The following is a 55108-nucleotide window of genomic DNA, read 5'->3' on the forward strand; positions in this document are numbered from 1 at the left end:
TGAGCTCCAGTTTCGCCTGCCAATCCGGCGGCGGCGGCTTCTGGTCGTTGATCAGGCCGATCCGGGCATTGACCTTGGCGACGATCTTGCCGTTGAAGTCCTCCGGTTTGAATTCCGTCCGTTGCAATACCTCCAGCGGTTTGTAGGTCAGCAATTCACCCACGGCGTCGCCCGTGCCGGATATTGTCAGAGCAAGCTCCGCCATCAGCGGCTTGTCGTAGGTTGCCGGTATCGAGAAGCTGCTATCGTTCAAGGTGATCTTGCGGCCTGTCGGGAAATAGGAGGTAGCAGTCTCGATACTGACGTCCATCGTCGGGCCGGTCAGATCGAAATGTGCTTTCGTATCCCGGAGCGGCGGTATTTGGCCAGGCACGTTGAGGCGCGCGCCGTCGATGTCGAAAGCAATGTGCAACTCGTTCTGGCCGAGTTGCAGCTTGCCGGTCTGCGCAGCCTCCCGCAGCCTCCCGGCTGGAATGAACACAGATATCACCGCATTCGTCACCGAGCCGCCAAAGAGATTGTTCTCGACCCATACTCTCGGCTTCGAAGCCATCCAGAAGGGCCACAGTTGTTTCACCACGCTGGTGTCGAGTTTGTCCGCGCGGCCGCCGAAGCTGATTTCCGGCGAGCTGTCGCCGAGCTTCATGTGCAACGAACCGAACAGAGCGCCTTGCGGTGTCGATATGCCGATATTCTCGAACTGGAATTCCTTGGTCGCGGACAGAAAGTGCCCTGTCGCCTGGCCGTCGAAGCTGACCGGCTTTTCTCCGGATATCGATGAGGCTGCCGTACCGTTCTTGATCAGGAAATCGATGCCGAAGCCTTTGCCTGCGTTGGCGTCAACCCGGTCGAGATCGATCAGGGCGCCGGAGAATGGCGCGACAGTGCTGACGAATTGCACGGTCGACGGTGCGATCTCGAGTGTCTGGTGATCGAAATTATAGGAGAGGTTGATATTGGCCTGCGTCAGATCCTGCGCGTCGCGATCCATATAGAGCACGCCGGGCTGGATATTGACGGAGGCATCGAGCTTCGGATCGGTGCCTGAGCCCCCTTTGACGGCAGATAGCGTCACATCGGCGAAACTCATGAGACCCTGACGCGGCGTGCCGGTCGCATCATAGGCCATCGTCAGTGGCTTGAGATCGAGATTGGAGATTTTCGCGATCAGTGAAGAGCTGTGGCCGGACTCCTGCTGCTCTGCCATCACATCCAATATCGCCACCGACCCGTTGACGGCGACCTGCCCATAAAGATGCAGCGAATTCTGTTCGGTCCGCTCGAAGGTGAGATTATCGACCACAAGAGAGATGGGATCGCCTTCCTGGCGTGGCAGCTTGACCGAAAATCCGGAAATACGCACCGAATTCGTGCCGCCGCGCTGCACGAAGCGCTGCAGAAAATCGATATCGTCGAAAGCCGAGGTCAATGCCTGGGGCAGCGCATCCACGCGCCACGCGGTCAGGTCGACGGGATCTCCTTGAGGCAGGAGCGAAGTATCGAGCGCTATGCCTTCCGCCGCAACGCTCGCCACTTCCACCCGGCCTTCAATAAGGGCGAACGGATCGAGTTCCATATTGACCGCCGACATGGTCGACAGATGCTTGCCGCTGTCCTGATCGATCACGTTGACGTCACGCGCTTCGAGAGCCAGCCGCAGATCCGATGTGAAGCGGATCACGGTCTTGCCGACCTCCGCCTTGTAGCGCGGACCGATCGCCTTATCGAGGGCCGTCTGCGCCTTCTGAGACAGCGGCACATCGAAAACGCCGCTTTCGATCGTTGCGATGACGGCGCCGAGGATGATTGCAAGAAAGGTGAAGAAAACCAGCGTCATGCGGCAGACATGCCAGACATGAGAACGATTGCGGCTGGTGCGTTCCGGGGGGACATGCACGATCATGGGATCATCGACCTGGGCGGAAGGCAGATGATCGAGTGAAACGAGATCCTTTTTACGGAATGTTACCTTTTCGCCTCGGATCACTCCTGCGCGTCCCTTTCATTCTCAGCAATTTTTTTGGTGACGCTGCGTCCCATGTGGACGGCATACCTGAGCAGCATGTATGGCTCAACCTTAGTATCGTCTAAAAACCAGGCAAAAGAAAGTTTTTCCCATGACGGAAGTTTTTCCGATTGTTTTGAATGTGGGCGACGAGGCACCCGATTTCGATTTGCCACGCGATGGCGGCGGCCATGTGCGTCTAGCCGATTTCGGCGGAAAACCGCTGGTATTGTTCTTCTATCCTAAGGACGACACGACAGCCTGCACGACCGAATCGATTTCCTTCACCGCGCTTAAAGCCGATTTCGACAAGGCCGGCGTCGCGATCCTCGGCATATCGCCCGATACGGTGAAGAGCCATGACAAATTCGTCAGGAAACACGCGCTTTCCGTGCCGCTCGCCTCCGACGGGGAAAAGACGATGGCGATGGCCTATGGCGTTTGGAGGGAAAAGAGCATGTATGGCCGAACCTATATGGGTGTCGTCCGCTCGACCTTTCTGATTGGCGCCGACGGCCGCATCGCAAGGATATGGGATAAGGTAAAAGTAGCCGGCCACGCCGAAGAGGTTTTGGCCGCGGCGAAGGAGCTTTGACGGCATGTCAGGCGACCTCGACACGATCACATCGCTGCGCGGTGGCGCCATTGCGGCCATTCGTTCGGCCGATCTCGATCGCAAGACCGGGCTCGCCCAGGAATCCGCAACGCGCTGGTTTGCGCGCACCCTGTCATTGCGTTCGCCACTCGATCCGCCGCTGGCAGATCGACCCGGCCGGCCCGAACGGCCGGAGCTGGTTCCGCCGAAGCATATGGAGAAGCGCTCGCTGCATACGCTGAAGGGCCGCATCGCGCTGCTGCACGCTATCGCCCATATCGAGCTGAACGCGGTCGATCTTGCGCTCGACATCGTCGCACGCTTCGCGACCGAGCCGGTTCCCAATTCCTTCTTCGACGGCTGGATGCAGGTCGCCTTCGAGGAAGCGAAACATTTCCGGATGGTGCGGACCCGGCTGCGCGAGCTGGGCGCGGATTATGGCGATCTGTCCGCCCATGACGGCTTGTGGCAGGCGGCCCATGCAACGCGCACTGACCTCACCGCTCGCCTCGCCGTCGTGCCGTTGATCCTGGAAGCCAGAGGACTCGACGTGACGCCCGCCCTGCAGGCAAAGATGCGCGAGACCGGAGACATGGAAAGCGCGGCCGTGCTCGACGTCATCTACAATGACGAAAAAGGCCATGTCGCCGTCGGCGCCAAATGGTTCCGTTTTCTCTGCGCGCGGGAAAAGCGCGATCCGGCGCGTGCGTTCCAGGAGCTGGTGCGCGCAAACTTCCGTGGCTCGCTCAAGGCGCCATTCAACGATATCGCCCGCGCCGAGGCTGGATTGACGCCCTCTTTCTACCGCTCGCTCACATCCACAAGTAACGCCTAAAATACTAAAATAAAAGAACTTTTCCGTTTTCTGACAATCGCGCGGAAAGTATTCATTAACCATAATCCCGTGTACTCCCATTGGGTGCCTGAGAGCATCGATTGGGAGATTCTCGGTGACAGCAAAGCCTTACAACCGGGTTTTCGGCAAACAACAGCGGTGTCACACCATCATCCTCGCAAGTGGAGAGACGGTGCGCCACATGACCGTGCGTCCATGGATGGCGGCACTGTTCGTCTGCCTCGCAGGCCTGTTTTCGATCGGCTACCTGCTGGCGACCTCCTACCTCGTCCTGCGCGACGATCTGATCGGCGCGACGATGGCCCGCCAGGCGCGTATGCAATATGATTATGAGGATCGCATCGCCGCACTGCGTGCCCAGGTCGATCGCGTCACCTCCCGCCAGCTTCTCGATCAGCAGGTCGTCGAAGAGAAAGTCGACAAGCTCATCGAGCAGCAGCAACAGCTGTCGTCGCGCGGCGGCAAGCTCAACGCATTGCTCGACAGGGCCGAAAGCTCGGGCCTCACCGATAAAACCCCGCATGCCGATGCGAACACGGCGGCTGCAAAGAACGAGCATGCGCAGCTGACCGCGCCAAAGGCCATCGAAAAGCTTCTTACCAACGGCAAGCCCGCAGATGTCACGCCGGACAACTCCACCCTCGCCTACGTCCCCGCCCCGGAAACGGTCGCCGATCGCGCCGACCGCGTCTTTTCGAAAGTGACGCTGTCGCTGAAACATATCGAACAGGATCAGCTAACGCGCATCCGAAATCTCACCGCAGACGCATCCGGGACGGCGAACGAGATTCAGGCGATCATGTCCAATGTCGGCGTTAAGATCCCGAACGAGGTCGTGGTCAGTGATAGCGAAGATGACGACGGTGGCGTTGGCGGCCCCTATGTGGCGCCGGAAAATGTCGACCAGTTCGAGCAGTCGATGGCCGATCTCGATACGGCGCTAACGCGCCTGGAGACGGCGCGAGGTGCCGCCGAGAGCCTGCCCTTCCGAAATCCTGCACCGGGCAAGCTCGTCACCAGCCCCTTCGGCAATCGCAAGGATCCCTTCTTCGGCACGCTGGCTCTCCATCCCGGCACCGATTTCCATTTCAGCCCCGGCGAAAAGATCAAGGCGACGGCCCCTGGCAGGATCGTTTCGGCGGGCTGGACAGGCGGCTATGGCAATATGGTGGAGATCGATCACGGCGACGGCATCTCGACGCGCTACGGCCATATGGAGGAAGTGCTTGTCAAAGTCGGCGATAAGGTCAGCACCGGTGACCCGATCGGCCTCGCCGGCAGCACCGGGCGTTCCACAGGCACGCATCTGCACTACGAAGTCCGGGAAAATGGGCGTCCTATAGACCCGATGTATTTCATCAATGCCGGTACAAAACTCGCAAGTTACATCAGCGGTCTCGGCGCGATTTAACTGCCAGGATTGTGACAAACGAGCAACAAACATGGCACTAATCCAAAAATTGCGTTACGAATGAACTTCGGGTCGGCAGAAGCGACTGCTTTCCTTGACTCTGTGGGTATTTGGTTCTATGTCGCGCTGCATTACGGCATGCTCCTGTGTGTCGATTCATGGTGTTCGACCGAACCGAGACGGAACTAGTTTTCCCTTTGACAACATTTGCTGACCTTGGCTTGAGCCAAAAAGTCCTTTCCGCGGTAACTGACGCGGGCTACACGACACCGACTCCGATTCAGGCCGGTGCCATCCCATTTGCGCTGCAGCGCCGCGATATTTGTGGTATCGCCCAGACGGGTACCGGTAAGACGGCTTCCTTCGTGCTGCCGATGCTGACGCTGCTCGAGAAAGGGCGCGCTCGTGCCCGCATGCCGCGCACGCTGATTCTGGAGCCAACGCGAGAGCTGGCCGCCCAGGTTGCCGAGAATTTCGAGAAATACGGCAAGAACCATCGCCTCAACATCGCCCTGCTGATCGGCGGCGTGTCCTTCGAAGAGCAGGACCGCAAGCTGGAGCGTGGCGCCGACGTGCTGATTTGCACGCCGGGCCGCCTGCTTGATCATTTCGAGCGCGGCAAGCTGCTGATGAGCGCCGTCGAAATCTTCGTCATCGACGAAGCCGACCGTATGCTCGACATGGGTTTCATCCCCGATATCGAGCGCATCGCCAAGCTCATTCCCTTCACGCGCCAGACGCTGTTCTTCTCGGCCACGATGCCGGCGGAAATCCAGAAGCTGGCAGACCGCTTCTTGCAGAATCCGGAACGTGTCGAGGTCTCGGCGCCCGCGTCAACGGCAAAGACTGTCACGCAGCGCTTCGTCGCCTCGCATGGCAAGGACTACGAGAAGCGCGCCACGCTGCGCGATCTCATCCGAGCCCAGACGGACCTGAAGAACGCGATCATCTTCTGCAATCGCAAGGTAGATGTGGCCGACCTCTTCCGTTCGCTTGAACGCCACGGCTTCTCGGTCGGCGCATTGCATGGTGACATGGATCAGCGCTCGCGCACGACGATGTTGCAGAATTTCCGTGACGGCCAGATCCAGCTTCTCGTCGCCTCCGACGTCGCGGCACGCGGTCTGGACCTTCCCGATGTCGGCCACGTCTTCAATTTCGATGTTCCGATCCATTCGGAAGACTATGTCCATCGCATCGGCCGTACCGGTCGCGCCGGTCGTTCCGGCGCCGCTTTCACTCTCGTGACGAAACGCGACACCAAGCATATCGACGCGATCGAAAAGCTGATCGGCGAAGATGTCCAGTGGCTGAACGGTGATCTGTCGGCACTGCCGCCGGCCGAGGAAGGTGGGGACGACAATCGTTCTCCTCGCCGCCGCGAGCCGAAAGGCAGAGGCCGCGAGCGTGATCGCAGCCCCAGAGGCCGGAGTGCCTCGAGTCATAAATCTGATATCGACGTCGAGGATAATGGCGTCGAAGTGATCGAAGCAGCACCAGCAAAGGCCGAGAGCGTGAGAAACGAGCGCAAGTCTGAGAACAACAACAAATCCAACAACGGTTCTCGCAACAATCACCGGCCCTTCCCCGCTGCGAACGACGACAACCGCGAACGCCGCAGCCGTTATCGCGACCAGGATGACGGCCCGACACCGGTTGGCTTCGGCGACGACATTCCCGCTTTCATGCTGATCGTCGCGAACGCCAAGGGCTGATAAGTCCACATCCGAACCGTTACGCCGGAGTTAACGGCACATTTCGGGATGTAGGCATGGGCAAACCCGGCATCGATTTCCCAGGATTAGGAACCGGTCTCGCAATATTGCGGGACGGGAAGATTTTGCTCTACAGGCGCCTCAAGGCGCCTGAGGCCGGCTTCTGGAGCATCGTCGGCGGCAAGGTCGACCATATGGAGCCCGCAGCCAGGGCCGCCATCCGCGAGGCGGAAGAGGAAAGCGGCCTTTCCATCGGCCGGACCGAATACCTCTGCACAGAAGAGGTTATCGTCGAAGCGGATCGACAGCATTGGATTTCGCTGATCTATGTTTGCAGGGATTTTTCCGGCGAGCCGCGCCTGATGGAGCCCGACAAGCTCTCCGATTTCGGCTGGTTCGGCCGCAGCGAGTTGCCACAACAACTATCCGCTTTCGCCAAAGCAACGATTGCGCATCTGAGCGAAGACGATTTTCGCTGACGCCTACTTATCGGCGCGCAACGCAGCCTCATAGGCCAGCCTTACCCAGTGCGCCATGATGTCGGGATCGTCGAAGGCATCATCGGGAACCGACCAGTAAGGCATATTGACGGCCTTGCCCTTCTTGCCCTCATAAGCCCAACGCCGAGCTCCGGCCGCCTCGAACTCCGAAGCACTGACGTCATCTGCCTTCAAAAGTATCTCGTCATCCACTTCGAGCGCCAGGATCCGGCCCATATGGTAGATCCCCTTGCCGCCGAACATTCGCTTGATCGCTACCGGCCCGAGCGACTGAAACATCTCTTCGATATCGTTATTGTCCATTCCCTATCCCTTTAAAACGCCGCCGGCGGCGATGACGGCCTCGGGCGTATCGACGTCGAGATGCGCCGCCTCGCCGATATCGACGTCGACAACCGGAAGCCCGGACGTCTCGATGATATGCCGCGCGCCGACATCGCCCTCGAGCCGCATGACCGCGTTCAGCACCGCACGCGGCAATATGACTGGGTTGCCGCGCTTGCCGCCCGATACCGCGCGCACGATCGCCTGGCCATTCGCCTCGCGAAACGCGGCGATCAAGGTTTTCAAGTCGTCGCTGGTGACGCCAGGCATATCGGCCAGCATGACGAGGACACCGTCCGCACGCTGCGCACCCTGCGTGCCGACGCCTGCAACCAGCGAGCTTGCCATGCCGGATGCATAATCCGGATTGAACACCTGCTCAACGGCAAGATCGCGCAACGCCAGCTCGATGTCGTCGCGACGGTGGCCCGTGACGACGATGACCGCAGATGCTCCGCCTGCCATGGCCGTCGAGGCCGATCGACGGACCAATGGGACGCCGTCGAACTCGGCCAGCAGCTTGTGCGAGCCGCCCTCGCCCATGCGGCTCGCCCGGCCGGCGGCCAGCAGCACGACGGCAACCGATATCTGCGCCGCCGGCTTGGCGGCGATATCGCGCGGACGCGGACGCGACTGTATTTCCATGAGCAATCCTCCAACGCCCATGCCGCTGATATCCTGCGGCGTCGGTTGTTCGCCGGCTAAGATACGATCCAGCACCCAGTCGAAACCGTTTTCCTTCGGGCTGCGGGCACATCCCGGTGCGCCGACGACATGGACATCGCCCACCTTGCCGAGTACCAAAAGGTTGCCGGGATCGACAGGCATGCCGACCTGAATGACCTCACCGCCCGCAAGCCGGATCGCCTCCGGAATGACATCGCCGGCATCGATAACGGCGGAGGCACCGAAAACGATCACCAGCTTCGGCAATTGGTCCGGTACCTCCAACGCCTGACCGATCGCATCGGCGACCGCTTTCGCCCGGTGGGCGACGCGCTCCTCCCGTTGCAAAACGCTGCCTGCAAGCTGAAGCCGCTGAGAGAGGATGCGCGCCGTCTTGTCCATGACACCAGTCTTCAGCGACGGCAGCTCCGTGGCGACAAGCGACACCGCATGCGGCAGGAACGGCTTGACTTCGAAAACCGGCATTCGCCGCAGAATGTCGGCCCCGGCCGCCACCTTCAGCCCCGAAACCGCCAGCGGAATGATCTTGAAGGTCGCCACCACGTCGCCTGATCGCACCGGCACATGATCGGCAAGACAGGCAAGCGTGATGGCCGGGTCGACGCTGTTGAGCCGATCGACTGCGGCGCGATTTGCCACGAACAGGCCGTCGACCGCGCTGTGAATATTGACACGCCCGGTCGTCGCCTTGGAAAAGGTCAGGTGATCGGGTGCAACGGCTTGCGCGAGCTGCTCGGCCGCCTCGTCCTCCATAAGATCGCCGGGTTCGATCCGCGCCGCGATGACGTGATCGATCCCGGCGGCGATCAGTCGTTCGACATCGCCATGGTCAAGCTTGTGCCCTTTGGCAAAACTACCATCGGATAACCGAAGGGAATGTGCCAGAACCGCGCCCTCGGCGTTCACAGTCGAAAATTCCCCGAAGATCATGGCTTCGGGCCCTTGGGCAACGACACGTCGCGCTCGCGAAGGGCGCCGATGATCTCGGCCAGAATGGCGACCGCGATCTCCGCCGGGCTCGCCGCGCCGATGGGAAGACCGATGGGGGCGTGGATGCGGGCGAGATCCTCTTCGGTCAATCCTTCCCGCTTCAAGCGCTCCAAGCGGCCGGCATGCGTCTTGCGGCTGCCGAGCGCGCCGACATAGAAACAGCCCGTCCCCAGCGCTTGCGCAATCGGCTCGTCGTCGATCTTCGGATCGTGGGTAACGGCGACCAGCGCCATATAGCTGTCGAGCGGCCGTTCCTTCAGTGCATCCGCAGGCCAATCGGCAATCAGGTCGATACCCTCGAAACGCTCCGGCGTCGCAAAGGCCGTGCGTGGATCGATGATGGTCACATCGAAGTCGGCAAGTGCCGCCATTCGCGCCAGGACCTGACTGATATGCACCGCCCCGATGACGACGATACGCGGCGGCGGCAGGTGAACGTTCAGGAACAGACTCTGTCCTTCAACCGCGACCAGTGCCGATTTGCCCGAACGGAATGTGGACGCGACTGCATCGGCCAGAGCGCCTTCGAGCTTGTCGCCCTCGACGATCAGCCTGTCACGCCCGCCCGACAGGTCGGTGGCAAGAATCGCCGCCCGCCGCTCGCGCCGCAATTCATTCAGCTTCGCCAGTATCTGACGATCCATCAGGCAAGCCTCTCGACATAGACGCGGATTCGGCCACCGCAGGAGAGGCCGACGCGCCAGGCAGTCTCGTCGGCAACGCCGAATTCCAGCATGCGGGACTTGCCGTTTTCGATAACGTCGAGCGCCTCGGTGATCACGGCACCTTCCACACAGCCGCCCGAAACGGAGCCGTGGAAATTGCCCTCGCTGTCGATCACGAGGTGACTGCCCGCCGGGCGCGGCGCCGAACCCCAGGTATCGACGACGGTCGCCATGGCAACGCTGCGGCCTGCCGACACCCATTCCTCCGCGATCACGAGCGGATCCAGACTTTCGGATATATTTGTCATCGGAGCCTCATTACTTACAGAGAAACCGCCGCGGATCGTAGGCATCCGCGCGGCCGGCGGTGAGAGCCGATACGAGATCGGCCAGAGATAATAGATTGTGGACCGGACGGAATTCGTCAACATGCGGCAGCATGGCTTTTACACCGCGGGCGCGCGCTTGGAAGCCATCGAACCGCAACAGGGGATTGAGCCAGATCAGCCGCCGACAGGAGCGATGCAGACGGTCCATCTCCTGAGCGAGCAGTTCCACGCCCTCCCGCTCCAGCCCGTCGGTGATCAAGAGCACGATCGCGCCCTGCCCGAGCACCCGGCGCGCCCAGAGCCGGTTGAAGTCCTTCAGCGTCTCACCGATGCGCGTCCCTCCGGACCAGTCCCGCACCGCCGCTGCGCATTCGTCGAGCGCCTGATCCGGATCTTTGTGACGCATCGCTCTGGTGACATTGGTCAGCCGCGTGCCGAAGAGAAAAGTGTGCACGCGCCGACGCCGCTCGGTCAGCACATGCAGGAAATGCAGGAAGATGCGCGTATATTGGCTCATCGAACCGGAAATATCGGCCAGCACGACGAGCGGCGGCTGTATTTGCTTGGCTTGCCGAAAACGCGGCAGAATCAGCTCGCCCCCGGTACGCAAGGCAGACCGCATCGTCGCGCGCGGATCGATCTTGACTGGTCTGCGCGACGGCGCAAAGCGGCGCGTGCGTACCCGATCCAGTGGTAATCGCAGCTTTGCGAGCTCCTTCTTGGCAACGGCAATTTCAGCCGCCGACATCTGCGCAAAATCCAACCCGCGCAGAATCTCGCTGCCCGACGTCGTAAACCGGGCATCGATCTCGATGTCGGGCGTCTCGCGTTGCGGACGGCGGTCGTCGCGGTTATCAAGTAGGGCATCGCCCGCGCGGGTTTCGCCGGGCTTCGGCTTCTCCTTCTCACGATTGGCGGGCGCGATCGGCGACATCATCGCGATCATCTTTGCAACGAGATCGCGCGAGCGCCAGAACAGCCGGAATGCCTCGTCGAAAACTGCCAGGTCCTCATGTCGCGTGACGAAGACCGAACACAGAGCGGCGTAGAATTCCTCGCGCGAACCTATACCGATCGCTTCCACCGCCTCGATGGCATCCGCAATTGCCCCGGGCCCGATCTTCAGCCCGGCCTTGCGGAGCGCGCGCCCGAAAAAGACGATATTATCGGCAAGACGCCCGTCACCGGGCGGTGACGGCGCAACGGTGATGCCATCCTGCGCGCCCGGTTCCATGGTTCATCCCGCCGTGAGCAGTTCGGACTTTACTTCGTCCAGCACGCGCTTGCCCTCGCTACCTTGAATACGTGCTATGTCGTCCTGGTATTTCAGCAGCGTGCCCAGCGTGTCGGAGATCGTCTCCGGGTCGAGCGCCAGTCGATCGAGTTCCGTCAGCGCGCTTGCCCAATCGATGGTCTCGGCAACGCCGGGGTTCTTGTAGAGATCGAGAGTCCGCAGCTTCTGTACATAGGCAACGATCTGACGCGACAGCGCTTCGTTGCAGCCCGGCACCTTGCGGCGGATGATTTCCAGCTCCTGCTCCGCCTGCGGATAGTCGACCCAATGATAGAGACAGCGCCGTTTCAATGCATCGTGCACTTCGCGCGTGCGGTTGGTGGTGATGATGACGATGGGTGGCTCGGTCGCGCGGATAGTGCCGAGCTCCGGCACCGTCACCTGGAAGTCGGACAGCACTTCCAGAAGGAATGCTTCGAATGCCTCGTCGGTACGATCGAGTTCGTCGATCAGAAACACCGGCGCACGCCCGCCGACACCCGACAGCGCCTGCAGGACGGGACGGCGGATGAGATAGCGCTCGGAGAAGATATCGGCCTCGATGCGACCGCGATCGGTCAATCCCGATGCTTCCGCAAGGCGAATCTCCAGCATCTGTGCCGGATAGTTCCATTCATAGACGGCCGACGAGACATCCAGGCCTTCGTAGCACTGCAGGCGGATCAGCGGCCGGTCGAGCGCCTTCGACAATACCTTGGCAATCTCGGTCTTGCCCACGCCGGCCTCGCCCTCCAGAAAGAGCGGACGCTTCATCTTCAGCGCCAGAAACAGGACAGTGCCGAGCGCGCGCCCTGCCAAATAGTCATGGGCGCCGAGCAAGGCCATCGTCTCATCGATAGAGCTCGGCAGCGAAGTTGATGATTTTTGATCCGCCATGATAACTCCCTTGGAGGGGTTATAGCGTGTGATAGCCCCGGTTCATATACAGCAGTGCCGGCTTTGCCTCGCTGTAGCGTACGGCCATCACCTCGCCGAAGATGATGTTGTGCGTTGAAGCCTGCTTGATCTCGATCACACGGCAATCGAACGCCGCGAGCGCGTCGGCGAGCACAGGTGCCCCGGTCGCAAGCGTCTCGAATGTACCGGAGGCAAAACGCTCGTCGGTGGTCAGCGGTGTCTTGCCGGAGAAGGCGTCAGCGAGCGACTGGTGATGCGCGCCCAGCGTATTCAGCGCGAAGATCCCGCTCTTGAAGAAGATCTCGTTCTTGACGTTGCTGTTGTTGAGGCAGATCAGAACCGTCGCGGGATCGTCCGACACCGAGCAGGCAGCCGTGATCGTCACGCCGCGCCGCTCCCCTTCGAGGGCCGTGGTCACCAGCTGCACATGGCCCGCATAGCGGCTCATGGCATCGCGATAAAGCGCCGGGTCCATACGCTGCCTGTCTAGCACCACCGTCTCCTTATTCTTTCTCATATCCCGTCTTTCGCTCAATATGGCGGGCAGGCGTTAGCTTTTCTACAATAGCATTATTGAAAACAGAGTGATTTTGCTGCTTTTTCTTTTGACGATCCCCCTCAGACGGATAAAAGAGCAGGAAAATTGTCCGGGATAATCAATCGATGAACGTTCTGCGTCGCCTTCCGCTTCTGCTTGTGCTGCTTTCGGCGGCCGGCAGCAGCGACGCCGCCGGAATCCATATCGGTGTCGTGGCGCCGCAGGGCGGCAACTTCGCAACGCTCGGAGCCGAGATCACGACCGGCGCCAATTTCGAGATGCAGGCCCAGAAGGATGCGGCAACCGTCATCGACGACCCTTGCACCGAGGATGGCGGCCAGGCCGCTGCCCAGGCGCTGATTGCCGCCAAGGTGCAGGTCGCGATCGGCTTCCTCTGCACCGAGACGCTGGAAGGCGCGCTGCCGCGCCTCAAGGATGCCGGCATTCCGGTCATCACCGTTTCCGTACGGTCCCGCATCCTGATGGAAGATGTGCTGAAGAACGGCTGGCCGTTGTTTCGCCTTGCTCCGGTTGATAGCGCCGAAGCCTCCATGGCTATCGATACCATCCTGAAATACTGGGCATCCGAGCCGATGGCGTTGATCGACGATGGCACAATCCACGGCCGCGAACTGGTCGGCGCGATACGCAGCGCGCTCGAGGAAAAAGGATTGAAGCCGGTCTTCACCGATACCTACCGGCCCGGCCAGGATCAGCAGATCGCTCTTGTACGCCGGCTGAAGAAGGCCGGCGCCACGCGCGTTTTCGTCGGCGGCGACCGCAGCGACGTGGCCGTGATCGCTCGGGATGCCAAGAGCGAGAACATCCCGTTGACCTTGATGGGTGGCGACGCCATGCGCGCCGCCGATCAGCCGGTGCCTCTATTGAACGGCGTCCAGGCTATCGCATTGCCGGAATACGCAACTCTGCCGGCCGCACAGCCGACTGCGCAGGCCATGCGCGCGAGCGGCATCGAGCCGGATGGCTATATCCTGCCGGCCGCGGCCGCGGCACAGATCGCCAGCCAGGCGGCTGAGAGCGCCAAGTCGGAAAACAAGCCCATCGCTGACAAGCTCGTTGCCACGACTTTCCAGACAGCGATCGGACCGATTACCTTCGGGAAGAACCATGAATTGACCGAGAACCCCTATCGGCTGCTGGAATGGCGCGACAATGCTTTCGTGCCGGCAGCAGCGGCGTCGAACTGACACGATCCGCGCTTTCTGTTGTTTGCCCGCCGAAGCGGTGCTAATCCAAGCGCGAAAAAATCAGATGGAGCTCAGCTACCCATGACTTTGCCGATCCGCATTGCCCCTTCCATTCTCGCGGCCGATTTCGCCAAGCTCGGACAGGAAGTGAAGGATGTGACCGAAGCCGGAGCCGACTGGATCCATCTGGATGTCATGGATGGGCATTTCGTGCCGAACATCTCCTTCGGCCCTGATGTCATCAAGGCCCTGCGCCCCTATACGACCGCCACCTTCGACTGCCACCTGATGATCTCGCCGGCCGATCCCTATCTCGAAGCCTTCGCCAAGGCGGGCTGCGACCGCATCACCGTGCATGCCGAAGCGGGCGTCCATCTGCATCGTTCGCTGCAGACGATCCGGCATCTCGGCAAGAAGGTCGGCGTCACCCTCAATCCGGCAACGCCGCTCTCGATCCTGGAAAACGTGCTCGACGATATCGACCTGATCCTGATCATGTCGGTCAATCCGGGTTTCGGCGGCCAGAAATTCATCCCAGCCATGGCCGACAAGATTCGCAACGCCAAGTCTCTGATCGGTGACCGGCCGATCGAGCTGGAGGTTGACGGCGGCGTCTCCACCGAGACAGCCGACCTCATCATCGCTTCAGGCGCCAATGTCCTCGTGGCCGGTTCGGCAATCTTCAAGGGCGAATCGGTAGATGCCTACAAGCAGACGATTGGTGATCTGAGGGCGGCGGCTGAACGAGGCCGCGTTGGATCAAACTAATCCGACCAGCACCATCATCGCGGCGGACCGAACGCGGACCGCCGCTTCGCATTGCCTCGAACTGTTTGGTGGCTCGATCAGCTGGGGCGTGGTTATGGCCGCCTCGGCACTTGCCGCTCTCTACCTGCGCAACGGCCTTCTGACGAGCCACCTGACCGCCCTTGCCCTTGTCTACTTCCTCGGCGGCGCGCTCTCCTGGCCTATCATGGTGCCGCTGGCACGGCGCGTTGCCAACGGTCGACCGCCGAGCGCGCGTTTCGCGGCCTTTTTCCTCGCATTGTCGCTCGGCACCACGGCGATGACGGCATTTCTGTTCGCCATGGACTATCGCTGGTTCTATGCGCGCTGGCATGCGCCGTTCGGTTCGCTGATCTGGACATTTCAATTCCTGTTCACCGGCGCCAGCGCCGTCTACCAATTCGCCGTTCTCGGCGTTACCCTATTCCTGCCGTTCGGTTTGCTCTGCCTGATCACCACCTCCGCCTATCTCGCGCGATATGAGCGTTGAGCCGGATGAAAGATCGGTCGGACAAACATTGTGATTGCCGCCCGTCTTTGTTATGGGGGCGCCGAGGTTTCCTTTCCCGTTAGCCAAGAAAGCTTTGAGCCCATGATCCCGCGCTACTCCCGACCGGAAATGGTCGCCATCTGGTCGCCCGAAACCAAGTTCCGTATCTGGTTCGAGATCGAGGCGCATGCCTGTGACGCGCTGGCCGCTCTCGGCGTCATTCCGAAGTCGGCCGCCGAGACCATCTGGGAAAAGGGCGGCCAGGCGACCTTCGACGTCGACCGCATCGACGAGATCGAAGCCGTCACCAAGCATGACGTCATCGCCTTCCTGACGCATCTCGCCGAAATCGTCGGTCCGGATGCGCGTTTCGTGCACCAGGGCATGACCTCCTCCGACGTGCTCGATACCTGCTTCAACGTCCAGCTCGTACGCGCCAGCGACCTGCTGCTGGCCGATATCGACAAGCTTCTGGAGGCCCTGAAGCGTCGCGCTTTCGAACACAAGGACACGGTCACCATCGGCCGCTCGCACGGCATCCATGCCGAGCCCACAACTTTCGGCGTCAAGCTGGCGCTCGCCTATGCCGAATTCGAGCGCTGCAAGCAGCGTCTGATCGCCGCCCGCGAGGAAGTCGCGACCTGCGCGATTTCGGGCGCCGTCGGCACCTTCGCCAATATCGATCCCCGCGTCGAGGAACATGTCGCCGCCGCGCTCGGCCTGAAGCCGGAGCCGGTCTCCACGCAGGTCATCCCGCGCGACCGTCATGCGATGTTCTTCGCCACTCTCGGCGTCGTCGCCTCTTCGATCGAGCGCCTTTCAACCGAAATCCGCCACCTGCAGCGCACCGAAGTCCTCGAAGCCGAGGAATATTTCTCGCCGGGCCAGAAGGGCTCTTCGGCCATGCCGCATAAGCGCAACCCGGTGCTGACCGAAAATCTGACCGGCCTTGCCCGCATGGTCCGCTCTTACGCCATGCCGGCCATGGAGAACGTGGCACTTTGGCACGAGCGCGATATCTCGCATTCCTCGGTGGAACGCATGATCGGCCCGGATGCGACCGTCACACTCGATTTCGCGCTCGCCCGCATGACGAGCGTCATCGACAAGCTCCTCGTCTATCCGGAAAATATGATGAGGAATTTGAACAAGTTCCGCGGACTTGTTCATTCACAGCGCGTGCTGCTGGCACTGACCCAGGCCGGCGTTTCCCGCGAGGATTCCTATCGTCTCGTTCAGCGCAATGCGATGAAGGTTTGGGAGGAAGGCAAGGATTTCCTTGAGGAGCTGCTGGCCGACCAGGAAGTTCGTGCAGCGCTTTCCGAAGCGGATATCCGCGAGAAATTCGATCTTGGCTATCACACCAAGCACGTGGACACCATCTTCAAGCGGGTTTTCGGCTAAGACTTGGCCGGGCCGGCCTGATTGCGAGTAGAGGCGGTGCGGCTGACGCGCCGCTTTTTTCTTTTGTTCGCGGATTTGGCGACGATTGCGCGATCGCGTTCGACGCTTTCGCCCACATTGCCGTTGTGCTGATTTTCGCTACGCTTGGCGGCCTTCCCCACCAGCCTGTCCAGATGCTTCAGATCCTCTTCATCGAGGTTTTCGATGCCGATGAAGCGGTTTTCAGCCGCGCTGGTGAGGATCAACTCATTGAGCTTGGCCTGAATGGCCCGCGTATCACGCGTCTGCGCGTTCTGCAGCAGGAACACCATCAGGGAGGTTACGATGGTCGTGCTGGTGTTGATGACCAGCTGCCAGGTATCGGAGTAGCCGAAGATCGGACCGGTAGCGCCCCATAAGATAATGGAGAACAGCGCCAGGACGAAGATGGCCGGCTTTCCCGTCCATTCCGAAACCTTAACCGCAAAGCGGGTGAAGATGTGCGCAAGCCAAGCCATGATCCGCATCTCCTTGATGATGCGGATCAACGTGGAAATCCTATTGCGGTTCCAACGATTGCGAAGAACCGCTGAAAGGCCGGACTTTTAGTCCTGAACCACCACCAGCTTGCGATAGAGATGCCAGGATGCGTGGCCGAGTATGGGCATGACCACGGCAAGGCCTGCAAAGATCGGGATCGTGCCGACGACGAGAAGTGCTGCGACGATCAGGCCCCAGACTGCCACGGGCACCGGGTTGATCAGCGTCGCCCGAATACTGGCATCGACCGCTGCCACCACGCCCACGTCACGGTCGAGCAACAGCGGAAAGGTGACGACCGTAGTCGCCAGCACGACGAGCGCGAAGACGAAGCCGATGAGATCGCCCCAGAACATCATCGCCCTGCCCTCGGGGGTCCTCAAAATGTTCGAGACAAAGGACCAGAGCGTGGGCGGTGCACCATCGCCGAAATAGATGAAGTAGATATTCTGCGCCGCGAACAGCCAGACGATGAATATGCCGAACAGCATGAGGCCGGCGACGATGATCGACGGCAGCGCCGGTGAAAAGCGCACATCGAAAGCATGGCTCCACGACGTATCCTGGCCCTTTTCGCGCCGTCGACTGATTTCGTAGAGACCGATCGCCGCCAGGGGGCCGAGCAAGGCGAAGCCGGACATCAGCGGAAACAGCAGCGGCAGCAAATTCTGTCCGGAACTCCAGATCGCCAGAGCAATGCCGGCAATCGGATACATCAGGCACAAGAAGACGTAATGCGATGGCTTCTCGCTGAAATCGTCAAGCCCCAACTTAAGGGCGTCGACGAGGTCGGCGATACCGATCTTACGGATGGCGGGACGCGTAAATGTGTGGTCCGCTCCTGCCATGACGTGAAAGGCCGACATAATGCTCTCCTCCTCAACCGTGGTGCGCGGCAGGCGGTGCAAAAGTGGCGGCAAAACAGACGCCGACATCTTCATTCGCTACCGGCAGCGGCCATACTAGCAAATTTTGCCGCATTTGTCGCCTTTTCCCTTGACAGTTGGGTTCACCTTTTCCACATCGGCGCATCATGAAAGTCTCCGACGCAGATATTCTCATCATCCCGGGTTACACGAATTCCGGCCCGGATCACTGGCAGACGCGCTGGGAGCAGAAGCTCTCGACGGCGCGGCGCGTGGAGCAGGCCGAATGGTCCAAGCCCGTTCGCGATGACTGGATCGCCCGCATTGCCGAAGAGGTGAATGCTTCCGAGCGGCCTGTCGTGCTCGTGGCGCATTCGCTCGGCGTTCCCTCGGTGATCCATGCGATCCCGCATTTTCGCAACAAGGTCGCCGGCGCCTTCTTCGTCGCACCGCCCGATGTCGCCAATCCCGGCATCCGCCCGAAACATCTGATGACGTTCGGCCCCTATCCGCGCGATCCGCTGCCGTTTCCGTCGGTCACGATCGCAAGCCGCAACGACCCCTTCGGCAGCTATGAGCACGCCGACGATGTCGCCAGCAGCTGGGGTTCCCTTCTGATCGACGCCGGCGAGGCCGGTCACATCAACAGCGATTCCGGTCACGGCCCCTGGCCCGAAGGCACGATGGTCTTTGCCAAATTCCTCAGCCAACTGAAGTCGTGATACAATAAAGGCGGACTTGGGATGGATACGCCGCGGCTCACTAGCCTGTGAAGTACCGGCCACCTTCATTCCATCGTCAGATAAAAGCCTGTAATACTGGGCATGATAGGATCCCGATTCTCGCATTGGCGCCCCGCCAAGGCCGGAATTCCGAGGTAAGGAGGCGCTGGCGGATTGTGAATTCGCTTCTTATCCGTTATGGGGACGCCCACATACGATCCACTTGCGCTGTCCCGTGAGCGCCAAAGACAGAGAACAATACCAATGAACCGTCGCCGCCGTATCTACGAGGGCAAGGCCAAGATCCTTTATGAAGGACCTGAGCCGGGCACGCTGATCCAGTTCTTCAAGGACGATGCCACCGCCTTCAACAAGAAAAAGCACGAAGTCATCGATGGCAAGGGCGTTCTGAACAATCGCATCTGCGAATATATTTTCAGCCATTTGAACAAGATCGGCATTCCCACCCATTTCATCCGCCGTCTCAACATGCGTGAGCAGCTGATCAAGGAAGTGGAGATGATCCCGCTCGAGATCGTCGTGCGCAACGTCGCCGCCGGCTCGCTCTCCAAGCGCCTCGGCATCGAGGAAGGTGTGGTCCTGCCGCGTTCGATCATCGAATTCTACTACAAGTCCGATGCGCTCGAGGACCCGATGGTCTCCGAGGAGCATATCACCGCGTTCGGCTGGGCCAATCCCGCCGAGCTCGATGACATCATGGCGCTCGCGATCCGCGTCAACGACTTCATGACCGGCCTGTTCCTCGGCGTCGGCATCCAGCTCGTCGATTTCAAGATCGAATGCGGCCGCCTGTTCGAAGGCGACATGATGCGCATCATCCTTGCCGACGAAATCTCGCCCGATTCCTGCCGTCTCTGGGACATCGAAACCCGCGAGAAGATGGACAAGGACCGTTTCCGTCGCGACATGGGCGGACTGCTGGAAGCCTATTCCGAAGTGGCCCGCCGCCTCGGCATCATCAATGAAAACGAACCCGTGCGCGGCACCGGCCCGGTTCTCGTCAAGTAAGTTCAGGAAGGACAATCGTGATCAAGGCTCGTGTAACCGTCACGCTGAAGAACGGCGTTCTCGATCCGCAGGGCAAGGCAATCGAAGGCGCGCTCGGGGCGCTCGGCTTTGACGGCGTCCATCAGGTTCGCCAGGGCAAGGTATTCGACCTCGAACTCGAAGGCACCGACAAGAGCAAGGCCGAGGCGGATCTCAAAGCCATGTGCGAAAAGCTCCTCGCCAACACGGTGATCGAGAACTTCAGCATTTCGATCGACTGATATCATTAATGGCATCCACCAAACTACAAACCGACGTCTCGAAGTTCATGAGCTACGTGCTGAGACATGCACCCCATGAAGCCGGTCTGGCCCTGGATTTGGAAGGGTGGGTGCCTTTCAGCGATCTAAAAAAAGCGATTCTTAATCGCTTCGATGTTACTGAGGCCGATATACTCGAAGTGATCGAGTCCAATTCGAAGAAGCGCTTTACTTTGTTGGATGATCGCATCCGCGCAGCGCAAGGCCATAGCGTTACTGTCGATCTAGCGCTGAATTCAGCTGCGCCGCCATCGAAGCGCTTTCATGGAACATCGCTAGAAAGCTGGTCGGCAATCCAAAGTTCAGGGCTGAAAAAGATGCAACGCCATCATGTTCACCTATCGCCGGATGTCGAAACAGCTAAAATCGTCGCAACGAGACGGAAGGGTGACTATGTCATCCTTGAAATCGATGCGGCGCGCATGCACTCGGAAGGTCATTCTTTCTTTGTCAGCGACAATGGAGTATGGCTCACCGATCACGTTCCAAGCCAGTATCTTTCGCCTCTTGCGGGACCAGCATCATGAAATCAGCAGTCGTCCAACTTCCAGGCCTCAATCGCGATCGCGACATGATCGCGGCGCTGACCAAGATTTCCGGCCATGCGCCTGTAACTGTCTGGCAGACCGAAACCGACATCCCGGACGTCGATCTGATCGTCATTCCCGGCGGCTTCTCCTACGGCGATTATCTGCGCTGCGGCGCGATCGCAGCCCGCATGCCGATCATGCAGGCGATCAAGGATAAGGCCGACAAGGGCGTCAAGGTTCTCGGCGTCTGCAACGGTTTCCAGATCCTGCTGGAAGCCGGTATGCTGCCCGGCGCGCTGATGCGCAACGCCTCGCTGAAATTCGTCTGCCGCGAAGTGAAACTCGAAGTCGTCAATGCCGACACGGAGTTCACCGGCGCCTACGCCAAGGGCCAGATCATCCGCAGCCCCGTGGCGCATCACGACGGCAACTATTTCGCCGATCCCGAGACGCTGGCAGCGATCGAAGGCAACGGCCAGGTGGTCTTCCGTTATGCCGAAGGCACGAACCCCAACGGCTCTGTCAACGACATCGCCGGCGTCATGAATGCCAAGGGCAATGTGCTCGGCATGATGCCGCATCCGGAAAACCTGATCGAGGCTGCGCATGGCGGCAACGACGGCCGCGGCCTCTTCGCCTCGGCACTCGGCGTGATCGCGGCCTGATAGATCGTCGGGCTTGGCTCCGAAATCTTAAAATCGACGTCTTTGCGCCAAACAGCAGGGACGTCGTTATCGTTGCCTCCGGCAACCCTCGGGCAAAGAGCAGCCCTAACCGCTTCGTTGGAAAGAAATTGATGCGCCCTCGCCTCCTGACAGGACTTTACTCCGCCGCTGCCATCACGATGCTTGGGCTTCTGGTCACCTCGTGCGGCCCGCGTCCACCGAGCATCAGCGCCACCGATCACAGCGCCCTGTCGACGATGGAGCGCGTCATGATCAATTCGAACGCCTGCTGGTTCAAATCGGCCGATCCGGCCTTTGCCGGCTATCAGCTCGCTCCGGAACTCAATTCCTTTACCGGTCGTCCGCGCATTCTCGTTGTCGACAAGAAACATCCGACCGGCCGACCGTCTCTGGTTGTCCAAGCGGAAGGCAACCCGGCCCAATTGCAGGCCTTCGGTCCGATGATGAACGGCGCTTCCGGCGGCCGTATTACGGGCGACGTCAATCGCTGGGCTGCGGGTTCGAAGAACTGCAGTTAGGCCGATGGCCTGAAGAAGCTCCGCTTCCACTCAGACACTGCAGCCGACGCATGACGTACCCTCAACTCCAGGGATCATTGTCATGGACAGGTTTGTCATTCTTTCAGGCTGCTCGGGCGGCGGTAAATCGACCTTGCTCGAAGCGCTCAGGCTTCATGGACACCACGTGGTCGAGGAGCCCGGTCGTCGCATCGTTATGGAAGAGCTGAACAGCGGCGGCTCGGCTCTGCCGTGGATGGACACCGCGGCATTCGTGCGCTGGGCGGTCGACATGTCGTTGGCCGACCGCGAGGCAGCGGCAGCATTTCCAGGTATCGTGTTCTTCGACAGGGGATTGATCGACGCTGCATCAGCCCTCGAGCATCTGACGGGTGAGCCCGCTTTGATGTCATACGGTCAGCTGCACGGCTACAACAAGCATGTCTTCCTCACCCCGCCCTGGCCGGAAATATACGTCGGCGACCGCGAGCGAAGACATGACCTGTCCGAGGCGATTGCCGAATACGAGCGGCTCGGCGTCGATTATCCCGCGCTCGGCTATGAGATTCACATCCTGCCGAAAGTCGGCGTCGCGGACCGCGCCGATTTCGTCCATTCCATTCTGGGCCTGAGCTAAGCTGCAAACGTCCCTCCATGGCCGACGCGAACGCCATCCCATTTCAATCCCAGAAGAATGACTTGCTGACCTCGGTCCTCGCCTCGCTTGGCGTCAGCCCGACATCGCGTAGCTGATCATCCGTCAGTTCCCGCAGGACACAGCGGCTTTCGCGTTTCTGCATCCACAGCAAAAAGGACGTCCAGAGCCGATGCGCCGCGCGCGACTTTGGCTGCGCTGCCCTCGTGTCCCGGCCCGCGGCGAAAGCATCCTTGGCTTGGGCAGGACGGATTGTATCTATTGTACTCATTTCAATACTCGCTTGATCGTGACATTTCTCGACGTACCGAGCCAAACGATACGATTGTCACTTAGTATTGACTCCATGCGCGATGCAATATAGCAAATTGTCATTATGACAAATTGGCTCCCTGACATTTCCAGCGGCAATGGGCCGGTCTATATCCGTGTTGCCGACAGCATCGAGAACGCGATCACCCACGGCGTTCTGCCGCCCGGCACGAAGCTGCCGCCGCAACGCAACCTCGCCTATGATATCGGCGTCACCATCGGCACCGTGAGCCGGGCCTATGCGCTCGTGCATGAGCGCGGCCTGGTGGCGGGCGAAGTCGGCCGCGGTACCTATGTGCTGGAGCGCTCGAACGGCAAGCAGATCGAACAGGTGGATCCGATCACGCAGGCGCTTGCCGGCACCCGCGGCCTGAATACGCCTGATGCCAGGATACGCTTCGATACGACGGCCGCCCCCGATATCGGCCAGGGCGAGATCATCGGCAAACTGTTTGCGGATATCAGCAACGAGCACCAGTCGGAGATTTCCTCCTACTCGCGGAATTTCCCGACGAGCTGGTATGAGGCGGGACAGATCTGGCTTGCCCGCAACGGCTGGCAGCCGGCAATCGAGACCGTCGTGCCGACGCTGGGCGCTCATGCCGGCGCCATCGCCGTCATCTCGGCCGTCACTTCGCCCGGCGACAAGATCGTCTTCGAGAACCTGACCTATACGCAGATCAGCCGCGCCACCCGCCTCCTCGGACGCCGGTCGGTATTGGTGGATTCCGATGAGCACGGCATCAACCCCGACGATTTCGAGCGGCTGTGCCAGCAGCAGCATCCACGTCTGGCCTTTCTGATGCCGACGGCACACAATCCGACGCTCGTGACGATGCCGGAAGCACGCCGGCGCGCAATTGCCGCCATCGCACGCCGCCACAGCGTCTGGCTGATCGAGGATGATCTCTATGGCGCCATGACCGGCGACCAGAACCCGCTCATGGCGGCTATCGCGCCGGAACGCACCTTCGTGGTCAGCAGCCTGTCGAAGTCCGTTACAGCGGGCGTGCGTGGGGGCTGGGTCGCCTGCCCGCCGCATTTCGCCCAGCGAATCAAGGTTACGCACAAGATGACGACCGGCGGCCTGCCTTTCATCCTGGCGGAAACCTGCGCCCGGCTCGTGCTCGATGGTCACGCGCTGGAGCTGCGCCGCAAGTCGGTCGAGGAAATCAAGGCTCGCGAGCAACTGGCGCGGGACGCCCTGTCAGGATTTGAGTTCAACTCGCATCCGCATCTGCCGTTTCTCTGGCTGAAGCTGCCCGAACCATGGCTGTCAGGCACTTTCAAGAATGCCGCCATCGCCGAGGGCGTGCTCATCGACGATGAGGATGAATTCAAGGCCGCGCGCATGGAGAAGGTCTATCATCGCGTTCGCGTCGCATTCTCATCGCCGCGACAACGAGAAGATGTCGCCGCCGGCTTCATGACGTTACGGCGGTTGCTGGAAAACGGCTCGGCCGGTTACGACAGTCACATTTAAGCAAGCCTCGTCGTTTTTATCGACAGCTATCTTGCAAAATCCCGGCTCTTCTCTCTCGACTCCTAGCACGCTACCATTTTAACTATGTGAAATGATTCGCCCGCCGTACTAGGGGGAGTGCATGGCCATTGACAGCGTTTCAGCAGGCAATTTGTGCAAGCGTTTAGTTACGAGTTTTCTGGCAATCAGTTCCATATTCATCGCGGGTCAGTCCGCTGCAACCGCTGCAGATACGGTTGCCGTCGCCGCCAGCCCTAAGATTTTCGACGAACTGCGTTTCGGAGCAAGCGGCTCCATCCAGAGCGGAAACGATCACGAAAACGGCGTGTTTCCGGATGTGCAGGTGCTCTTCAATCCGTTCGGCTACAATCCAACCGCTGGTTGGAAGGATCAGTTGGCGCATCCGCGCATCCATTTGGGAACCTCGATCGGCACAGCCGGCTCGGCGACCCAGGTTTATGCTGGTCTTTCCTGGACGCTGACGCATAGCAACGGCATCTTCACCGAAGCTGGCTTCGGTGGAACGGTACATTCAGGCAATCTCGATGATTGGACCGAACATGGTCCGCTGCTTGGTTGTCGCCTGCTTTTCCACGAATATGCCGGGATTGGTTACAATTTTGACAGCCATTGGAATATGATGGCGCAGATCGCGCATTCCTCGCACGCCAATCTCTGCGACGGTCCGAATGGCGGCATGACGCGTGTCGGCGTTTTAGTCGGCTATAAATTCTGACGATCCGAGAACGGCCGCGAATGGTCGTGCTCACGACTTGCCTGTTATCAATGTCGGCGTGCTGCGAACGCCGGCGATTTTCCTGTCGCACGACAGGTTGACTTGCGCTAAAGAGACCTCGATCCCCTGACCGGCCTTCAAACCCCTTACAGGCAAGGACCCTCGAGCGCCCATGACCATTTCAAATTCGATCCAGATCACCCCCGAACTGATTGCCGCCCACGGCCTGAAGCCGGATGAATATCAGCGCATTCTGGATCTGATCGGCCGCGAGCCTTCCTTTACAGAGCTCGGCATCTTCTCGGCCATGTGGAACGAGCATTGCTCCTACAAATCCTCGAAGAAGTGGCTCCGCACTCTGCCGACCAAGGGTCCGCGCGTCATCCAGGGCCCGGGCGAGAATGCGGGCGTTGTCGATATCGATGACGGCGATTGCGTCGTCTTCAAGATGGAGAGCCACAACCACCCCTCCTATATCGAGCCCTATCAGGGTGCCGCGACCGGCGTCGGCGGCATCCTGCGCGACGTTTTCACCATGGGCGCCCGCCCGATCGCCGCCATGAACGCGCTGCGTTTCGGCGAGCCGGATCATCCGAAGACCCGCCATCTCGTCTCCGGCGTCGTCTCCGGCGTCGGCGGCTACGGCAATTCCTTCGGTGTCCCGACAGTCGGTGGCGAAGTCGAATTCGATGCACGCTACAACGGCAATATCCTGGTCAATGCCTTTGCGGCTGGTCTGGCCAAATCGAACGCCATTTTCCTGTCGGAAGCCAAGGGCGTCGGCCTGCCGGTCGTCTATCTCGGCGCCAAGACCGGCCGCGACGGCGTCGGCGGCGCGACGATGGCATCTGCCGAGTTTGACGAATCGATCGAAGAGAAGCGCCCGACGGTTCAGGTCGGCGACCCCTTCACCGAAAAGTGCCTGCTGGAAGCCTGCCTTGAGCTGATGCAGACCGGTGCCGTCATTGCCATCCAGGACATGGGGGCCGCCGGCCTCACCTGCTCTGCCGTCGAAATGGGTGCCAAGGGCGATCTCGGCATCGAGCTCGACCTCGATAAGGTGCCGGTGCGCGAAGAACAGATGACGGCCTATGAAATGATGCTGTCGGAAAGCCAGGAGCGCATGCTCATGGTGCTGCAGCCGGAAAAGGAAGCCGTCGCCAAGGCGATCTTCGTCAAATGGGGCCTGGATTTCGCCATCGTCGGCAAGACGACGGACGACCTGCGTTTCCGCGTCATCCATCAGGGCGAGGAAGTCGCCAACCTGCCGATCAAGGATCTCGGCGACCAGGCTCCGGAATACGACCGTCCATGGCGGGAAGCCGACAAGCGCGCTGCCCTGCCCGCCGATCTGGTACCGGCTCCTGAGGATTACGGCCAGGCTCTGCTGTCGCTGGTCGGCTCCGCCAACCAATCGAGCCGCCGCTGGGTCTACGAGCAATACGATACCCTGATTCAGGGCAACTCGCTGCAGCTCCCGGGCGGTGACGCCGGCGTCGTGCGCGTCGAAGGCCATCCGACCAAGGCGCTGGCATTCTCATCCGACGTCACGCCCCGCTATGTCGAGGCCGACCCGTTCGAGGGCGGCAAGCAGGCCGTCGCCGAATGCTGGCGCAACATCACGGCAACAGGCGCTGAGCCGCTTGCAGCGACCGACAATCTGAACTTCGGCAATCCGGAAAAGCCAGAGATCATGGGACAGTTCGTCGGCGCGATCAAAGGCATCGGCGAAGCTTGCCGCGCGCTCGATTTCCCGATCGTCTCGGGCAACGTTTCGCTCTACAATGAAACCAATGGCGTCGGGATCCTGCCGACCCCCACCATTGCCGGCGTCGGCCTGCTGCCGGACTGGAAGACGATGGCCCGCATTGGCGCCGCCTCCGAAGGCGACAGCGTCCTGATGATCGGCCTCGACGGCAGCCATCTCGGCTCTTCGATCTATCTCCGCGATATTCTGGGTTCGACCGATGGCCCCGCTCCGGAAGTCGATCTTTTCGCCGAACGCCGCAACGGCGATTTCATCCGTTCGGCCATCCGCAACGGCCAGGTCACGGCCTGCCATGACATTTCATCGGGCGGCCTGGCGCTGGCCCTTGCCGAAATGGCCATCGCGTCCCGCAAGGGACTGCGCATAGACCTGACCGAAAGCAAGACCCCGCCGCATGCGGCACTTTTCGGTGAGGATCAGGCCCGCTACGTCATCGCCGTTCCGGCCGATGTCGCCGATTTCGTCTGCATCAATGCGGAAAGCGCCGGCGTGCCGTTCCGTCGTCTCGGCACTGTCGGCGGCGATGCGCTCGTCATCGATGGCCTGTTGTCGCTTCCGGTTGAACAGTTGCGCGACGCGCATGAATCGTGGTTTCCTGCCTTCATGGATGGCAGCGCTCTCGCTGCCGCTGAATAGATCGAGGTACACCACCAATGCCAATGAACCCCGGCGATATCGAAGACATGATCAAGGCCGGCATTCCCGGAGCCAAGGTGACCATTCGCGACCTGGCCGGAGACGGCGATCACTATGCCGCCGAAGTTGTCGCGGAAGCCTTTCGCGGCAAAAGCCGCGTGCAGCAGCACCAGATGGTTTATGACGCCCTGAAGGGCAATATGGGCGGCGTGCTGCATGCCCTGGCGCTGCAGACCTCAGCGCCCGATTGAGACTGCCTGCAGATCAACGCCGGAGTTGAACGTCAGCTCCGGCATGTTGTTCGCCGAAAACTCCGCAAAGCGGGAGGCTGGCAATGGGCCAGCCGTCATCAGCGTAAAATCGAAGAATGCCCGCACGTCCGGCCCGAGCACATATTGCCGATGGACACGCAGGAAATCGCGCTTGATCTTGGCGTAGTGCTGCGCTGTCAGCATTTTCTTGAAACGCACGAACAGGATCGCCGGCTGCTTGTCATCGGCATGCCCGCAAACCGCCACGACCTTTGTCTTGTAGAAATGGATCGCGTCGGTCAGACAGTGAACGTCCACCCAGAACATCTCCTTGCAGCGCGCAAGCAAGCCAACGCGTGAGCGCAGCACCGCCGCCGACCGCATGAGGGCGCATTGCAGGATGGCGCTCCCCAAGGTCGCAAACACTACCCGCTTGTCACGAAAAACCTCAGGCTCCCGCTCGAGCAGGAGACCGATCACATGCGCCGCCACGGATGAGCCCATGCTATGCGAGGAGATGACGAATTCATCGACGCCGGGCTCATCCAGCGCCTGGCGCACGCTGATCGCGCAGGTCTCCAGCCATTGCTCGTTGCCGATTCCGTTCAGCCCCGCCATCGCCACGGCCATCTCCCAGTCGGAGAAGAGATGCAGCGTATGCAACCTTTCGGCCTGCGGCAGAAAGGCATAGACGAAGAAAGCGACGGCCAAGGCGATGCTGCCGATATGACTCCAGGCGGCCAGCCCCAGCATGAACGGCAAGAATGCTATCGACAGGCTGAGCAGCAGCCCGACAAACATGAGGAGAAACGGAAATATGAAAAACAGGCCGAAACGCCATGCATGGCGGAAATAGCCTGTCATCCCTCCGGAAACGATAACCCTTGCGGCCGCCAGATAGCCCTGTGCCAGCCGCGTGAAAAATGGCCTGCCGTTCAACGCCGCAACCAGGTCGTTATGGTCGGCAATATGGACACGGCTGTGCGTCCGCCAATCCGCAGCTTCGGCAGTCACATCGAAATAGGGTGCCCTACCGAAACTCTTCAGCTCGTCCACGGTGACCGAATAATCCCACACGGCGGCGCTTTGCCTGGCCGAGCGCTCGTAGCGCGCCCGATGCGCCGCCGCATCCAGCGGCTCAAAGCCAGGGAAGTGGAGAACCACCCGCTTCTTGATGCTATCCATATTATCGTTGGTCCCCAGCACGCGCTTCAGCGGCAGATACACGTAAGCGACCGCCAAGACCACGGCCTGCTGGCTTTTTCATGGCAGCGCAATGCAAAGCTATCCATTCGCCGCACCGCTACAACGAGTGAAACTTCCGTCGTCTGAGGCTGAAAGCTCGAATCAGATCAGCATTCCCGGCCGGGATAGGGCGAGATGTCAGAGCACGGATCCGCGGGGGGCGCAGTCATGATTTTTTCGATGACCGAAGCCACGGGCGGTTGCGGCGTCGGCGCGGTCGACGCGCGATAACCGAATGCGATGCTTAGAATCAAAACGATGGCGCTGACGGTAAAGGCACTGTTCAATATCGAGGCTTTTGACGTGCGCACATGCTCATAATATTCCCGCTCGCCGTCGCTAGTCTCTTCCGTACCGTAAAACTCTCGCTCCTCACCAACCTGGCCCTCGGTATAATGATGATGGCTCATGGTGTCCGCTCCCTCAAATGCAATGCAATCTTCGCAAAGGACCGATACGCGCCAAACCGCATAAATCGACTGACTCTAACAAACATACCGGCCGCATGTAAAATTAATAGCAACCTAACATTAATCAACCCTTGCCTCGATTTTATGTGTGTTGTTCAGCTCTCAGGTTGAAGGGGCTATTTCAAAACGCACTGTTCAAGAAAAGTAGCTAATCGACGGATTCGGCCATCTTTCTTAACCGCTGATGCCGAAAATCCATTCATGCGATGAAAACGACGCGTGGTACGTTTTGCGGCTGGAAATCGAGCCGGTCGCTTGCTATTTAAGAAAGAGATTTAACGCTGTGGGCCTTGACCCCGCATGTGAAAGGACTGGAAAATGAGCGGCATTCACGAATTCATTGCCAATGAAGTAAAGAACAACGACGTTGTTGTCTTCATGAAGGGCACGCCCCAGTTCCCGCAATGTGGCTTCTCGGGCCAGGTAGTCCAAATTCTCGACTATATCGGCGTCGATTATAAGGGCATCAATGTCCTTGCTGATGCCGAGATTCGTCAGGGCATCAAGGAATACTCCAACTGGCCCACAATCCCGCAGCTCTACGTGAAGGGCGAATTCATCGGCGGCTGTGATATCGTGCGCGAAATGTTCCAGGCGGGCGAGCTGCAGCAGCACTTCCAGGAAAACGGCATCAGCGTTCGCGCCGCCTCCTGACCGGTCACCGGGCTCTCGTCCGGTTTCCATAGTTCACTTCGATCGAAAGGCGCTGCTGCAGGGCAGCGCCTTGATATGTTTATGGGAATAAAACCGTGACGACTACATCCCAGGCTATGTCCCATGGGCAACTGCCCATGGGCAAACGCGAGTTCATCGTACTCGCGGCCTTCCTGATGGCGATCAATTCATTGGCCATCGACATCATGCTTCCGGCTCTCCAGCAGATCGGCTCCAGTCTCGGTGTCGAGAACGAGAACCATCGGCAATACGTGGTAACAGCCTATCTGATCGGATTTGGCTCGGCGCAGCTTATCTACGGTCCGTTGTCGGATCGCTTCGGCCGCCGCATTCCCCTGTTGATCGGCATTGTCGTCTATGTCATCTCCGCTTTCGGCATTGCCCTTATTCCGTCCTTCGCCGGTCTGCTCGCCCTGCGCTTCATTCAGGGGCTGGGTTCGGCAGCGACGCGCGTCATCACCATTTCCATCGTCCGCGACGTTTTCGGCGGCCGCCTGATGGCCGAGGTGATGTCGCTGATCATGATGGTCTTCATGATCGTTCCGGTCATCGCGCCGGGAAGCGGCCAGATCATCCTGCTGATCAGCACTTGGCACATGATCTTCGTCTTCATCGGCACCATGGCGACCCTGGTCGGTCTCTGGATGTATTTCCGCCTTCCGGAAACACTGAAGCCCGAAAATATCCGCCCGCTGACCGTCAGGTCGGTTGCATCCGGCTTCAGCATGGTCCTGACGAACCGCGTCGCGCTCTGTTACACCATCGCCAGCACGTTCCTCTTCGGCGCGCTGTTCGGCTTCATCAACTCGGCCCAGCAGATCTACAGCGGCATTTACGGACTTGGCGTCTACACCCCCGTCGCCTTTGGTGGCGTGGCGCTCTTCATGGCGCTGTCATCCTTCATCAACTCGCAGCTCGTCGGCCGTTTCGGCATGCGGCGGCTGTCGCATGCGGCCTTGCTCGGCTTCTCCTTCATTACCTTTGTCTGGCTGATGGTGCAGCTTAACGGCCCTGCCCCGATGCCCTTCCCGCTGTTCATGATCTTCTTCGCGCTGGCGATGTTCCAGTTCGGTTGGATCGGTTCCAATTTCAACTCGCTCGCCATGGAGCCGCTCGGCCATGTCGCCGGAACTGCCTCCTCGGTGCTCGGTTTCATGAGCACGGTCGGCGGCGCATCGATCGGCGCCGGCATCGGCCAATATTTTAATGGCACGGCGACGCCGATGGTCATCGGCTACTTCACCGTCTCGCTGATCGGCTTGATGTTTGTGCTGATTGCCGAAAAGGGGCGCCTCTTCCGTCCGCACAATGCGCCACCGCCGGCAGATCAATCCCTCGCTTTGCATTGACAGGCAAATTCATATGACCCCGCCTCAAGAACACACGCCGGCGCAATCCGGCTCCAATCGTATCGGCCTCGGCATCGTCGAATTCATCATCATCATCGCGCTGATGACGGCGAGCATTTCCATGGGCATCGACAGCATGCTGCCGGCGCTTCCGAACATCGGCCAATCCCTTAATGTCGCCAACCCCAATGACACGCAGCTGGTCATCGGCGTCTACTTCCTCGGCTTCGGCATCTGCCAGCTCTTCTTCGGCAGCCTGTCGGATACCTATGGCCGCCGTAGCATTCTGCTCGGAGGCCTGGCCTTTTATACGGTGACACTGTTTGCGGCGGCCTGGAGCGGCAATCTCTTCGCGCTGCTCGCTCTGCGCTTCGCACAGGGCGTCGGCGCCGCAGCCGTGCGCATCACTACGCTTGCAATCGTCCGCGATTGCTTCGGCGGTCGTGAAATGGCGCGCGTCATGTCCTATGTCATGATCGTCTTCATGATCATGCCGATGGTCGCACCTTTCGTCGGCCAGGTGATCGTTGCCTATTCCAACTGGCAATGGATCTTCATCCTGATCGGCATAGTCAGCGCCGGTCTTTTCCTGGTCGCTTTCTTCCGCATGAAGGAAACGCTTCCGACCGAAGAGCGCCTGCCGCTCTCGGTCGCTTCGGTCGTCTCCGGTTTCAAGACGGTTCTGACCAACCGCATCACCTGTGGCTACATGATCGGCCTGACGCTCTACACGGGTGTGATCTGCGCCTATATCGTCTCGGTGCAGCAGGTATTCGGTGAAGTCTACGGCCTCGGGGACACGTTTCCGATCGCCTTTGCGGCGACGGCAGCCGGCACGGCAGTGGCCCAGTTCGCCAATGGTTATTTCGTGCGCAGCTTCGGCATGCGGCGCATTTCCCACGCCGCCATGATCGTTTTCACCGTCCTGGGCGCTGTCGGCTACGTCGTCGGCATGTTCGGTCAGCCAAGCTTCACGTTCATCTATGTGCTGATCTCGATCATGCTGATGATGTTCGCTGTAATCACCACCAACTTCATGGCCATCAGCCTCGAGCCAATGGGACACCTGGCGGGCACCGCGGCTGCCATCACCAGCTCGGTCTCGACCACCGTCGGCGTTCTGCTCGGCGGCATCGTCGGCCAGATGTTCGATGGCACCGCTCAGCCGATGATCGCTGGCTTTACCATATTCGGTGCGCTCACGATCGTCGCGACGCTATGGGCCGAACGTGGCAAGCTCTTCACCCATCCCGGTGATACGCCGGCACTGGAGCCGGGCATGGGGCACGTCTGAACGGCGTACCTCTCTTACGCGTCGCTGCGCGAACGGCTGACCCAACGCAGCGCCGCGGCAATCGCAAGTCCGAAGAGTGGCCACATCGCCCAGGGTGTGCCCTGCCAGGTGAAAATGTTGATCGCGACGATGCCGATGCCGGTGACAATCATGCGGGCGATAACGATGTCGATCCGCTTGTTGCTCCGCGCAAAACGGAGCGCCCCAACCCAGGTAAGCGCGAGTATGGGCCACTTTGCCCAGAACTCGCCATGCCATGTCAACGCGTTCAGCGCGGCAAGTCCGACCGCGACAACGAACAGCGCGCCATAGCTCCGCCGCCAATCCAATAAAACGGGTTCTTTCGTTGTTTCCTCGGGCATGCGAACCGGTTGCGGTCTGGCGCGATCGTCAACTGAAGTGTCGACGACCTGCACGCCGCCGACCCGCACCGCATAGCTCGGCACGCCGCCTTCGATGTTCTTGACCTCGAGCTGACCGAGAAAATCGAAGCCGACCGCGACCTTGTTCCGCACTTGGTCGTAGACGGTATTCGAGATGACGATACCGCCCGCCGCAGCGCGCGACTGAAGCCGAGCGGCTATATTGACTCCATCGCCGTAGAGATCATTGCCGTCAGCGATCACATCGCCAAGGTTGAGACCGATGCGAAAGAGCATCTGTCTTTCGGTATCCATGGCGGCATTGTAGCCGGCCAGTTCGTTCTGGACGTCAATTGCCGCCCGTACGGCTTCCACAACGCTCGGAAATTCGGCGAAGACGCCGTCGCCCCAGGTATTGATCACCCGGCCGCCATGCGCCTCAATGAGCCGCGTCATGGCATCCCGATAACGACGAAGGGTCGCAAGCGTCCCCTCCTCATCCTTGCCCATAAGACGCGTATAGTCTTGCACGTCTGCGCAGAAGATGGTGGTCAGCTTGCGGCTCGTTTCGGACATCTGCCTCATCCTCTCGGCAAGCGCCGATCGCAGTCCTTGCCTGTTGCGGCGAAGATAGCCTTCCCGACGCGACTTTCCAAGTAGCCGCGCCGACTATCCGATCCGGCTCGATGCGGCCTGTTAGACGGTGAAAACCTCACGCCGCAGCAATTCCCAGGAATCCTTATCCACCGCGACGAGCAAGCCTCCGTCGAGATGATGCGGCAGATAGGGCGAGCCGTCGAAGCGACGCACATAAGCGCCCGCTTCCTGCGAGATCAGCGCGCCGGCGAGATGATCCCAGGGCATCAGCTTGTTGTACATCAGATAGTGGACATGGCCGCCGGCAAGCGTGCGATACTCGTGCGCCGCGCAGCGATAGTTGGTGGAGTAGCGCACCTTGGCGAGATTGCCCATGACTTCCGCGCGCTTGTCCTTCGGCAGGAAGCCGGTCGATGCCATGCCGACCATGTCTTCCAGCGCGACCGATTGCGTAACCCTCATGCGCAGCGTCTCGCCGTCGGGGCGACGCAGCCATGCGCCGCTGCCGCGCTCCGCCAGCACCCAGTCGTCGCCCATCGGATCGAAGATGATGCCAGCGACCGTTTGACCCTTGGAGATCACCGATGCCATAACGCCGAAGGCGGGGATGCCCGAGGCGAAATTGAACGTGCCGTCGACAGGATCGACGATGATGGCCAGATCCGCATCCGGCAGCTTGTCGAGCAGTGCGGGATCGGCGGCAACAGATTCTTCGCCGATGAAAAGCGCCTCGGGCCAGAGCCGCGACACCTCGGCCTTCACCATGCGCTCGGCACGCTCGTCAGCCTCGGTCACCAGATCGGTCGCTTCGCTCTTGGCGCGAACATCGCCGCTGCCAAGTCTGCGGAAGCGCGGCAGGATCTCCATCTGCGCGGCGCGGCGCAACACATGAGCAAGGGTAGTGATGTCAACGGGCGATGTCATGATATGGTCCTTTCCTGTCAGGCGCCGATGATCTCGCGGCGGATCATTTGCCAGCTATCCTCATCCGGCGCAGAGATAATGCCGCCGGTGGTCTCGCCGGGGCGGTATGGTGTGCCATCGAATTTGGCCGTATAGCCGCCGGCCTCCTGATGCGCCAGCACGCCGGCAAGATGATCCCAGGGCATTAGCTTGGAATGGCCGATGAAATGCCATTTGCCCGATGCCACCATCCAGTATTCGTAGGCGGAACAATTGAGCGAGAAGGTCATGCGTGTCTTGGCGAGATTGGCGCAGATACGCGACCTCTCCGGCTCATCCATATGCCCCCAGGATATTGCGCCGGTCATGGCGCTCAGCGCAGCGGGTGCGGCAACCGAAAGCCGCCTCGCCTGCCCCTTGCCACGACGCAGAAAGGTGCCCGCACCACGCATGGCGGTAACGGTGTCACCGAGTACCGGATCATAGATGACGCTGGCGATCGTCTCGCCCTTGGCGACGACAGCAACGATCGTGCCGAATACCGGCAGCCCTGCCGCGAAATTGAATGTGCCGTCCACCGGATCAATGGTAAAGGCCAGATCCGCATGCGCCAGTGCCGGCACAACGGACTTGTCGGCCTCATAGGCCTCTTCTCCGACGATGAGAGCGCCGGGAAAGCGCGCCTTCAGCGCCGCAGTGATGTATTGCTCGGCCAGCAGATCTGCCTCAGTCACCAGATCGATGGCCGACGTCTTTTCCGATATGTCGCCATCACCCAGATTGCGGAACCGCGGCAGGATTTCCCGCGCCGCCGCCTCGGCAACGATCGTCATCAGATGGTCGAAGTCTGTATCGGAGAAAGTCATGGAAGGCCTTTATCTTGGGAGAGGCCTCCTCTTATGACCGATTCGATGACGCTGGTGTGGCAAAACCGCCTAATCGGCGTCGGTTTGTCCAGTCATCAGCCCAGCAAAATCGAAGAGCTTGGGATCGAGCAGATGCGACGGATTCACATGCGCCAGCGCCCGCAGCATCGTATCCTTGCGGCCCGGCATGCGCCGCTCGATATCGGCGAGCATATCCTTCATCGCATTGCGCTGCAGCCCGTCCTGCGAGCCGCAGAGGTCACAGGGAATGATCGGAAACTGCATGGCGGCCGCGAACTTGGCGAGGTCGTCTTCGGCCGCATAAGCGAGGGGGCGCAGCAGCATCAGATCGCCCTCATCATTGAGAAGCTTTGCCGGCATCGAGGCCAGGCGCCCGCCGTGGAAGAAGTTCATGAAGAAGGTTTCGAGAATATCCTCGCGGTGATGGCCGAGCACCAATGCATCACAACCCTCTTCGCGCGCGATGCGATAGAGATTGCCGCGGCGCAGGCGCGAACAGAGCGAACAATAGGTCGCACCCTCCGGCACCTTTTCCTTCACGATGGAATAGGTGTCGCGATATTCGATGCGATGCGCGACGCCGATCTTCGTCAAATAGTCCGGCAGGACATGCTTCGGGAAGTTCGGCTGGCCCTGATCGAGATTGCAGGCGATCAGTTCCACCGGCAACAGGCCGCGCCATTTGAGATCGAGCAGGATCGACAGCAGCCCGTAGGAATCCTTGCCGCCGGAAAGGCCGACAAGCCAGCGCTTCTGCCCCTTCAGCATCTGGAAATCCTCCAGGGCCTGACGCACCTGCCGCAGCAGGCGCTTGCGAAGCTTGTTGAAGGAGACGGATCGAGGCGCATCGGAAAACATCGGATGCACGGCAGCAGCGCCGTCCTCAGCCTCGATATCGATCTCGTCCATTACCGTCGTCGCGATGTTCATTCCGTCGTCCTCAGTGCCTCGCCACGCTGATAGCAGAAAGCGCCGAAAGAAGACACCGCATCAATCGCCGAACACCGACCAGCCGGTGCGCGCAGCCAGCATTTCCAGCGCCACGGCGCCGAGCTGCGAATTGCCGACCTTGTTCAGGCCCGGCGACCAGACGGCAATCGATCCGATACCCGGCGCCACGGCGAGAATGCCGCCGCCGACGCCGCTCTTGCCGGGAAGGCCGACATGATAGGCGAAATCGCCGGAGCCGTCATAATGGCCGCAGGTCAGCATCAGCGCATTGATGCGCCGCGCCCGCTTCGGCGAAACGACGGAATGGCCTGTGATCGGATTGCTGCCACGCGCCGCAAGATAGAGCCCCGCCTTGGCAAGCTGTTCGCAGCTCATCGAAAGCGCGCACTGGTGGAAATAGACGCCGAGTACATGCTCGACCGGATGATCGAGATTACCGTAGGCGCGCATGAAATTGGCGAGCGCGAAATTACGGAAGCCTGTCTGCGTCTCCGAGCGCGCTACCCTGTCGTCGATGGTGATCGACTCGTCATCGGCTACATAGCGTACGAAGCGCAGGAGCTCGCCGATCGCCTCGCGCGGCGCATGGCCAGACAGCACGACATCGCTGACGGCGATCGCGCCAGCATTGATGAAGGGATTACGCGGAATGCCCTCTTCACGCTCGAGCTGGACTATGGAGTTGAAGGAGGTGCCTGACGGCTCGCGTCCCACTCGGTTCCAAAGGCTTTCGCCGATCTTGCCGAGCGCCAGCGTCAGCATGAAGACCTTGGAAATGCTCTGGATGGAAAAGGCAGTGCCCGCATCACCGACGCTGTGAACCTCGCCGTTGACGGTGGCGATCGTCATGCCGAACTGCTTCGGATCGACCTTGGCGAGCTCCGGAATGTAATCGGCAACCTCACCCTCGCCGATACGCGGCGAAAGCTCCGTATGGATGCCGTCGAGAATTGCCTGCAGATCGGTCATAGGGCGCTCCAAAGACAAAAAAGCCGCTCGAAAGGAGCGGCTTTTCCATCATCAAGAAAAATATCCGCTTTTTAACGCGAATAGAATTCGACGACCAGCTGCGGTTCCATGACGACGGCGTAGGGCACATCGGCGAGGGTCGGAACGCGAGCGAAGGTCGCTACCATCTTGTTGTGATCGGCTTCGATGTAGTCCGGAACGTCGCGCTCAGCGAGACCAATCGATTCCAGAACGATCACGAGCTGCTTCGACTTTTCGCGGACTTCGATCACGTCGCCAGCCTTGCAGCGATAGGAACCGATGTTGACGCGAACGCCGTTCACCGTGACGTGGCCATGGTTGACGAACTGACGGGCTGCGAAGACGGTCGGAACGAACTTGGCGCGGTAGACGATCGCGTCGAGGCGCGATTCGAGCAGGCCGATCAGGTTTTCCGAAGTGTCGCCCTTGCGGCGGTTGGCTTCGTCGAAGGTGGCGCGGAACTGCTTTTCACGCAGGTCGCCGTAGTAGCCCTTCAGCTTCTGCTTGGCGCGCAGCTGCACGCCGAAGTCGGAGAGCTTGCCCTTGCGGCGCTGGCCGTGCTGGCCCGGGCCGTATTCGCGACGGTTGACCGGGGACTTCGGACGACCCCAGATGTTCTCGCCCATACGGCGGTCAATTTTGTACTTGGACGATTCGCGCTTGCTCATCGCATTTCCTTTCAAACTATTTGAGCGGCCCGTTGCCGAACCGCTAAGGAAACACGCCCTCCTCTGAACTCCATTTTCGAGCTCTGACAGGCTTCTCACATTAGCGAACGGAGAAAGCCACGGGACATGTCAAATGAAACACCGGACATTTCTGCCCGGCGTTGGCGCGGTCTGTAAGGGGTCGTCATGAAAATGTCAACAGCAGGATCGAAGGAAGTGACGGCTATTCCGCAGCCGCTTGCTCTTCGCCATGCATATCAGGCGCATTGGCATCGCCCGGGGCCGTCTGGCAGTCGATATCCGGGAACGCCACAACGCGGCGACCGGAGAAATCGGTATGGACGACGACGCTGCCCTGTTCCTCGAAGTAGCTGAGCAAACGCCGGGCGCGGCGGGCCGAGTGGGTACCGTAGGCACGGGCGATCCGCGCATCGGAGGGGCAAGCTTCGCCGCCGATGGCCGCCTTGGCAAGCATCAGGAAGACACCCTGCAGATCGTCGGTGACACCAGCCGAAAGCGACAGAGCCGTCGCCCATGCCTCCGTCGCCATCGTCGCCTCATCCGCGCCGGAGCGCACCACCGCCACGCGGCGGCGAAATTCCGACAGGCTCATCGGCGCACCGGGCACGCGACGCATGCGCAGCCGCACGAGAAACTCCTGGTAAAGGACGGAATCCGTGCGGAAGGCAGAGGCCGGATCATCCAGGATTTCGGAAAGCACGGCGGTCACCCGCGCTTCGCGATCCTCGTTCGACAATTCTGGCTGGCTCGGCTTCGGCTCTGCCGCAGCCGCGTTCGTCGCAGGGGCGGAACGCGATAGTTCGGCCAGGATATCCGTCGTCGGGCGCGGCACGGGTGTGGCCCGGCGAACCATCGGCTTGGAAAACTCCTCCGGATCCGGCGTAAAGATCAGATCCTCGACATCCTGAGGCGCATCCGGCAACGGCATCAGCTTCGGGCTGGAGGAGCGCGCCGAGGTTTCCACGGAACCGATCGTGATCGGCAGCGGCCGCCGCGATAGCGCCGGACCGAGCGCGACGAAATTGCCGCGCTTCAGATCGCGGAACATCTCCGCCTGCCGGCGGTCCATGCCAAGCAGGTCGGCAGCACGCGCCATGTCGATGTCGAGGAAGGTGCGGCCCATCAGGAAGTTGGAGGCCTCGGCGGCAACGTTCTTGGCAAGCTTCGCCAGGCGCTGTGTGGCGATGACGCCGGCAAGACCGCGCTTTCGGCCGCGGCACATCAGATTGGTCATGGCGCCAAGCGACATCTTGCGCGCATCTTCGGAGACATCGCCGCCCACGGACGGCGCAAACATCTGCGCCTCGTCGACGACAACCAGCACCGGATACCAGAATTCGCGATCGGCATCGAACATGCCGTTGAGAAAAGCCGCGGCGGCGCGCATCTGCTGCTCGATATCGAGCCCTTCCAGCGTCAACACGCAGGAAACGCGATGCTGGCGGATGCGGTTGGCAATGCCGGCAAGCTCGGCCTCAGTGCGCTCGCCATCAACGACCACATGCCCGAACTTATCGGCCAGCGTGACGAAATCGCCTTCCGGATCGATGATGACCTGTTGGACCCATTGCGCCGACTGTTCCAGCAAACGCCGCAGCAGATGCGATTTTCCGGAGCCGGAATTGCCCTGCACCAGGAGACGGGTTGCCAGCAGCTCCTCGATATCGAGCTGGGCGCTGGTCCCGCCGGACGCCGTTCCCATGTCGATGCCGACCTGCAATGCACTTCCCCTGTCGTCAAGAATCAAATGCCGATGCGTCCCATCTTTCTGAAAGGACGCGCCTTCGTCTAGCAAAGATTTCCAAGCTTCGCGCCCGTGGATTGAAAAAACCCACAGGCAATCGCGATGTCAGCGAAACCGCAGATTGGCGCGCGACAACTGGTCGACCGAGGTGCAGCCCATCAGCTTCATGTCGCGCTCGATCTCGGTGCGCAAATGCCGCAGCGCGCGTTCGACCCCCGCTTGGCCGGCAGCTGCCAGCGGATAGAGATAGAAGCGGCCAAGACCTACGGCCTTGGCGCCGAGCGACAGGGCCTTCAGCACATGCGTGCCGCGCTGGATACCGCCGTCCATCATGACGTCGATGCGGTCGCCGACGGCATCGGCGATTTCCGCCAGCTGGTCGAATGCCGCTCGCGAGCCGTCCAACTGCCGGCCGCCATGGTTCGAAAGCACGATGCCCGTGCAGCCGATGTCGACGGCACGCTTTGCATCCTCAACCGACATGATGCCCTTCAGGCAGAACTGCCCGTCCCAATGCTTCACCATTTCGGCAACGTCGTTCCAGTTCATCGACGGATCGAGCATCTCGGTGAAGTATTTGCCGATCGACATCGCGCCGCCGCTCATATCCACATGCTCATCGAGCTGCGGCAGGCGGAATTTCTCGTGCGTGAGATAGTTCAACCCCCAGGCTGGCTTGATGGCGAATTGCGCAATGCCGGCGAGATTGAGCTTGAAGGGAATGGAGAATCCGGTGCGCAGGTCGCGCTCGCGATTGCCGCCGGTGATGCTGTCGACGGTGAGCATCATGACGTTGACGCCGGCATCCTTCGCCCGCTGCATCATCGCGCGGTTCAGCCCGCGATCCCTGTGGAAATAAAATTGATAGACCTGCGGCCCCTGATGCTTCTTGCGCACCTCCTCGAGACTGACCGTGCCGAGCGAGGAGACGCCGAACATGGTGCCGATGGAAGAGGCTGCCGCCGCAACCGCATTTTCGCCCTCGTGATGAAAGAGCCGCTGCAGGGCCGTCGGCGAGCAGTAGAAGGGTGTGGCGAGCTTTTGTCCCATGACGGTGACAGACATATCGACACTGCTGACGCCGCGAAGGACGTTCGGAACGAGATCACAGCTCTCGAAGCTCGCCGTGTTGCGCCGAAGCGTCACTTCGTCGTCGGCAGCACCATCGATGTAGTTGAAGATCGGACCGGGAAGACGGCTCTTCGCAAGAGCGCGGAAATCATGGAAATTATAGCAGTCAAGCAGGCGCATGGCTCGCCTCTGCATGGAAACTGCAACCATTTTCAAAAAACATCAAATATCGTCCTCCCAATATCCCGCCGCTTAGTCCGACCTTGCATTACAGTCGATGCAACCGTGCTTCCCATTTGTAAAGCACGTCCGGCTCCTTCTCCTCATTGCCTGCCCCGTCCGACTCGTCAACAACGAAGAAGCCGTGTTTTTCGTAAAAGCGGCGCGCCGGCGCATTTCGTTGAAACGTCCAGAGCGAAAGCACCGGATAGGCCGATTTGGCGACATCGAGCAAACGGCTGCCGATGCCATGCCCCTGTGCCTCTGGCAAAACGTAGAGCTGATCGATCCAGTCCTCCAGAAATGCAATCACGCCGACCAAGCGGCCGCCCTCTTCCGCACCCCAGATCTGGCAGTCCTTGAACACCACTGCACTCCAGAAGCCGACATCTTCCTCCGTCGTATGAAGCCCGGAAAGCGTCGGAAGCCGCTCGTCGAAGGAGGCGCGGTGAACGGCCGCTGCTGCGGGCATGTCCGCGAGATCGAGTTTACGCAACGAAACCTTGTCTGCCATCATCAAGCCCTAAGCCCAAAACCCTGCATCAGCCGCCGGGTTGGAAAATCCGGCGCGCCTGACGTAAACATTGCAAAGTCGAAATTGTCAGGATGGACGGCATCGACGGCTTGCGGCACCAGGCTGCGCGCACGGCGCGCGATCGCCTCGGCCGGATCGAGCCAGTCGACCGGCCAGGGTGCGAGCCTGCGGAAGATGTTGGCCATGAAAGGGTAATGCGTGCAGGCCAGCACGACGATGTCAGTCCTGCGTCCGTCCTTCTCGACGAAGCACTGATCGATCTCGGAGAGCACCGCTTCGTCGGAAACCACATCGCCCCGAATATAGGCCTCCGCCAGGCGCGCCAGATTTTCCGAACCCACGAGCCGGACATGGCATTGAGTGGCGAAGGACTGGATCAGGTCGCGCGTATAGGCCCGCTTGACCGTGCCCGGCGTCGCCAGCACCGAAACCAGACCAGAGCGGGTCCGTTCCGCAGCCGGCTTGATCGCCGGCACCGTGCCGACGAAGGTCATTTGCGGAAAGGCGGCGCGCAGATCGGCGCCGACAAGCGTGAAAGCCGTGTTGCAGGCAATAATGCAAATTTCCGGATTGTATTGCGCGAGCAGCTTGGCGAAGAGATCGATGATGCGCTCCTTCAGTGCCGGCTCTTCCCAGCCGCCATAAGGAAAACCGGCATCATCGGCGACGTAGATGAAACCGCGCTCCGGCATCAGCACCCGCGCTTCGCGCAGCACGGTCAGGCCACCGATGCCGGAGTCGAAGACCAGGATGGGTTTCAGCTCATTCGCCGCTGCTGTCATCGTTCGTGGTTTCCTTGGATGCGCTGGACGATCGGGGATGGGAACCGCTGCCGCGGGGAGATTTCCGCGTGAAGCGATCGAGAGACGAGATCACGCCGCGCAAGACGCTGATTTCCTGTTCGGTGAACGCCCGGCGCGAGAGGACAGCGCGGAGATTGTCGACCATTTTCGGCTTTTTCCCGGCAGGATGGAAATAATTGCGGGCGTCCAGCGCCTCCTCGAGCTGGTCGAAAAGGCCGAAAAGTTGATCCTTCGTCGAAGGCCGCTGTTCGATTGCCTGGAAAGGCACGGCGCCGAGATCCTCCATGCCCGACTTCATCCACTCATAGGACATCAGCAGCACGGCTTGGGCGATGTTCAGGGAAGCGAAAGCGGGATTGACGGGGAACGTCACGATCTCGTCGGCAAGCGCCACTTCCTCGTTCGTCAGGCCCCAGCGCTCGCGCCCGAAAAGAATGCCCGTGCCCTCGCCGGCCTTGAACCGGGCGCGAAGGGTCTCCGCCGCGACGACCGGCGAACGCACGGGCTTATAGCCATCGCGTTCGCGTGCCGTCGTCGCATAGACGAAGTTCAGATCGGCGACCGCCTGCTCCAACGTATCGTAGACCTTCGTCGCCTCGATGATGTGATCGGCCTTCGAAGCGGTCGCCTGCGCTCTCTCGTTCGGCCAGCCGTCACGCGGATTGACGAGGCGCAGTTCTGCGAGACCGAAATTCGCCATGGCCCGCGCCACCATGCCGATATTCTCGCCCATCTGCGGCTCGACCAGAATGACGGCCGGCCCCTCGGCTAGAAGTTGACGCTCGCTGTTCGTGCCTGCCATGACGCTTTTTCTCCGGGCGCGAACCCCGTCCGCGCAAATCACGGTCGCAATAGCGAGACACCAGCCGATCGGCAAGGTTTTTGCGCGCCGGCGCCGCGACGAACCCTGCCCGACTATTGCGGATTGGCCGTCTTCTGCTGATCGGAAGGCTGCTGTTGCTGCTGCTTGACAAGATCCTGCATGACCGATTTCAGCGAGCTCGGATTGCCGTTGTCGTCGATCGTGATGATGTCGTCGATGACGGGTTTTCCGGCCTCCTGGATGACTTCGAAACGAACCGTCGTCGTCTTCTGGTAGTCGGCGTCCGATCCCATGCAGGTGGATTTCTTGAACGTGGCGAGGACTTCCGTCACATCGCCTTTGGGCGGCTGTCCGGCGAGCTTCATGTCCTCCAGCGGACAAGCATCCTGCGCGTTGACGATGACGTCGTAGTCGAACGGTGAAATCCCGTCCTCGTCGGCTGCGGGAAACTGCGCCGCCGCCTGATATTTGGCAGCAAAATCCTTGCTGTAGACATCCTTGAGCTTGCTCTCGTCGAAAATATCCTGCCAGTCGCTGTCTCCGCCTGCCCAGTTCGAGACGGTGGCATCCATGATGACCTTGACAGGAGCCGTCGCATCGGCCGCAAGCGCCATATTCGCCCCCAACGAGAACTGAAGGAATGTGAGGACAAGCGCGGATGCGGCGAATTTCTGCATGATATGATTCCGTTGCGACAGGCAAAACATGGGCGACATTAGACGCATCCACCGCTTTGGCAATGGTGCCGATTTTGAAAAACCACCCGTCGGACCGAAGCTGCGCTGATAAGATTACGACGATTTCAAAAGCCGTCTTTGTCGGCGTTCCAGGCTTGTATGTTCCTTTTACAAGGAAGGCCGGGCCTTCGTATCGAGTGGATATATGCGGTTTGCTATCCGATATGCGGCGAAGACAATTTCGCCGAGGGGGACATCATGTCGCGTGGCCTGTTGGTATTCGTGCGGCAGATATTTGTCTGCCTCGCAGTTGCATTGCTCGGCGCCTGGACGTTGTTCCGGCCCAAAAGCTTTAAGGCCTTCGTGCATGAAAATTTTGGAATTTTTCCGAGCGTCAAGCCCGGCATCCAACCGATAACTATCCTCATAAGGCTCTCATCGGCTTTTTTGCTCTGATACGCCAAAATGCTGGCGCAGGTCTTCGGTGCTGAAATTCTCTTTCTCGTTCATATCGTGCAGCACCTGGCTGGTTGACACTGACATCGAAAAGTCGATCGCTACCGGAAGGTGCCATGAAGCGGATGTGATGAGCAAAAACGCCGCCTTGGCGCCGCTTTGGCTTTGCGTTCGGAACTTGCGATGCTATAGCGCTCGAGACTTCATATCACTCACGGGGACATGCGCCCCCATCAGCTTAAACGAGGCAGAAGCATGAAGAAGATCAAGGTCGCTAACCCCGTTGCCGATCTCGATGGCGACGAGATGACTCGCATCATCTGGCAGTTTATCAAAGACAAACTGATCTACCCCTACCTCGATATCGATATCGACTATTACGACCTCTCGGTCGAAAACCGCGATGCGACCAACGACCAGGTCACCGTCGACGCCGCCAACGCCATCAAGAAGCACGGCGTCGGCATCAAGTGCGCGACGATCACGCCGGATGAAGACCGCGTCAAGGAATTCAACCTCAAGCAAATGTGGAAGAGCCCGAACGGCACGATCCGCAACATCCTCGGCGGCGTCATCTTCCGCGAACCGATCATCTGCAAGAACGTGCCGCGTCTGGTTCCGGGCTGGACCAAGCCGATCGTCGTCGGCCGTCACGCCTTCGGCGACCAGTATCGCGCCACCGACTTCAAATTTCCGGGCAAGGGCAAGCTGACCATCAAGTTCGTCGGCGAAGACGGCACGGTCATTGAAAGGGACGTCTTCGACGCCCCGGGCGCCGGCGTTGCCATGGCCATGTACAACCTCGACGAATCGATCCGCGAATTCGCTCGTGCGTCGATGATGTACGGCCTGATGCGCAAGTGGCCGGTCTATCTCTCGACCAAGAACACCATCCTCAAGGCCTATGACGGACGCTTCAAGGACATCTTCGAAGAAGTCTATCAGAGCGAATTCAAGGCGAAGTTCGACGAAGTCGGCATCACCTACGAGCACCGCCTGATCGACGACATGGTCGCCTCCGCCCTGAAGTGGTCCGGTGGCTACGTCTGGGCCTGCAAGAACTACGACGGCGACGTCCAGTCCGACACGGTTGCTCAGGGCTTCGGCTCGCTCGGCCTGATGACCTCGGTTCTCTTGACGCCGGATGGCAAGACGGTTGAAGCCGAAGCCGCCCACGGCACGGTCACCCGTCACTATCGCCAGCACCAGAAGGGCCAGGAAACCTCGACGAACTCGATCGCCTCGATCTTCGCCTGGACCCGTGGTCTCGCCCATCGCGCCAAGCTCGATGACAATGCCGAACTCGCCAAGTTTGCCGCAACGCTCGAAACCGTCTGCGTCGACACTGTCGAAGCCGGCTTCATGACCAAGGATCTGGCGCTGCTCATTGGACCGGATCAGCCGTGGCTCTCGACCACCGCCTTCCTCGACAAGATCGACGAGAACCTCCAGAAGGCCATGGCTGCCTAAGCCTCGGCAACATCAAGGCTTACGGAAACCCGGCCTCAGTGCCGGGTTTTCTTTTGTCACGCAACTTGCTGACCCGCCTGAGCGATGGCAAGAATGCACCAAACCAAGGGAGGATCTTATGACCGAGGAACTCGTTTTCTACACCAATCCCATGTCACGCGGACGTATCGCCCGTTGGATGCTGGAGGAAATCGGCCAGCCCTATCGCACCGAATATCTCGATTTCGGCACGACGATGAAGGCGCCCGACTATCTCTCGATGAATCCCATGGGCAAGGTGCCGGCGATCAAGCACGGCGATACCGTCGTCACCGAGGGCGCGGCCATCTGCGCCTATCTGGCCGAGACTTTTCCGCAGGCGGGCCTGGCGCCGACGGCAGCCGAGCGCGGACGCTACTTCCGCTGGATGTTCTTTGCGGCTGGACCGATGGAGATGGCCGTCACCAATCGTGCCCTTGGCTTCGAAATTCCGCCCGAGCGCCTGCGCATGGCCGGCTGCGGCAGCCTGGATAATGTATTCGACACTCTGGAACAGGCAGTCAGCATTTCGCCGTACATTGCGGGCGACCGTTTCACGGCCGCGGACGTCTATGTCGGCTCCCATGTCGGCTGGGGTCTCAATTTTGGTACAATCGAAAAGCGACCGGCCTACATCGACTATTGGAACCGCGTTAGCGACCGCGATGCCTATCGCCGTGGCAACGAACTCGATAACGCGGCAATGCCGAAGCAAGCGAATGGCTGAGAGGCCAAGGCTCTACAGCCATTCCCTCGTGTGAAACATCATGCCGCTATTGCAGCGGCATGTAGATATCGGTCAACAACTCCGTCGGCTGCACGTCGCGCGGATTGTTGAGATATTCCTCGAATATGACGGCATCGCGCAGTTGCCGGCCGGAGGCCGGCAGCCATTCGGCATAGAGCCACTGATAGGCCCTATACATATCGGCATAGGGGCCCTTGTGCCGCAACACGGCATATTCGCCGCCATCGACGGCTCGCCGCTCCAGCGGAGTCTCGACGGCAATCTCCTCGCCGGCATTGACGCAGGCGTAGGAGTGCAGTTTCTCGGCCGCGACAACGTCCGGATCGTCGAGATAGACACCGATCATCCGCATATCGGGCCTGGCGAGGCCGCGCGCATAGAGCGTGCCGAACAGGGTTTCGAAAGCCTGGCCGATCTGCATGTAGGGACCCTTGTGGGAAACCCCGATCAGCGAGACCGGTGAGATGGTGCGAAGCGTAACGTCGAACATGAGCTTGATCCTTCCTTGGGTGCCGGGTTCGAAAATCGTGTGGCTTCCCTCATTCCGATATCGCGCCGGCGGCATGCCGTAGACGGATTTGAAGATGCGGTTGAACGATTGGAGGTTGGGATAACCCGATCGCTTTGCAATGTCGCTGACCACAAGATCGGTGCGGACGAGATCGCCGGCGGCGCGGTGAAGCCGCAACCGTTTGACGGTAGCAGCCGCCGTCTCGCCATAGATCGCCCGATAAATCCTGTGCCAGTGATAGCTGGACATGCAGGCGATCCCGGCAAGTTTCTCCATATCGAGCTCTTCATCCAGATGCTCGTGGATATAGGCAGAGACCCGCCGCAGACGGGTCTCGTAAAGCGCCCATGCCGTTTCGCCGTTCATGTCCAACTCCTTGCAAATCGATCGGCCCCAAGGAACCATATCTCGATTTGACAAATCCTGCTGAGTCGGTTGCACAAACGAAAACGGCGGAGGTCAACTGCCTCCGCCGCGTCCGATATTGGAATGAAATCTGGCCCTTAGCTGGCGAGTGCCCCAGCAACCGCTTCGACCGCCTCATTCGCCTTGGCACCATCGGGGCCGCCGGCCTGAGCCATGTCGGGACGTCCGCCGCCGCCCTTGCCGCCGAGGGCAGCAGACGCGATGCGGACGAGATCGACCGCGCTGAAGCGGCCGGTCAAATCCTCGGTGACGGCAACGACGGCGCTGGCCTTGCCATCCTCGGAAACGCCGATCAGCGCAACGACGCCGGAGCCGAGGCTGGCCTTGCCTTCATCCGCCAGCCCCTTGAGATCCTTGGGGTCGACACCGGAAACGGCTTTACCGAGGAATTTGACGCCACCGACATCGCGCACCGCATCGGCAGAACCGCCCTGGCCGCCGCCCATGGCGAGCTTGCGCTTGGCATCGGCCAATTCACGCTCCAGCTTGCGGCGCTCATCCAGCAAAGATTCGACGCGCGAAACGACATCCCCGGGCTGAACCTTCAGCGCCGCAGCGAGGCTCTTCACGCGCTCGTCCTGCTCGGCAAGATAATCACGCGCGGATTCGCCTGTCACGGCTTCGATACGGCGCACGCCGGCACCGACAGCGCTGTCGCCGAGAATGCGCACGAGCCCGATCTGGCCGGTGGCGGATACGTGCGTTCCGCCGCAAAGCTCGATGGAATAGGGCTTGCCGGCCTTGGCGCCCCGCACGCCCTGCCCCATGGATACGACGCGAACTTCATCGCCGTATTTCTCGCCGAACAGCGCCATCGCGCCTTCCGCGATCGCATCGTCGACGCTCATCAGGCGGGTCGTAACGGGCGAATTCTGCAGAACGATCTCGTTGGCCATATCCTCGACGATCTTCAGCTCCCCGGCCGACATCGGCTTCGGATGCGAGACGTCGAAGCGCAGGCGCTCGGGCGCGACCAGCGAGCCCTTCTGAGCAACGTGGGTGCCGAGCACTTCGCGCAGGGCCTCATGCAGCAGATGGGTCGCGGAATGGTTGGCGCGCAGGCGCGAGCGCCGTGCGTGATCGACCGTCAGCACGACGGCATCGCCCACCTTGATCGCGCCTTCCGAAACCTCGGCGCTGTGAACGAACAGGCCTTCGCCCTTCTTCTGGGTGTCGCCGACAACAAGCTTGCCGCTGTCGCCGGAGATCACACCAGTATCGCCCATCTGGCCGCCGGATTCGCCGTAGAACGGCGTCTGGTTGACGACGATCTGCACCTTGTCGCCGGCCGAAGCACTGTCGATAGCGGCGCCGTCCCGAACGATCGCCTGGATGACACCCTCGGCAGCCTCCGTGTCGTAGCCGAGGAACTCGGTCGCGCCGAACTTTTCCTTGAGCTCGAACCAGATGGTCTCTGTCGCCTTGTCGCCGGAGCCTGCCCAATGCGAACGCGCCTCGGCCTTCTGCCGCTCCATGGCATCGGTGAAGCTGGAAATATCGACGCCGATGCCGCGGGCGCGCAGCGCGTCCTGAGTCAGGTCCAGCGGGAAGCCATAGGTATCATAGAGCTTGAATGCGGTTTCGCCGTCCAGGCTATCACCCTTGTGCAGGTCCGACGTGGCGTCCGACAGAAGCGACAGGCCACGTTCCAGCGTCTTGCGGAAACGGGTTTCCTCAAGCTTCAGCGTCTCGGAGGTCAACGCTTCGGCGCGCACCAGCTCGGGATAGGCGCGCCCCATCTGCTGGATGAGCGTCGGCAGCAGCTTCCACATCAGCGGCTCCTTGGCGCCAAGCAGCTGGGCATGGCGCATGGCGCGACGCATGATGCGGCGGAGCACGTAGCCGCGGCCTTCGTTCGACGGCAGCACGCCGTCGGCGACCAGAAATGCCGAGGAACGCAGATGGTCGGCGATGACACGATGGCTGGCGCGATGTTCGCCCTCAGCCTTCACGCCGGTCGCCTCTTCGGAGGCTTCGATCAGTGCGCGGAAGAGATCGATGTCATAATTGTCATGCTTGCCCTGCAGCACGGCGGCAACGCGCTCGAGACCCATGCCGGTGTCGATCGACGGACGCGGCAGGTCGACCCGCTCCTGCTTGCTGATCTGCTCGAACTGCATGAAGACGAGATTCCAGATCTCGATGAAGCGATCACCGTCTTCTTCCGGCGAGCCGGGAGGGCCGCCCCAGATATGATCGCCGTGATCATAGAAGATCTCCGAACAGGGGCCGCAGGGACCGGTATCGCCCATCGCCCAGAAATTGTCGCTGGTGGCGATACGGATGATCTTGTCGTCAGAGAGGCCGGCGATCTTCTTCCACAGATTATAGGCGTCGTCGTCAGTGTGATAGACCGTGACCAGCAGGCGCTTGGCGTCGAGGCCGAATTCCTTGGTGATCAGATTCCAGGCAAGCTCGATAGCGCGCTCCTTGAAATAGTCGCCAAAGGAGAAATTGCCGAGCATTTCGAAGAAGGTATGATGGCGGGCGGTATAGCCGACATTGTCGAGGTCGTTATGCTTGCCGCCGGCGCGCACGCATTTCTGCGCTGTCGACGCCGTCGTATAGGGCCGCTGCTCCAACCCGGTGAAAACGTTCTTGAACTGCACCATGCCGGCATTGGTGAACATCAATGTCGGATCGTTGCGCGGCACCAGCGGGCTCGACGGCACGATCTCGTGGCCGTTTTTCTTAAAATAGTCGAGGAAGGTCGACCGGATTTCATTCACACCGCTCATATTGGGCCCTTCAGTACTGCCATCAGCAACTTGCGTCAAAGTCAGTGGCTTTTATCGTTCGCTCCCGGCCCTGTCCAGCCGCACGAACAAAACCGGCCGCACATCTCTTGGACAATGCGGCCGGTTTCGGATTTTGTCTTATATCAGGCCCGGGATCGCTCCCGAAAACCGCTATTCCGCAGCGGCGTCGCCATCATCGGCATCAGGGCCGCCATTCTGCAGGAAGCGATCGGCGATCAAGCCGGCATTCTGGCGCAGTGACAACTCGATCTCGCGGGCGAGATCCGGGTTGTCGCGCAGGAAGAGTTTCGCATTCTCGCGACCCTGGCCGAGGCGCTGGCTGTTATAGGAGAACCAGGCGCCGGACTTCTCGACGATGCCGGCCTTGACACCGAGATCCACCAGTTCGCCGGTCTTGGAAACACCCTCGCCATACATGATGTCGAATTCCACCTGCTTGAAAGGCGGCGCCATCTTGTTCTTGACGACCTTGACGCGGGTCTGGTTGCCGACAACCTCTTCACGCTCCTTGACGGCGCCGATACGGCGGATGTCAAGGCGGACCGAGGCATAGAACTTCAGTGCGTTGCCGCCGGTCGTTGTTTCCGGCGAGCCGAACATGACACCGATCTTCATGCGGATCTGGTTGATGAAGATCACCATGCAATTGGACTTCGAGATCGAAGCGGTGAGCTTGCGCAGCGCCTGGCTCATCAAACGAGCCTGCAGGCCCGGCAGGCTGTCACCCATCTCGCCTTCGATTTCGGCACGCGGCGTCAACGCCGCGACGGAGTCGATGACGAGAACATCGATAGCGCCGGAGCGCACCAGCGTGTCGGTAATTTCAAGCGCCTGTTCACCGGTGTCGGGCTGCGAGATCAGCAGGTTCTGCAGGTCGACGCCGAGCTTGCGGGCGTAGACCGGATCGAGCGCGTGTTCGGCGTCGACGAAGGCGCAGATGCCGCCCTTCTTCTGCGCTTCGGCGATCGTCTGCAGCGCCAGCGTCGTCTTACCGGAGCTTTCCGGCCCATAGATTTCGATGATACGCCCCTTCGGCAAACCGCCGATGCCCAGCGCAATATCGAGGCTCAGGGAGCCAGTGGAAACCGTTTCTATTTCGACCACGTTCTCGTTAGAGCCGAGCTTCATGATCGAGCCCTTGCCGAACGACCGCTCAATTTGAGAGAGTGCCGCTTCAAGTGCTTTGCTTTTATCCACCGATTTGTCCTCTACAAGCCGCAAAGAATTCTGAGACATTCGATCCACCTTTAGGTTATTGAAGCCGCTCTAGCAATGTCGCCGCCGATGAGAATTCTGTACTCTATTTGTTCTCAAATCACAAGAGCACAACAAGCAATTGAAAGAAAAAGGTAAAATGAATTCCGTTCTACTTTTGTTTTCTCCTTTCTTCCCAGGCACTTACGGGTCCGCGACGATCGGATCGGGCTTGTTGGCGGCCGGTCCGATTCGCCTTTTCGATTGCTGAGGAAAACCATATGGCGAAGAAGATTCTCGTTCTTGGCGGCGCTCATGTCGACCGCCGCGGTCGCATCTTCGGCGAGACGGCGCCGGGCGCCAGCAATCCGGGAGCATGGTTCGAGGAGCCCGGCGGCGGCGGCTTCAATGCAGCCCGCAATCTCGCCCGCCTAGGCTTCGACGTAAAGCTGATCTCGCCCCGCGGCGGCGACCCCTCCGGAGAGATGGTGGCCGAGGCCGCCAGCCACGCCGGCATCGACGACAAGCCTTTCGTGTTCCTCGACCGCAAAACACCGAGCTACACCGCGATCCTAGAACGCGACGGCAATCTGGTCATCGCGCTTGCGGACATGGAGCTCTACAAGCTGTTCGTCCCCAGGCGCCTGGCGATTCGCGCCGTTCGCAATGCATTCGAGGCGACCGACCTCGTTCTTTGCGACGCCAATCTGCCGGCCGAGACGCTAAGTGCCATCACAGCAAGGGCGTCCTTCTGCGGCAAACCCGTCGCCGCCATCGCGATTTCGCCCGCGAAGGTGGTGCGGCTGAAGCCGTGCCTTTCCGACATCGATTACCTGTTCCTCAACGAAGCCGAGGCCGCAGCGCTGACGGAGAGCCGTCCACAAGACCCGCGTGAATGGGTGAGCGAATTGCGCGCGCTCGGTCTGCGGAGCGGCGTGATCACCCGCGGCAAGCGCGAACTGATCGCGTTCTCGCGCGATGTCGTCATCAGCCTGCAGCCGCCCATCGTCGACAATGTCGCCGATGTCACCGGCGCGGGAGATTCGCTTGCCGCGGGAGTTCTGGCCGCCCTACTCGCCGGTCACGACCTTGGCGAGGCCGTGCGTCACGGTGCTGCTGCGGCCGCAATCACCGTGCAGTCGCCCTTCGCCACCGCCGAAAATCTCACACCCGAGCTGCTAAAGACGATGTTGGCCCTTGTTCCAGAGGCCGCTATTCTGTCATGAAGCCTGCTCAAATCGCCTCTACCGTTTCAGTCAATTGGACACGACCATGACCAAGCCTATCTCGCCCCTGCTCCCGATCTCCTATTCGAAGGAAGTCGCTGCGGCAAAGCTGCGCGGCGCGCCGCTCGTCGCGCTGGAATCGACCATCATCACCCATGGCATGCCCTACCCCGGCAATATCGAGATGGCCCGCAGCGTCGAGGCGATCATCCGGCAGGAAGGCGCTGTGCCGGCAACCATCGCCGTCATCCACGGCGTTTTGCATATCGGCCTTGAGCCGGAAGAGTTGCAGGCGCTCGCCAAGACCGAAGCCGCCATGAAGGTGTCGCGCGCCGATCTCGCCTTCGCGATCGCCGAGCGCCGCACCGGTGCGACCACGGTCGCCGCCACGATGATCGCCGCCGCCCGCGCCGGCATCAAGGTTTTCGCCACCGGCGGCATCGGCGGCGTGCATCGCGGCGCGGAGGAGAGCTTCGATATCTCGGCCGACCTCGAAGAACTTTCCCGTACCGGCGTCATCGTCGTCTGCGCCGGCGCGAAGGCTATCCTCGATATTCCGAAGACGCTGGAAGTGCTGGAAACCCGCGGCGTGCCCGTCGTCACCTATGACAGCGCGGAATTCCCGGCCTTCTGGTCGCGCTCCTCCGGCCTGCCGAGCCCGCTGACGCTGAACAGCCCCGCGGCAATCGCCAACTTCCAGACCACCCGCGAACAGCTCGGCATCGATGGCGGCATGTTGATCGCCAATCCGGTGCCGGAAGCCGACGAAATTCCGCGCGAGGAAATGGAAATCTACATCCAGCGCGCCCTCGACAGCGCCGAACGCGACGAAATCACCGGCAAGGCGGTCACCCCGTACCTGCTCGGCACCATCTTCGACATCACCGACGGTCGCAGCTTGAAGACCAACATCGCGCTTGTCGAAAACAATGCGCGGCTTGCCGCCGAAATCGCCGTCGCCCTGGCGGAATAACAAACGGAACCTCGCAGCCGCCCTAGGTCAATGTGAACAGACCAAGGGCGGCTCGCAATTCAGCGAGGGTCGCCTCCGTCCGCGCCCTTGCCTTCAGCGTGCCCTCCCACAATATCCCCATTACATAGTCCGGTTCACTGGCAAACCGGGCGCGACGCTCGCGGATCGGCGCAAGCAGCGCCTGTAAAATGCCGTCCAGATGTCTCTTCAGGGTGACGTCGCCCAACCCACCCTGCCGATATCGCGCCTTCAGCTCGTCCACGAATTGCCGATCGTCGCAGAAGGCATCCAGATAGGTAAAGACGACATTGCCCTCGATCCTTCCAGGATCGCTAACGCGTATGTGGTCGGGATCGGTATACATGCGCCGTACGGCATCGCGAATATGGTCCGGCGAAGCCGAGAGCGGGATGGCGTTGCCCTGTGACTTGCTCATCTTTGCCTTTCCGTCGACGCCCGGCAGGCGGCCGACGGTCGGCACCATGGCCTCTGCCTCGACAAGGATATCGCGGCCGACCTGCCGGTTGAGGCGGCGGACGATCTCGTTGGTCTGTTCTATCAGAGGCGCCTGATCCTCGCCGACGGGCACGACCGTTGCCTTGAAGGTGGTGATATCGGCCGCCTGGGCCACGGGATAGCAGAGGAAGCCGGCGGGTATATCGCGCTCGAAGCCTCGAAGCTGGATTTCCGTCTTGATCGTCGGGTTGCGCTCCAGGCGGCCGACCGTGACGAAATTCATATAGAGCAGCGTCAGTTCCGCCAGCGCAGGCAGCGCGGATTGCACGCAGATCGCCGTCTCTACGGGATCGATGCCGACGGCGAGATAATCGAGGGCAACTTCGAGAACGTTGCGACGGACCTTCTCCGGATCGTGGGCATTGTCGGTCAGCGCCTGTGTATCCGCCAGCAGCAAGAACTGCCGATGGCTGTGCTGGAGCGCGACGCGGCTCTTCAGCGATCCGACATAATGGCCGAGATGGAGCGGCCCTGTGGTCCGGTCGCCCGTCAGGATGACGGGGCGGGTATCGATAGAGGAAGACATTTTTTGCTCCGCAAAAGGAGCCGCCGTAGTCGGGAAGGAAAACTGAAATGACGATGCCTACCGGATCACGGCGGCAAAGGTCGATTTCAAGACATGACGACTGCCGCTCCTAGAGGGAGCGCCACCACATACGGAAAATTGGCTTGGCAGGATCGATCATGCGCAGTTGATATCACTCATGCGCCGGCATCGGCAATATCGGCCGAGAAAAAACGTTCCGAATGGAAAATACCCCGCCTATCGGTCCAGCGTTTCCCGCACGACGACCGCGAGCTGCTTCAGCGAGAACGGCTTCGGCAGGAAGCCGAACTGCGCGTC

58 protein-coding genes (2 of these 58 cut by a window edge) are annotated in these 55108 nt (G+C 60.4%); 28 read left to right on the forward strand and 30 right to left on the reverse strand.

The features are described from left to right. On the reverse strand, positions 1–1987 hold the 5' portion of the coding sequence (locus tag GA0061101_RS14115) for a YhdP family protein (protein ID WP_092573779.1). Its footprint begins 1436 nt before the window's first position; only the first 1987 of its 3423 coding nucleotides appear in the window; the start codon lies at positions 1985–1987; its stop codon lies beyond the left edge, outside the window. Positions 1988–2117: 130 nt separating this feature from the next. On the opposite strand from GA0061101_RS14115, the gene GA0061101_RS14120 reads away from it, so the two are divergent. From GA0061101_RS14120 to GA0061101_RS14140, 5 genes are all read left to right on the forward strand, one after another. Then, the gene (locus GA0061101_RS14120) at positions 2118–2600 is read left to right on the forward strand and encodes a peroxiredoxin (RefSeq protein WP_037202328.1); all 483 of its coding nucleotides are present in this window, start codon (positions 2118–2120) and stop codon (positions 2598–2600) included. Positions 2601–2604: 4 nt separating this feature from the next. Continuing rightward, the gene (locus tag GA0061101_RS14125) at positions 2605–3435 is read left to right on the forward strand and encodes a ferritin-like domain-containing protein (protein ID WP_037202330.1); all 831 of its coding nucleotides are present in this window, start codon (positions 2605–2607) and stop codon (positions 3433–3435) included. Between the two features lie 115 nt (positions 3436–3550). Beyond that, a complete protein-coding gene (locus tag GA0061101_RS14130) occupies positions 3551–4867 on the forward strand; it encodes a peptidoglycan DD-metalloendopeptidase family protein (protein WP_037202331.1) in 1317 nt (438 codons plus the stop codon). Between the two features lie 158 nt (positions 4868–5025). Further along, a complete protein-coding gene (locus tag GA0061101_RS14135; protein ID WP_481407302.1) occupies positions 5026–6582 on the forward strand; it encodes a DEAD/DEAH box helicase in 1557 nt (518 codons plus the stop codon). A gap of 56 nt (positions 6583–6638) precedes the next feature. Continuing rightward, entirely contained in the window at positions 6639–7061 is a 423-nt protein-coding gene (locus GA0061101_RS14140; protein WP_037202334.1) for an NUDIX domain-containing protein, read from the forward strand. A gap of 3 nt (positions 7062–7064) precedes the next feature. Here the strand turns inward: GA0061101_RS14140 and GA0061101_RS14145 are convergent, their stop codons facing one another. Genes GA0061101_RS14145 through GA0061101_RS14175 form a run of 7 tightly spaced genes read right to left on the reverse strand, consistent with a single transcriptional unit; the run spans position 7065 to position 12785 of the window. Next, a complete protein-coding gene (locus GA0061101_RS14145) occupies positions 7065–7385 on the reverse strand; it encodes a TfoX/Sxy family protein (protein ID WP_037202336.1) in 321 nt (106 codons plus the stop codon). A 3-nt stretch (positions 7386–7388) separates the two neighbouring features. Further along, positions 7389–9023 carry an NTP transferase domain-containing protein gene (locus GA0061101_RS14150; protein WP_092573780.1) on the reverse strand — a complete coding sequence of 545 codons (1635 nt, stop codon included), beginning with the start codon at positions 9021–9023 and terminating at the stop codon, positions 7389–7391. Next, positions 9020–9727, reverse strand: a complete 708-nt coding sequence (locus GA0061101_RS14155) for an XdhC family protein (protein WP_037202340.1) — start codon at positions 9725–9727, stop codon at positions 9020–9022. Before GA0061101_RS14155 ends, GA0061101_RS14150 begins: the two co-directional genes overlap by 4 nt. Beyond that, positions 9727–10056, reverse strand: a complete 330-nt coding sequence (locus tag GA0061101_RS14160; RefSeq protein WP_037202341.1) for an XdhC family protein — start codon at positions 10054–10056, stop codon at positions 9727–9729. The genes GA0061101_RS14155 and GA0061101_RS14160 overlap by 1 nt, the downstream gene beginning before the upstream one ends. Before the next feature lie 10 nt (positions 10057–10066). Continuing rightward, the gene (locus tag GA0061101_RS14165; RefSeq protein ID WP_092573781.1) at positions 10067–11311 is read right to left on the reverse strand and encodes a vWA domain-containing protein; all 1245 of its coding nucleotides are present in this window, start codon (positions 11309–11311) and stop codon (positions 10067–10069) included. A gap of 3 nt (positions 11312–11314) precedes the next feature. Beyond that, positions 11315–12247 (reverse strand): AAA family ATPase, encoded by a 933-nt coding sequence (locus GA0061101_RS14170; RefSeq protein WP_092573782.1) that lies wholly within the window; start codon positions 12245–12247, stop codon positions 11315–11317. A 19-nt stretch (positions 12248–12266) separates the two neighbouring features. Further along, complete coding sequence (locus tag GA0061101_RS14175; protein ID WP_173410859.1) at positions 12267–12785, reverse strand: flavin reductase; 519 nt, start codon at positions 12783–12785, stop codon at positions 12267–12269. A 146-nt stretch (positions 12786–12931) separates the two neighbouring features. Between GA0061101_RS14175 and GA0061101_RS14180 the strand changes: the two genes are divergently transcribed. The 4 genes from GA0061101_RS14180 (at position 12932) to purB (ending at position 16694) form a co-directional block, all read left to right on the forward strand. After that, positions 12932–14014 (forward strand): ABC transporter substrate-binding protein, encoded by a 1083-nt coding sequence (locus GA0061101_RS14180; protein WP_092573783.1) that lies wholly within the window; start codon positions 12932–12934, stop codon positions 14012–14014. 81 nt (positions 14015–14095) lie between these two features. Then, a complete protein-coding gene (rpe, locus tag GA0061101_RS14185) occupies positions 14096–14782 on the forward strand; it encodes a ribulose-phosphate 3-epimerase (protein WP_047556618.1) in 687 nt (228 codons plus the stop codon). Between the two features lie 16 nt (positions 14783–14798). Then, on the forward strand, positions 14799–15290 hold the full coding sequence (locus GA0061101_RS14190) for a hypothetical protein (protein WP_092573866.1): 492 nt from the start codon (positions 14799–14801) through the stop codon (positions 15288–15290). 102 nt (positions 15291–15392) lie between these two features. Beyond that, the gene (purB, locus tag GA0061101_RS14195) at positions 15393–16694 is read left to right on the forward strand and encodes an adenylosuccinate lyase (protein ID WP_037202348.1); all 1302 of its coding nucleotides are present in this window, start codon (positions 15393–15395) and stop codon (positions 16692–16694) included. Here purB and GA0061101_RS14200 read toward each other — a convergent pair. Together GA0061101_RS14200 and GA0061101_RS14205 are read right to left on the reverse strand one after the other, a co-directional pair. Continuing rightward, positions 16691–17191: a low affinity iron permease family protein gene (locus GA0061101_RS14200; RefSeq protein ID WP_092573868.1), complete on the reverse strand. Its 501-nt coding sequence runs from the start codon at positions 17189–17191 to the stop codon at positions 16691–16693. The two genes, purB and GA0061101_RS14200, sit on opposite strands and share 4 nt — an antisense overlap. Before the next feature lie 87 nt (positions 17192–17278). After that, on the reverse strand, positions 17279–18079 hold the full coding sequence (locus GA0061101_RS14205; RefSeq protein ID WP_037202837.1) for a DUF2189 domain-containing protein: 801 nt from the start codon (positions 18077–18079) through the stop codon (positions 17279–17281). Positions 18080–18246: 167 nt separating this feature from the next. Between GA0061101_RS14205 and GA0061101_RS14210 the strand changes: the two genes are divergently transcribed. The 7 genes from GA0061101_RS14210 to GA0061101_RS14240 all read left to right on the forward strand — a co-directional run bounded on the left by GA0061101_RS14210 (position 18247) and on the right by GA0061101_RS14240 (position 22479). Further along, entirely contained in the window at positions 18247–18801 is a 555-nt protein-coding gene (locus tag GA0061101_RS14210; protein WP_037202349.1) for an RBBP9/YdeN family alpha/beta hydrolase, read from the forward strand. A 264-nt stretch (positions 18802–19065) separates the two neighbouring features. After that, positions 19066–19830: a phosphoribosylaminoimidazolesuccinocarboxamide synthase gene (gene purC / locus GA0061101_RS14215; protein WP_034504846.1), complete on the forward strand. Its 765-nt coding sequence runs from the start codon at positions 19066–19068 to the stop codon at positions 19828–19830. Between the two features lie 17 nt (positions 19831–19847). Then, positions 19848–20090 carry a phosphoribosylformylglycinamidine synthase subunit PurS gene (gene purS / locus GA0061101_RS14220; protein ID WP_037202350.1) on the forward strand — a complete coding sequence of 81 codons (243 nt, stop codon included), beginning with the start codon at positions 19848–19850 and terminating at the stop codon, positions 20088–20090. 8 nt (positions 20091–20098) lie between these two features. Further along, complete coding sequence (locus GA0061101_RS14225) at positions 20099–20656, forward strand: RNA 2'-phosphotransferase (protein ID WP_092573784.1); 558 nt, start codon at positions 20099–20101, stop codon at positions 20654–20656. Continuing rightward, positions 20653–21324 carry a phosphoribosylformylglycinamidine synthase subunit PurQ gene (purQ, locus tag GA0061101_RS14230; protein WP_092573785.1) on the forward strand — a complete coding sequence of 224 codons (672 nt, stop codon included), beginning with the start codon at positions 20653–20655 and terminating at the stop codon, positions 21322–21324. Before GA0061101_RS14225 ends, purQ begins: the two co-directional genes overlap by 4 nt. Before the next feature lie 131 nt (positions 21325–21455). Beyond that, complete coding sequence (locus GA0061101_RS14235) at positions 21456–21863, forward strand: hypothetical protein (protein WP_037202352.1); 408 nt, start codon at positions 21456–21458, stop codon at positions 21861–21863. Positions 21864–21945: 82 nt separating this feature from the next. Then, the gene (locus GA0061101_RS14240) at positions 21946–22479 is read left to right on the forward strand and encodes an AAA family ATPase (RefSeq protein WP_092573786.1); all 534 of its coding nucleotides are present in this window, start codon (positions 21946–21948) and stop codon (positions 22477–22479) included. A 43-nt stretch (positions 22480–22522) separates the two neighbouring features. On the opposite strand, the gene GA0061101_RS14245 is transcribed toward GA0061101_RS14240, so the two are convergent. Next, positions 22523–22768: a DUF1127 domain-containing protein gene (locus tag GA0061101_RS14245; protein ID WP_092573787.1), complete on the reverse strand. Its 246-nt coding sequence runs from the start codon at positions 22766–22768 to the stop codon at positions 22523–22525. A 105-nt stretch (positions 22769–22873) separates the two neighbouring features. On the opposite strand from GA0061101_RS14245, the gene GA0061101_RS14250 reads away from it, so the two are divergent. From GA0061101_RS14250 to GA0061101_RS14265, 4 genes are all read left to right on the forward strand, one after another. Continuing rightward, positions 22874–24292: an aminotransferase-like domain-containing protein gene (locus GA0061101_RS14250; RefSeq protein WP_092573788.1), complete on the forward strand. Its 1419-nt coding sequence runs from the start codon at positions 22874–22876 to the stop codon at positions 24290–24292. A 121-nt stretch (positions 24293–24413) separates the two neighbouring features. Beyond that, complete coding sequence (locus tag GA0061101_RS14255; protein ID WP_092573789.1) at positions 24414–25028, forward strand: acyloxyacyl hydrolase; 615 nt, start codon at positions 24414–24416, stop codon at positions 25026–25028. Between the two features lie 172 nt (positions 25029–25200). Next, on the forward strand, positions 25201–27432 hold the full coding sequence (purL, locus tag GA0061101_RS14260; protein ID WP_092573790.1) for a phosphoribosylformylglycinamidine synthase subunit PurL: 2232 nt from the start codon (positions 25201–25203) through the stop codon (positions 27430–27432). A gap of 17 nt (positions 27433–27449) precedes the next feature. After that, positions 27450–27683 carry a BolA family protein gene (locus GA0061101_RS14265; protein WP_004108912.1) on the forward strand — a complete coding sequence of 78 codons (234 nt, stop codon included), beginning with the start codon at positions 27450–27452 and terminating at the stop codon, positions 27681–27683. Here GA0061101_RS14265 and GA0061101_RS14270 read toward each other — a convergent pair. Both GA0061101_RS14270 and GA0061101_RS14275 read right to left on the reverse strand, forming a co-directional pair. Next, a complete protein-coding gene (locus GA0061101_RS14270; protein ID WP_092573870.1) occupies positions 27669–28868 on the reverse strand; it encodes a hypothetical protein in 1200 nt (399 codons plus the stop codon). The genes GA0061101_RS14265 and GA0061101_RS14270 overlap by 15 nt on opposite strands. A gap of 167 nt (positions 28869–29035) precedes the next feature. Continuing rightward, positions 29036–29338: a hypothetical protein gene (locus tag GA0061101_RS14275; protein WP_037202359.1), complete on the reverse strand. Its 303-nt coding sequence runs from the start codon at positions 29336–29338 to the stop codon at positions 29036–29038. A 378-nt stretch (positions 29339–29716) separates the two neighbouring features. Here GA0061101_RS14275 and grxD point away from each other — a divergent pair, with 378 nt between their 5' ends. The 3 genes from grxD (at position 29717) to GA0061101_RS14290 (ending at position 32716) form a co-directional block, all read left to right on the forward strand. Then, complete coding sequence (gene grxD / locus GA0061101_RS14280; protein ID WP_034504827.1) at positions 29717–30052, forward strand: Grx4 family monothiol glutaredoxin; 336 nt, start codon at positions 29717–29719, stop codon at positions 30050–30052. Between the two features lie 137 nt (positions 30053–30189). After that, positions 30190–31422 carry a multidrug effflux MFS transporter gene (locus GA0061101_RS14285; protein ID WP_092573791.1) on the forward strand — a complete coding sequence of 411 codons (1233 nt, stop codon included), beginning with the start codon at positions 30190–30192 and terminating at the stop codon, positions 31420–31422. Between the two features lie 13 nt (positions 31423–31435). Beyond that, positions 31436–32716 carry a multidrug effflux MFS transporter gene (locus tag GA0061101_RS14290; protein ID WP_047556609.1) on the forward strand — a complete coding sequence of 427 codons (1281 nt, stop codon included), beginning with the start codon at positions 31436–31438 and terminating at the stop codon, positions 32714–32716. 14 nt (positions 32717–32730) lie between these two features. Here the strand turns inward: GA0061101_RS14290 and GA0061101_RS14295 are convergent, their stop codons facing one another. From GA0061101_RS14295 to GA0061101_RS14350, 12 genes are all read right to left on the reverse strand, one after another. After that, complete coding sequence (locus GA0061101_RS14295) at positions 32731–33654, reverse strand: adenylate/guanylate cyclase domain-containing protein (protein WP_092573792.1); 924 nt, start codon at positions 33652–33654, stop codon at positions 32731–32733. Positions 33655–33774: 120 nt separating this feature from the next. Then, a complete protein-coding gene (locus GA0061101_RS14300) occupies positions 33775–34599 on the reverse strand; it encodes an inositol monophosphatase family protein (protein WP_037202364.1) in 825 nt (274 codons plus the stop codon). Positions 34600–34616: 17 nt separating this feature from the next. Next, on the reverse strand, positions 34617–35444 hold the full coding sequence (locus tag GA0061101_RS14305; protein ID WP_092573793.1) for an inositol monophosphatase family protein: 828 nt from the start codon (positions 35442–35444) through the stop codon (positions 34617–34619). A gap of 69 nt (positions 35445–35513) precedes the next feature. Next, the gene (gene ttcA, locus GA0061101_RS14310; protein WP_047556605.1) at positions 35514–36395 is read right to left on the reverse strand and encodes a tRNA 2-thiocytidine(32) synthetase TtcA; all 882 of its coding nucleotides are present in this window, start codon (positions 36393–36395) and stop codon (positions 35514–35516) included. Positions 36396–36455: 60 nt separating this feature from the next. Next, on the reverse strand, positions 36456–37385 hold the full coding sequence (locus tag GA0061101_RS14315; RefSeq protein WP_092573794.1) for a glutaminase: 930 nt from the start codon (positions 37383–37385) through the stop codon (positions 36456–36458). 71 nt (positions 37386–37456) lie between these two features. Then, positions 37457–38074: a 30S ribosomal protein S4 gene (gene rpsD / locus GA0061101_RS14320; protein WP_037202369.1), complete on the reverse strand. Its 618-nt coding sequence runs from the start codon at positions 38072–38074 to the stop codon at positions 37457–37459. Positions 38075–38297: 223 nt separating this feature from the next. Next, positions 38298–39815 carry a helicase HerA domain-containing protein gene (locus tag GA0061101_RS14325; protein WP_092573795.1) on the reverse strand — a complete coding sequence of 506 codons (1518 nt, stop codon included), beginning with the start codon at positions 39813–39815 and terminating at the stop codon, positions 38298–38300. A 129-nt stretch (positions 39816–39944) separates the two neighbouring features. Next, positions 39945–41090 carry an alpha-hydroxy acid oxidase gene (locus tag GA0061101_RS14330; RefSeq protein WP_092573796.1) on the reverse strand — a complete coding sequence of 382 codons (1146 nt, stop codon included), beginning with the start codon at positions 41088–41090 and terminating at the stop codon, positions 39945–39947. Positions 41091–41178: 88 nt separating this feature from the next. Beyond that, entirely contained in the window at positions 41179–41643 is a 465-nt protein-coding gene (locus GA0061101_RS14335) for a GNAT family N-acetyltransferase (protein ID WP_047556789.1), read from the reverse strand. 2 nt (positions 41644–41645) lie between these two features. After that, positions 41646–42446, reverse strand: coding sequence for a glutamate racemase (murI, locus tag GA0061101_RS14340; RefSeq protein WP_047556601.1), 801 nt, complete (start codon positions 42444–42446; stop codon positions 41646–41648). Continuing rightward, complete coding sequence (locus GA0061101_RS14345) at positions 42427–43269, reverse strand: RNA methyltransferase (RefSeq protein ID WP_037202374.1); 843 nt, start codon at positions 43267–43269, stop codon at positions 42427–42429. The genes murI and GA0061101_RS14345 overlap by 20 nt, the downstream gene beginning before the upstream one ends. A 113-nt stretch (positions 43270–43382) precedes the next feature. Further along, entirely contained in the window at positions 43383–43904 is a 522-nt protein-coding gene (locus GA0061101_RS14350; protein ID WP_245297481.1) for a hypothetical protein, read from the reverse strand. A gap of 321 nt (positions 43905–44225) precedes the next feature. Between GA0061101_RS14350 and GA0061101_RS14355 the strand changes: the two genes are divergently transcribed. From GA0061101_RS14355 to GA0061101_RS14365, 3 genes are all read left to right on the forward strand, one after another. Beyond that, positions 44226–44423 (forward strand): hypothetical protein, encoded by a 198-nt coding sequence (locus GA0061101_RS14355; RefSeq protein WP_141694066.1) that lies wholly within the window; start codon positions 44226–44228, stop codon positions 44421–44423. Between the two features lie 255 nt (positions 44424–44678). Then, positions 44679–45893: an NADP-dependent isocitrate dehydrogenase gene (locus GA0061101_RS14360; RefSeq protein ID WP_037202377.1), complete on the forward strand. Its 1215-nt coding sequence runs from the start codon at positions 44679–44681 to the stop codon at positions 45891–45893. A 118-nt stretch (positions 45894–46011) separates the two neighbouring features. Further along, on the forward strand, positions 46012–46638 hold the full coding sequence (locus tag GA0061101_RS14365) for a glutathione S-transferase family protein (RefSeq protein WP_092573798.1): 627 nt from the start codon (positions 46012–46014) through the stop codon (positions 46636–46638). A 46-nt stretch (positions 46639–46684) separates the two neighbouring features. Here the strand turns inward: GA0061101_RS14365 and GA0061101_RS14370 are convergent, their stop codons facing one another. The 3 genes from GA0061101_RS14370 to recA form a co-directional block, all read right to left on the reverse strand. Beyond that, positions 46685–47536, reverse strand: a complete 852-nt coding sequence (locus GA0061101_RS14370) for an AraC family transcriptional regulator (protein WP_092573799.1) — start codon at positions 47534–47536, stop codon at positions 46685–46687. A 137-nt stretch (positions 47537–47673) separates the two neighbouring features. After that, positions 47674–50334, reverse strand: coding sequence for an alanine--tRNA ligase (alaS, locus tag GA0061101_RS14375; RefSeq protein ID WP_092573800.1), 2661 nt, complete (start codon positions 50332–50334; stop codon positions 47674–47676). Between the two features lie 171 nt (positions 50335–50505). Beyond that, on the reverse strand, positions 50506–51591 hold the full coding sequence (gene recA, locus GA0061101_RS14380; protein ID WP_037202383.1) for a recombinase RecA: 1086 nt from the start codon (positions 51589–51591) through the stop codon (positions 50506–50508). Between the two features lie 239 nt (positions 51592–51830). Between recA and GA0061101_RS14385 the strand changes: the two genes are divergently transcribed. After that, positions 51831–52775, forward strand: a complete 945-nt coding sequence (locus GA0061101_RS14385) for a carbohydrate kinase family protein (protein ID WP_092573801.1) — start codon at positions 51831–51833, stop codon at positions 52773–52775. Positions 52776–52821: 46 nt separating this feature from the next. Then, entirely contained in the window at positions 52822–53748 is a 927-nt protein-coding gene (locus GA0061101_RS14390) for a pseudouridine-5'-phosphate glycosidase (protein WP_037202385.1), read from the forward strand. 22 nt (positions 53749–53770) lie between these two features. On the opposite strand, the gene trpS is transcribed toward GA0061101_RS14390, so the two are convergent. Both trpS and cckA read right to left on the reverse strand, forming a co-directional pair. Then, positions 53771–54790, reverse strand: coding sequence for a tryptophan--tRNA ligase (gene trpS / locus GA0061101_RS14395; protein WP_092573802.1), 1020 nt, complete (start codon positions 54788–54790; stop codon positions 53771–53773). Between the two features lie 237 nt (positions 54791–55027). Next, positions 55028–55108, reverse strand: partial view of a cell cycle histidine kinase CckA gene (gene cckA / locus GA0061101_RS14400; RefSeq protein ID WP_092573803.1) — the 3' end only. The gene runs 2535 nt beyond the window's last position; only the last 81 of its 2616 coding nucleotides appear in the window; its start codon lies beyond the right edge, outside the window; its stop codon occupies positions 55028–55030.

The organism is Martinezella lusitana (assembly GCF_900094565.1).
GTDB classification, from domain to species: domain Bacteria; phylum Pseudomonadota; class Alphaproteobacteria; order Rhizobiales; family Rhizobiaceae; genus Rhizobium; species Rhizobium lusitanum.

What these genes read in the sequence shown, in the direction of transcription:
- rpsD (WP_037202369.1), bottom strand. Translation starts at nt 38,074, where the DNA reads ATGAGCAAGCGCGAATCGTCCAAGTACAAAATTGACCGCCGTATGGGC.
- GA0061101_RS14350 (WP_245297481.1), bottom strand. Translation starts at nt 43,904, where the DNA reads ATGGCGCTTGCGGCCGATGCGACGGCTCCTGTCAAGGTCATCATGGAT.
- grxD (WP_034504827.1), top strand. Translation starts at nt 29,717, where the DNA reads ATGAGCGGCATTCACGAATTCATTGCCAATGAAGTAAAGAACAACGAC.
- GA0061101_RS14250 (WP_092573788.1), top strand. Translation starts at nt 22,874, where the DNA reads ATGACAAATTGGCTCCCTGACATTTCCAGCGGCAATGGGCCGGTCTAT.
- purQ (WP_092573785.1), top strand. Translation starts at nt 20,653, where the DNA reads ATGAAATCAGCAGTCGTCCAACTTCCAGGCCTCAATCGCGATCGCGAC.
- purC (WP_034504846.1), top strand. Translation starts at nt 19,066, where the DNA reads ATGAACCGTCGCCGCCGTATCTACGAGGGCAAGGCCAAGATCCTTTAT.
- GA0061101_RS14210 (WP_037202349.1), top strand. Translation starts at nt 18,247, where the DNA reads ATGAAAGTCTCCGACGCAGATATTCTCATCATCCCGGGTTACACGAAT.
- GA0061101_RS14170 (WP_092573782.1), bottom strand. Translation starts at nt 12,247, where the DNA reads ATGGCGGATCAAAAATCATCAACTTCGCTGCCGAGCTCTATCGATGAG.
- GA0061101_RS14240 (WP_092573786.1), top strand. Translation starts at nt 21,946, where the DNA reads ATGGACAGGTTTGTCATTCTTTCAGGCTGCTCGGGCGGCGGTAAATCG.
- GA0061101_RS14330 (WP_092573796.1), bottom strand. Translation starts at nt 41,090, where the DNA reads ATGCGCCTGCTTGACTGCTATAATTTCCATGATTTCCGCGCTCTTGCG.
- GA0061101_RS14205 (WP_037202837.1), bottom strand. Translation starts at nt 18,079, where the DNA reads ATGTCGGCCTTTCACGTCATGGCAGGAGCGGACCACACATTTACGCGT.
- GA0061101_RS14295 (WP_092573792.1), bottom strand. Translation starts at nt 33,654, where the DNA reads ATGTCCGAAACGAGCCGCAAGCTGACCACCATCTTCTGCGCAGACGTG.
- GA0061101_RS14300 (WP_037202364.1), bottom strand. Translation starts at nt 34,599, where the DNA reads ATGACATCGCCCGTTGACATCACTACCCTTGCTCATGTGTTGCGCCGC.
- GA0061101_RS14390 (WP_037202385.1), top strand. Translation starts at nt 52,822, where the DNA reads ATGACCAAGCCTATCTCGCCCCTGCTCCCGATCTCCTATTCGAAGGAA.
- GA0061101_RS14335 (WP_047556789.1), bottom strand. Translation starts at nt 41,643, where the DNA reads ATGGCAGACAAGGTTTCGTTGCGTAAACTCGATCTCGCGGACATGCCC.
- murI (WP_047556601.1), bottom strand. Translation starts at nt 42,446, where the DNA reads ATGACAGCAGCGGCGAATGAGCTGAAACCCATCCTGGTCTTCGACTCC.
- GA0061101_RS14150 (WP_092573780.1), bottom strand. Translation starts at nt 9,023, where the DNA reads ATGATCTTCGGGGAATTTTCGACTGTGAACGCCGAGGGCGCGGTTCTG.
- alaS (WP_092573800.1), bottom strand. Translation starts at nt 50,334, where the DNA reads ATGAGCGGTGTGAATGAAATCCGGTCGACCTTCCTCGACTATTTTAAG.
- GA0061101_RS14175 (WP_173410859.1), bottom strand. Translation starts at nt 12,785, where the DNA reads ATGAGAAAGAATAAGGAGACGGTGGTGCTAGACAGGCAGCGTATGGAC.
- GA0061101_RS14135 (WP_481407302.1), top strand. Translation starts at nt 5,026, where the DNA reads ATGGTGTTCGACCGAACCGAGACGGAACTAGTTTTCCCTTTGACAACA.
- rpe (WP_047556618.1), top strand. Translation starts at nt 14,096, where the DNA reads ATGACTTTGCCGATCCGCATTGCCCCTTCCATTCTCGCGGCCGATTTC.
- GA0061101_RS14145 (WP_037202336.1), bottom strand. Translation starts at nt 7,385, where the DNA reads ATGGACAATAACGATATCGAAGAGATGTTTCAGTCGCTCGGGCCGGTA.
- GA0061101_RS14275 (WP_037202359.1), bottom strand. Translation starts at nt 29,338, where the DNA reads ATGAGCCATCATCATTATACCGAGGGCCAGGTTGGTGAGGAGCGAGAG.
- GA0061101_RS14120 (WP_037202328.1), top strand. Translation starts at nt 2,118, where the DNA reads ATGACGGAAGTTTTTCCGATTGTTTTGAATGTGGGCGACGAGGCACCC.
- ttcA (WP_047556605.1), bottom strand. Translation starts at nt 36,395, where the DNA reads ATGAACATCGCGACGACGGTAATGGACGAGATCGATATCGAGGCTGAG.
- GA0061101_RS14360 (WP_037202377.1), top strand. Translation starts at nt 44,679, where the DNA reads ATGAAGAAGATCAAGGTCGCTAACCCCGTTGCCGATCTCGATGGCGAC.
- GA0061101_RS14265 (WP_004108912.1), top strand. Translation starts at nt 27,450, where the DNA reads ATGCCAATGAACCCCGGCGATATCGAAGACATGATCAAGGCCGGCATT.
- GA0061101_RS14155 (WP_037202340.1), bottom strand. Translation starts at nt 9,727, where the DNA reads ATGGATCGTCAGATACTGGCGAAGCTGAATGAATTGCGGCGCGAGCGG.
- GA0061101_RS14225 (WP_092573784.1), top strand. Translation starts at nt 20,099, where the DNA reads ATGGCATCCACCAAACTACAAACCGACGTCTCGAAGTTCATGAGCTAC.
- GA0061101_RS14270 (WP_092573870.1), bottom strand. Translation starts at nt 28,868, where the DNA reads ATGGATAGCATCAAGAAGCGGGTGGTTCTCCACTTCCCTGGCTTTGAG.
- GA0061101_RS14200 (WP_092573868.1), bottom strand. Translation starts at nt 17,191, where the DNA reads ATGGCTTGGCTTGCGCACATCTTCACCCGCTTTGCGGTTAAGGTTTCG.
- GA0061101_RS14165 (WP_092573781.1), bottom strand. Translation starts at nt 11,311, where the DNA reads ATGGAACCGGGCGCGCAGGATGGCATCACCGTTGCGCCGTCACCGCCC.
- GA0061101_RS14315 (WP_092573794.1), bottom strand. Translation starts at nt 37,385, where the DNA reads ATGACCGATCTGCAGGCAATTCTCGACGGCATCCATACGGAGCTTTCG.
- GA0061101_RS14345 (WP_037202374.1), bottom strand. Translation starts at nt 43,269, where the DNA reads ATGGCAGGCACGAACAGCGAGCGTCAACTTCTAGCCGAGGGGCCGGCC.
- GA0061101_RS14140 (WP_037202334.1), top strand. Translation starts at nt 6,639, where the DNA reads ATGGGCAAACCCGGCATCGATTTCCCAGGATTAGGAACCGGTCTCGCA.
- GA0061101_RS14235 (WP_037202352.1), top strand. Translation starts at nt 21,456, where the DNA reads ATGCGCCCTCGCCTCCTGACAGGACTTTACTCCGCCGCTGCCATCACG.
- GA0061101_RS14370 (WP_092573799.1), bottom strand. Translation starts at nt 47,536, where the DNA reads ATGAACGGCGAAACGGCATGGGCGCTTTACGAGACCCGTCTGCGGCGG.
- GA0061101_RS14180 (WP_092573783.1), top strand. Translation starts at nt 12,932, where the DNA reads ATGAACGTTCTGCGTCGCCTTCCGCTTCTGCTTGTGCTGCTTTCGGCG.
- GA0061101_RS14125 (WP_037202330.1), top strand. Translation starts at nt 2,605, where the DNA reads ATGTCAGGCGACCTCGACACGATCACATCGCTGCGCGGTGGCGCCATT.
- GA0061101_RS14355 (WP_141694066.1), top strand. Translation starts at nt 44,226, where the DNA reads ATGTCGCGTGGCCTGTTGGTATTCGTGCGGCAGATATTTGTCTGCCTC.
- GA0061101_RS14305 (WP_092573793.1), bottom strand. Translation starts at nt 35,444, where the DNA reads ATGACTTTCTCCGATACAGACTTCGACCATCTGATGACGATCGTTGCC.
- GA0061101_RS14245 (WP_092573787.1), bottom strand. Translation starts at nt 22,768, where the DNA reads ATGAGTACAATAGATACAATCCGTCCTGCCCAAGCCAAGGATGCTTTC.
- GA0061101_RS14290 (WP_047556609.1), top strand. Translation starts at nt 31,436, where the DNA reads ATGACCCCGCCTCAAGAACACACGCCGGCGCAATCCGGCTCCAATCGT.
- GA0061101_RS14255 (WP_092573789.1), top strand. Translation starts at nt 24,414, where the DNA reads ATGGCCATTGACAGCGTTTCAGCAGGCAATTTGTGCAAGCGTTTAGTT.
- GA0061101_RS14160 (WP_037202341.1), bottom strand. Translation starts at nt 10,056, where the DNA reads ATGACAAATATATCCGAAAGTCTGGATCCGCTCGTGATCGCGGAGGAA.
- purL (WP_092573790.1), top strand. Translation starts at nt 25,201, where the DNA reads ATGACCATTTCAAATTCGATCCAGATCACCCCCGAACTGATTGCCGCC.
- GA0061101_RS14285 (WP_092573791.1), top strand. Translation starts at nt 30,190, where the DNA reads ATGGGCAAACGCGAGTTCATCGTACTCGCGGCCTTCCTGATGGCGATC.
- recA (WP_037202383.1), bottom strand. Translation starts at nt 51,591, where the DNA reads ATGTCTCAGAATTCTTTGCGGCTTGTAGAGGACAAATCGGTGGATAAA.
- GA0061101_RS14365 (WP_092573798.1), top strand. Translation starts at nt 46,012, where the DNA reads ATGACCGAGGAACTCGTTTTCTACACCAATCCCATGTCACGCGGACGT.
- GA0061101_RS14385 (WP_092573801.1), top strand. Translation starts at nt 51,831, where the DNA reads ATGGCGAAGAAGATTCTCGTTCTTGGCGGCGCTCATGTCGACCGCCGC.
- purB (WP_037202348.1), top strand. Translation starts at nt 15,393, where the DNA reads ATGATCCCGCGCTACTCCCGACCGGAAATGGTCGCCATCTGGTCGCCC.
- trpS (WP_092573802.1), bottom strand. Translation starts at nt 54,790, where the DNA reads ATGTCTTCCTCTATCGATACCCGCCCCGTCATCCTGACGGGCGACCGG.